Consider the following 56555-nt stretch of genomic DNA (forward strand, 5'->3'; position numbering starts at 1 on the left):
CCCAGCAAAAAGACAAAACAACATGACGTTGAATCGTCCATCTACCAAAGGAACCTCAAACGAGGTCAAAAACTTGGCATCGAATTTCGGCACGCTGTTGAGTTCTCAAACATCGGACGCTCACGACCGACTCACGAGTGTTTCGCTCGATCTCCGTCGTGGCAACCATTCAATCTTACGCATCCGTGCTCCCCGCGTCAAGTCCGCCTCGCCACTCGCTGTGGAGTGAGCTTGGATCGTGACTGTCCGCGCCGAGCACCCATTAAAGGTACTCAGTGCTGGCCACCTCGTCAACTCGGCGTGATCGTCCTCCCCCGAGGGGGTGACTCCCGCTTTGCGCTCCGTGGCCGGGGCACGAGCGGAAACATTACACAGCCGTCCGGGTCGTGCCAAATCGGCCCGAGCGGGCCTGGTGGCCGCGCGCAGCGACCCGGATGCGGGCACCCCGTCGGCTGCGTCCTCCCCGGTACGCACGAAGGCCCGGACCAGCTGGTCCGGGCCTTCGTGTCGCCGATGCGATTGGTAGCGGGGGCAGGATTTGAACCTGCGACCTCCGGGTTATGAGCCCGGCGAGCTACCGAGCTGCTCCACCCCGCGTCGGTGACTCCAGGTTACGCGACGGTGTACGGGGGTGCAAATCGTGGTCCCGGCCGAGCTCAGCGGCTCGGCGCCGGTGTCGCCGAGGTCGATCCCGTCACGGGCGCAGAGGGCACGACGGTGGTCTGTCCTGGCTGCTGGGCCTTGAGCGCGGCGTCGACCGCGGCGCGCACCCGCTTCTGCGCTTCGCCGTACGCCCCGAAGTCACCCTTGGCCAGGGCCTCGTCGGCCGCCTTCATCGCCTCCTGCGCCGCCGTCAGCTGCTTGACCACCTCGGTGTTGCCCATCGGTGACGTGGGGCGCTGACCGGGTTGGGGCGCTGTCGGTGCTGTCGGTGCTGTGGGTGCCGTCGGACCGGAGGCCCCCTGGTCTCCCGCCGTCGCGCCGGAGTTGCCCCCGAAGAGCCCGTCCAGGGCTCCGGCCAGCGTGTCCGACCAGGCCAGCTTGTCGCCGAACGAGGCGACGATGGCTTTGGACTGCGGGTATGCGGAGGATCCCGAGGATGCCTGGACGTAGATCGGTTGGACGTACAGCACTCCCCCGCCGACGGGCAGTGTCAGCAGGTTGCCCATGGACACCTTGGAGCCGCCCTGCGAGTTGTTGTTGAGGAACTGACTCAGCGTCAGGGCGAAGCGCGGCGACGAGTCGTTGGAGGAGAAGATGTTGTTGGCCACCTGCCCCGGCCCCTGCACCTGCGTGTCCCGGGGCAGCTCCAGGAGCCTCAGGGTGCCGTACCCCTCCTTGCGCTGCCCGTCCTTGCCCCCCGCGTCCGCGTCGGCCGCGAGGAAGGCGGACAGCACCGAGCGCTTCTCGGGCGTGTATGTCGTGGTGAGCGAGAAGGTCGGCGAGGCCTGGCCCGGCACGGCCAGGGAGAGGTAGTAGGGGGGCTGGCTGGGTGCGCCCGTCGTGCGGTCGCTCGGATCGGTGGGGACCTTCCAGAAGTCCTGCCCGCCGAAGAAGCTGTTGGCGTCGGTCACGTGGTACTTGCCGAGCATGGATCGCTGCACCTTGAACATGTCCTCGGGGTAGCGCAGGTGCTGCATCAGCTCCCCCTTGATCGCCGACATGGGCTCCACCGTGCCTGGGAAGGCCTTGGTCCAGGCCTTGAGCAGCGGGTCCTGGTCGTCCCACGCGTAGAGGTGGACGCTGCCGTCGTAGGCGTCGACGGTGGCCTTGACCGAGTTGCGCATGTAGTTGACGCGCGCCGGCGCCAGGGCCGCGACGTTGGCGGACCGTGCCGTGAGCGCGTCCGAGGTGGCGTCCTCGATCTCGGTCAGCTGGGAGTAGGGGTAGTTGGCACTGGTCGTGTAGCCGTCCACGATCCACTGCACCCGCCCGTCGACCACCGCCGGGTAGGGGTCACCGTCCAGGGTCAGCCACGGCGCGACCTTGCCGATGCGCTCGCGCGGCTTGCGGATGTCGAGCAGGCGCGACTGAGGGTTCACGGCGCTCGACAGGAGGATGTTGGGCTCGCGGTAGGCGATCGCGTAGGCGAGCCGGCGGGGGAAGGACCCGATCTCCACGCCGCCGGCGCCTCGGTAGGTCGTGTTGCGCTGGCCGCCGGCGCTCCCGTCGGGGTGGTCCAGCTCGGCGTCTCCGCTGCCGGCGGGGGCGCCCACGATGGAGTAGGTCGGGGACTCCTCCCCGAAGTAGATGCGGGGCTCGTAGGTGCCGAGCTTGCCCGTGGAGGGGATGTTCTGCTCGAAGAAGACCGGCTGACCGTCAGGTCCGCGCCGGTTGCCGTACGCGGCCACCAGGCCGTAGCCGTGGGTGTAGACGGTGTGGTCGTTGACCCAGTTGCGCCAGGAGCGGTCCAGGTCGTCCAGGCGCAGCTCTCTAGCACCGACGACGGCGTCGACCAGCTTGCCATCGAGGCGGTAGCGGTCGACGTCGAGGCTGGCGGGGAAGGAGTAGAAGGCCTTGACCGCCTGGATGGCTTCGAAGGTCTGCCCCACGATGGCCGGGTCGACGATCCGGATGCCGGGGATGGTGTCCGCATCACCGCGCAGCTGCCCGCTCGAGACCGTGGTCTCGGCCTTGTACGGCGTCTTGACCACCTTGTCGAGCCCGAAGGCCGATCGCGTCGCCTCGATGTTGCGCTGGATGTAGGGCGCCTCCAGGGTGCGCTCGCTGGGCTTGACCTTGAGGCTCTGCACGAGCATCGGATAGATGGTCCCGATGACCAGGGCGCACACGGCGAGCAGGCTCACGCCCACCACGGGCAGCCGCCAGGACCCGGTCCAGATCGAGGCGAGGAAGAACAGGGCGCAGAGCAGCGCGGCCACCGCGAGGATCGACCGTCCGGGCAGCACGGCGTGGGCACCGGTGTAGGTGATGCCCGTGATCCGGCCCGAGTCGGCCACGGCCAGGTCGTAGCGTCCGAACCAGTAGCTGAGCCCCTGCACCAGGGCCACCGCTGCGAACAGGCAGGAGAGGTGCACGATCGCCGCCTTGGTGGACCGGCCGCTCATGCCCGGTGGGCGTAGACCGCCATACAGGTAGTGGGTGAGGGCCGCCACGATGGCGGCGAGGACCAGACCCATCAGGGCGAAGTCCAGCAGGAAGCTCACCCACGGCAGGGTGAAGACGAAGAACCCGATGTCCATGCCGAACTCCGGGTCGTCCTTGCCGAAGGGCACCCGGTGCAGCCACAGGAGGAAGGTCTGCCACTGGCTGGCCAGGGCGGTGCCGCTGAAGACGCCCAGCACCCCCGGCACGACCCACACGGCCAGCCGGCGCAGGGGGTCCAGCATGGCGCGGTACCGGTCGAGGGCGACCTGCTCGTCGGTGACGGGGGCGTAGACGGGCCGCAGGCGGTGCCCGATCACGATGCTGGAGCAGGCCAGGGCCCCGACGACCAGCGCACCCGCCACGAACAACCCACCCTTGGTGACCAGCTCGGTGGTGAGCACCCGGCTGAAGCGCACGCTGTCGAACCACAGGACCTGGGTCCAGAGGGCCGCCAGGGCGCCCAGGGCCAAGGCGGCGACCGCGACGATCGTCAGGAGCGGTCCGAGCCAGCCGCGACCTGCCCTCCCGCCGCCCCGACGGCGGCGGGCACGTGCCGCGCCTCCAGGGCCCGCGGGCTCACCCGGACCCGACGCGGTGCGCCCCTCGTCACTCACTGCGCGGTCCTCCTGCATGATCGGTCCGTCGGGCCGCGACTGCAGCCCGTGGTGCTCGCGGTCAACCTACCCCGCCTCGCTGGACGCCGGCGGGAGACGTCACCGCAGGCCGCCGGGCTGGGGGTTCGGGTCCCGGTCAGGCAGCATGGACCCCGTGACCCCGACACCCCAGCTCGTCCCCACCCCCCTGATCACGTGCGCCGTCGACACGGAGCAGCACGTGGCCCGCTCCGGATGGGACCAGCCCACGCGGTTGTTCGCCCTCGTCCGCACCAGCGAGCTGCTCGCGGCCGAGCCGCAGCTCGCGGCCCGGCTCGAGGGCGAGGACCCGGACGGCCTGACTGCCATCGAGCAGGAAGAGCTCCCGGAGGGATCCGGGCTCGACGGGCTGCTGGCCGGCATCGTGTGGCCTGCCGAGGTGGCAGGCGCCGCCATCAGCGTCGAGCGCATCGTGGTGCCGCCCGAGGCGGAGGCGGGCCTGCCCGATGACCCCGAGGCCGCCCTCGAGCACCTGGCCGCCCACCCGGCTCGCCAGGACGTACGGCTGCTGGTGGCGGTGGACCGGACCGGTGAGCAGGTGACCCTCCTGCGCCAGCGCGCGCACGACAGCGACGACGCCGTCGCCATGGGCGCGGACATCGCGCCGGGCCTCGTCGAGGCGCTGCGGGCCACCCTCGTCGAGGGCTGAGCCGAGGGCCGTCCGGTCACCGGGTCCCCAGACCCCTCAGACCCCTCAGCCACAGCCCTGCAGAGCCGACCCCTTGCCCGCGGCGATGGCGCGGACGTCCGCGAGCGCGTCGTCGAAGTCCTCCACCCGGACCACTGTCAGCCCTGCCGGCACGTGGCCGACGACCTCGCTGCAGTTGCCCGCCGGTGCGAGGAACCACTGGATCCCCGCTGCCCGCGCGCCGGCGAGCTTCTGCTGGATCCCCCCGATGGGGCCGACCCGGCCGTCCGACGAGATGGTGCCGGTGCCCGCGATGCGCTGGCCCGCGGTCAGCTCCCCGGGGGTGAGCCGGTCGAGGACCCCGAGGGCGAACATCATGCCGGCGGAGGGTCCCCCCACGTCGCCGGCGTCGATGGTGACCTTGACGGGAAATCTGTAGTCGACCTTGAGCCCGACGCCGATGACCTTGCGCCCCTGCTGCTCGCCCACCGGCAGCGACACCTCACGGCGCACCCCGTCCCGCTCGACGGTCACGGGCGCGGACTGACCGACCTGGTAGGCCTGGATCGCTGACCGCAGGGCGGCGCTGCCGGTCACGGAGGTGGAGCCGATCCGCACGAAACGGTCGCCGGGCTCGAGGCGCCCGATCGCGGCGGACCCGGTCGGGAGCACGCCGACGGAGACCGTCTCCGGCACCGTCATCCCCAGCGCCCGCTCGGCCACCACGACGGCGTCCTCCTGGGAGTGCGTCATCTCGGCGGCGTTCTCCCGCTTGATCTCCTCGTTGGTGGCACCCCGGGGGAAGACCTGTTCCTCCGGGACGACGGATCGGGCGTCCGAGACGGAGGCTGCCAGCAGGTCGTATGCCGTGACCGTGGCACCCGGGCCACCGCGGACGGACACCGTGGTGAAGCTGAGCACGCCGGAGGCCGGATGGTCCTCGGCCTTGGGCACCGAGATGAGCGGACGCCCGTCGCGCGTCGCACCCAGGGTGTTGGTCACCGGACCAGGACCCATCACGACATACGGCAGCGGGATGAAGGCGAGGGCGACCAGCAACGCGCACAGCAGGGCCAGCGCCAGGGTCAGCGCTCGTCCGCGTCGCGGGCGGCGGCGGGGCGCCGGCGGGCCCCCCGCGGCGGGGAGGCTCCCCGTCATGGGAGGCCCACCCACTCCTCGGTCCCGTCGGTGAAGGCCTGGTGCTTCCAGATCGGGACGGTGCTCTTGAGCGTGTCGATGAGCTGCCGGCACGCGTCGAAGGCCTCGCCGCGGTGCGCCGCGCTCACCGCGCAGACGACGGCGATGTCGCCGATGTCCAGGTGCCCCACGCGGTGCACCGCCGCCACCGAGAGGACGCCGGGCAGCTCCTCGATCCGCGACACCACCTCGGCCAGGCGGTCGAGCGCCGTGGGGTGGGCGGAGTAGTCGAGCCCGGTGACGCCCTGGCCGCCGTCGTGGTCGCGGACGATGCCGACGAACGGCACGACCGCCCCGGCCCGGGGATCGTTCACGGCCGCCAGGACCTCGTCGACCGACAACGGCTCGTCACGCACGGCGACGAGCCGGGCGCTGGGGACTGAGTGGCTCACGGTGGCCCTTCCGTCGAGGGGACGTCTGCGGGAGAGGCTAGTCTCCACCACCGCCCGGGAGACGCACGTCGCCCACGTCGTCCCTGGACGCGGGTGACGGAACGCCCCTTGGCCTCCTAGCGTTGACGCTGCAGTACCCCCTGATCCGCCGACCGGAGGAGCACGTCGTGACCGTCCCACCCACCCACGGACCCGGGTCCGGACCGCACGACCCGCAGGACCCCGACGCCCTCGCCCGCATGCTCGGTGAGATGATGGGCGACCCGTCGCTCGCGGACAATCCGCAGGTGCGCGACGCTTTGCGCCAGCTCGGCATGGAGCAGCTCGACCCCACCCAGCTGGCCATGGTGCGCCAGCAGGTCCAGGCCATGTTCGCGGGCCCGGCCCCCGAGGGCGCGATCGACGACGCGGTCGCCCTCGACCTCGCCCGCAAACGGGTCGCCCAGGGGGGCGACGCGGTGGTGGGGGACGCCGACCGGCGCTCGCACGCCGACGCCATCCACGTGGCACAGCTGTGGCTCGACCAGGTCACCGCGATGGAGGCGGCGCCGTCGCCCGACGCGGTGTGGAGCCGCGCCGAGTGGGTGGAGGCCACCATGCCCACGTGGATCGAGCTGGTCACCCCGGTCGCGGACGGGGTGACGGCCGCCATGACCACGGCGATGCGGGGCCAGCTCGACGACCTAGCCGAGCACGGCGGGCTGGAACAGCTGTCACGCACGCCGGGGATGCCACAGCTCCCCCAGGGCCTGGACCCGACGGCGATGATGGCGCAGATGGGCCCGATGGTGCACCGGATGGGGGCCGCCATGTTCGCCGCCCAGACGGCCGAGGCGGTCGGTGGCCTCAGCGAGGACCTCGTCTCGGGCACCGAGGTGGGGCTCCCGCTGGTGCCCGGGCACGCCGTGGCCCTGCTCCCGTCGGGGATCCGGGCCCTGTCCGAGGGCTTGGAGGTCGACCCCGCCGAGGTGCGCCTGTACCTCGCCGCGCGAGAGGCCGCCCGGTCCCGGTTGTTCACCGCCGCACCGTGGCTCACCGCGTCCCTCACCGCTGCCGTGCAGGCCTACGCACGTGACATCTCGATCGACGTGGAGGGCATCTCCGCCCGCATGTCCACCGTCGACCCGAGCGACCCCGCCGCCCTGCAGGAGGCGCTGGGGTCCACGCTGTTCACCCCCGAGCCCTCGGAGGCCCAGCTGCGGGCCCTCGCCTCCCTCGAGACCCTGCTGGCACTCGTCGAGGGCTGGGTCGATGTGGTCGCCGACCGCGCCACCCGGCAGCACCTGCCGGAGGCGGCTGCCCTCGGCGAGACCGTGCGGCGACGCCGCGCGACCGGCGGCCCGGCCGAGAGGGCTTTCGCCCAGCTCGTCGGCCTCGAGCTACGACCCCGCCGGCTGCGCGACGCCGCCAACCTGTTCGCCGCCCTGGAGGACGCCGGCGGCCAGGAGCTGCGCGACAGCGTCTGGGCCCACCCCGACGTGGCGCCGACGGGCGACGACCTGGACGACGTCCTCGGCTACGTCGAGCGCGTGCGAGCCGGCCAGGGCGATGACCTGGACGCCGAGCTCGACCGGCTCCTGTCCGAGGGCCGAGAGGACCGCTCGGGGGACGACGCCACCGACGGCCGGGCGTGACCGCCCCCGCGCGTCCGGGCAACCTCGATGACCTCCGGGCGGACGCCATACGGCACCTCGCCCAGCTGTCGCCCGTCGACGCGAGGGAGGCGTCGCTCCGCCAGGAGTTCCTCGCGCACCTGGAGCGCCACCCCGACGCGTGGTGGAAGCACGGGCCGCCCGCCCATCTGACGGCGAGCGTGCTCGTGCTGTCGCAGGACCGACGTCAGGTCCTGCTCACCCACCACCGCAAGGCCCGCACGTGGTTCCAGCTGGGGGGTCACGCCGAGCCCGGCGACGAGGACGTCGTGGGGGTCGCGCAGCGCGAGGGGCGCGAGGAGTCGGGCATCCACGGGCTGCGCGTCGACCCTCGCCTGGTGGACCTCGACCGGCATGCCCTCGGAGCAGCCTTCACCGTGTGCCGCGAGCACCTGGACCTGAGGTTCGTCGCCGTCGTCGGCGACGTCTCCCCCGTCGTCAGCGCCGAGTCGCTCGACGTGGCCTGGTGGCCGGTGGATCGGCTGCCCCACCCGCACAGCGAGGAGCTGCCGCGGCTGATCGAGCGCGCCGCGCTGCGCGCGGCCTGAGGCCGCTCACTCGTCGACGCAGTCCCCGGCGGCTCCCGGCTCCCCGGGCGGGGCGTCCTCGCGCGACCCGTGAGCCACCCCCTCGAGGAATCCCTTGGCGCGTTCGAGCTTGGGGTAGGTCCGCAGCAGCCGCCAGAACTCCGGGCCGTGCCCCGGCTGCAGCAGGTGCGCCAGCTCGTGCAGGATCACGTAGTCCTGGACCCAGACGGGCAGCGTGGCGACCCGGTGGGAGACCCGGATCGTGCCGTCGGCCGGGGTGCACGACCCCCATCGTCGGCGTTGGTTGGACACCCACGTGATGCTGGTCGGTTTGGCGAGGCCTCCGAGGTAGGAGTGGGACAGCTCCGCCGCGCGCGCGGCGAGCCGCTCGTCGCTCGGGCGGACCCGCTGCTCGCGGGCCTCGATCCGACCGACCATCTGCTCGATCCACTCCTGCTCCTGGCGGCGGGAATGACCGGCGGGAATGAGCACGACGATGCGGTCGCCCTCGCGGTAGGCGCTCACGGTCCGCCGACGACGGGTGCTGCGGCGCACCTCGACCTCACTCATGACGGCACCCTAGCGACGCCCCGGCACGCCCTCTGGCAAGCGCGCCGTGCTCACCGACCGGTGAAGGCGGGTGCGCGACGCTCGGTCGCCGCTCGCACACCCTCCTGAAGGTCCGCGGTGGCCATCGTGGTGGCCTGCGCCAGGGCCTCCCACTCGAGCGCCGCACCGGGGTTGGCGTGCCCACCGCCGCGCAACGCGGCCAGGGTCAGCCTCGTGGCCACCGGTGCTGCGGCGGCGACCCGGTCGGCGGCGTCGAGGGCCAGGCGCAGCACCTCGTCGGCCGGGGCCGCGGCGGAGGCGAGCCCGAGTCCGACCGCCTCGTGCCCCATGACGACCCGACCCGTGAGCAGCATGTCGGCGGCCAGCGCCGGACCCGCGACGGCCGGCAGCGACCATGTGGTCGCCATACCGGGGTGCAGACCCAGCCCGGTGAACGGCACCGCGAGACGGGCCTGCTCGGCGACGTAGCGCACGTCGCAGGCCAGCGCCAGGGCGAGTCCCGCCCCGATCGCGTGACCGTTGACCGCAGCGACGACCGGCACCTCGAGCCGCGTCATGGACAGCCAGCGGCAGTAGAAGTTCCGCATGCGGGCCCGCAGGTCGCTGACCGAGGCATCCGGCTCGGCCATGAGCCACCCGAGGTTGCCACCGGAGGTGAAGGCGCTGCCGGCGCCCGTGACCACGACACACGCCAGCTGAGTGTCGTCCCGCAGCAGGTCGGCCAGACGGGCCCACGAGGACGTCATCTCCTCGCTCATGGCGTTGCGCTGCTGCGGCAGGTCCAGGGTGATGACGGCGGTATGGCGGTCCCCCTGCTCTCGTCGGGTCACCGACAGGTGCTCGAAATCCTGCTCCCACCAATATTTTTCGGGGTACATGACCATCCTCGTCGACGTCGCTGCGCTGGCGTGCTCCGGGTGCGGCCGCCCGCGCCTCCCGAGCCTAGCCATCGTCTGCGGACCGTGGGTCCGGCGGCAGGCGGCAGCATGGGGGCCGCAGCACGGCTCCGTGCTCAGCAGGTGACGGGGCGTAATCCCCGGAACCTGCTCCCGTGTGCTCTATGGTGACCGGAGTCCGATTGCCGCACCCGTGGCACGAACGACAAGGAGAGACGACATGGCCGACACCTACAAGGGTGAGTTCTACTGCGTCAAGTGCAAGGCCAAGCGTGAGGCCGAGGGCAACATCGTGGAGACCAACGGTCGCCGCATGGCCAAAGGCAAGTGCCCTGAGTGCGGGACGAACCTCAACCGCATCCTCGGCAAGGCCTGAGCGCCGCCTGCGCAACCTGCCGTCCGAGAGGCGGTGCTGGCACCTGTGCCGGCACCGCCTCTCTCTGTGCATCCCCAACCCCCCGGCCAGCATCGACGTTGTCCACAGGGCTGGTTTCATGCAATTTGCGTGCGCTTGCATGTGGAATGCTCGGTTCCTCATCCCTCGGTGCAGGAGAGACCCGATGACCCGTTGCGACCGCCCCGCCCTCCGTCCCGGCCTCCGGCTGCTGGACCGTGGCGGCGACGAGCTCCAGCTCGGAGCCCATCACCCGACCGCCGTGGTGCTCGGCGGCCTGAGTCCCGCCGATCGCGAGATCGTCCGCGCGCTCGACGGCAGCCGTTCCAGGGCCGACCTGCAGCTGGTCTACACCCGCCACGGCGAGGACAGCCGCCGCCTGGACGACCTGCTGGACCTGCTCGGCAACCATGGCCTGCTCGACCCTCGGCCCCCGGGCACGGGCCGCCCCGCGGACGTGCTGCCGTTGCGGGCCCCCGCGTGCGAGCCACCGTCGGACCCGTCAGACCTGTCCCACACGCCCGTGCTCGTCGCCGGGACCGGCGACCTGGCACAGCACGTCGCGGCCACCCTGCAGCGGCAGCACCCCCGCCTGCACCTGCAGGACGAGCTGGGCCCCTCCGGCCTGCCGTCACCGTCCACGGGCACCGCCAGGGGGTCGCGGCGCCCTCCGGCCCTCGCGGTACTGGTCGCGGACGGGGCCATCGACCCCGTGGTCGCCCGGCAGTGGGCGCCGTGGGCCATGGTCCTGCCCGTCGTCGTGGCCGACAGCTCGGTGACCGTGGGTCCGCTCTGGAGCAGCCTGGCCGACCCCTGCCCACTGTGCCTGGACCGCTACCGCACCGACCGGGACCCCGCCTGGCCCCGCCTGCTCGCGCAGCTGACGACGCGTCACCTCGACGGTCTCCATCGCCCCGCGCGGACCGATCCCACCACCACAGCGCTCGCGGTGGGGGCCGTCGCGGCGCACGCCCGCGATGCCGTGGGTCGGCGACGCCTCCCCGTCGGGTTCACCACCGAGGTCCACGACGCAGACCCCGTGCCGCGGCAGCGCATCTGGTCGGTCCACCCTCGATGCCTCACCCACCTACCGGCCCAGGTCTCGCTCGCGGGGTGACAATCGAGGGGTGAACGACATCCCCCGCCGGTCCGCCCATCGCACGGCCCGACTGGCCTCTCTCCCGCTGACCTATGCCGGACGGACCGCCGTGGGGCTGGGTCGGCGGCTCGGGGGCGCCCCGGCCGAGGCCGTCGCTGCCCAGATCGCCGCACGCACCGCCGACCAGCTCTTCTCCGTCCTGGGGCAGCTCAAGGGGGGTGCGATGAAGGTCGGACAGGCGATGTCCATCTTCGAGGCGGCCCTGCCCGAGGAGGTCGCCGCGCACTACCGCGGCGCGCTGACGGCCCTCCAGGACGCCGCACCCTCGATGCCGGCCGAGACGGTGCACCGCGTCCTGGCGAGCGAGCTCGGCGACGACTGGCGGTCCCTCTTCCACGAGCTGGACGACGTCCCCGTCGCCTCCGCCTCGATCGGACAGGTGCACCGCGGTCGATGGGCCGACGGCCGCACGGTGGCGGTCAAGGTGCAGTACCCCGGCGCCGGGGACGCGCTGCTGTCCGACCTGCGCCAGCTCGCCCGCGTGGCACGAGTGACCGGCTCGCTCAGGACCGGCATCGACATGCGGGCCGTGACCGACGAGCTGCAGGCCCGGATGGTGGAGGAGCTGGACTACACGCGCGAGGCGGAGGCGCAACGGCAGTTCGCAGACGCCTTCGCCGAGAGCGAGTTCTTCGTCATACCGAGGGTGCTCGAGGCGACGGCCCGGGTCATCGTGATGGACTGGCTGGACGGCACGCCCCTGTCCGCCGTCATCCGCCAGGGGACCGACGAGCAGCGGGACCGCGCCGCCACGCTCTATCTCGACTTCCTGCTCGCGGGCCCGGACCACGTGGGTCTGCTGCACGCGGACCCGCACCCCGGGAACTTCCGGATCACCGAGGACGGCCGGCTCGGGGTCCTGGACTTCGGGGCCGTCAACCGGCTCCCCACAGGCATGCCCAGCGCGGTCGGGCGCCTCCTCGGGCTCGCGCTGAGCGGGGAGGACACGGGGCCCGCCGTGCTGGCCGGGCTGCGGGAGGAGGGGTGGGTCCATGCCGGAGCCGATCTCGACCCCGATCTCCTGCTGGCGTTCCTCGACCCCTTCCTCGAACCCGCACGCCATGACCGCTACACCTTCAGCCGGGCCTGGCTGCGGGGGTGCTTCGTTCACGTCGGCGAGCCTCGTTGGCAGCCCGTGCTGGGCGTCCTCGACCTCCCCCCGGACTACCTGCTCATCCACCGCGTCTGGGCCGGCGGCATCGGTGTGCTGTGCCAGATCGGCGGCGAGGTGGAGGCGCGGGCCATCCTCGGCCACTGGCTGGACGACCTGACCCTGCACCCGTCGGCCGAGTGAGCCGGGCTGGCGGGTCGACCGGCCGTCGACGCGCCGGGCGCCCTACCACCACTCGGAGTCGAGCTTGCCCTCGATCGACCGGGCGTGCAGGCGGCTGCAGCGGTCGCAGACCCACGCCGTGCGCCCCGGCTCCGTCCCGAAGGTCCACCGGACCCGAGCCTCGGCCAGGCCCTCACCGGTCGCCTGCCGGCCGCAGGTCCCGCACGTCATCGTGTCGTCGCCCGCCCCGCCGTCATCCACCCGGGGATCGTATGACGACCCCGACCCAGCCGCCACGCCGGGCCGGCTCGCCACCGCCCTGCACGCATGACGAGGCGGGCAGGACCCCTCGGTCCTGCCCGCCTCGCGGGATCCGACGACCGTGAGGTCATCGCTGCTGCCGGCGCCGCACCGCCACCCGGATCTCGGCCGCGCCCCGCGGCTGCCGGGGCCTCGGAGCGCGGTCGACGCGCACGCGCGCCAGCTCCTGGCTGAAGTGGTGGAACATGATGGAACTCCTTGCTGGTCAATCGTGCTCATGGCCGTCGCCTAGGCGGCGGCGTCGTTCTTGCGCGGCCGTCCACGCGGCCTCTTGCGGGGCAAGACAACTCCCGCGACGAACAGCTCTCCGCCCCAGACGCCCCAGGGCTCCCGACGCTCCAGAGCTCCGGCGAGGCAGTCCTCCCTCGCGGGGCAGGTGCCGCACAGCGCCTTGGCGAACTCGACGCCGTCCGGCGTGTCGGCGAACCACATCTCGGGCTCGTTCTCCTGGCAGGGGATGGTCTCGGCGGCCGCGATCGCGGCGACCTGGTTGTCGATGAGCTCCGTGAGTGTCATCGCTGCCTCCTCGGTGTGGTGCCCCTGGGTGGTGGGGCGGCGGGTGCCCTGCTGGGGCGGTCGGTGGGTGCGGTGGTGCGACATGAGGTCCTCTGCGGTGGTGGTCGGCGGCTGCCCTGAGATGCACGAAGGCCGCGGATCCCGGATGTCGGGTTCCGCGGCCTTGGAGAGGACCTGGGTCTAGGGACTAGACCGGCGGCCTCCCGAGGGGCGGGACGACATCGGAGACGGCGAACGGGGTGGACGGCGCGATGGTGCGGGCGTAGCCGACACGCCCGCCGTCGACGACGCGCGTGTCGGTGCCGCCGACGCCGGACACACCGATCCCCTGACCGGTGCCACGGGCATCCACGGACGCACGGGGGGTGCGCAGGTCGGGGGCGGTCGAGCGCAGGGGCGCGACGGCGTCGACGCGGATGCGCGTCGCGATCGTCATCGTCGTGATCTCCATGCGGAACACCCTCCCCTCTGCTCTCGTCGGCACCTCGGTGCCGGGACGTGCGTCACGAGCACCGCTCGCGACAGGACACCTCGGACTGTAGCCCCCGCCCCCGAGAGGGGGCAATGCATTTATCCATCCCACCGGGCCGGCGACTCGGTGGCGTCAGCCGCCCTCCGCTGATCCCTTTGCGGCAGAGAGGATCTCATCGACATCAGCGCCCCCCAGGATGGCCAGGACCGACTCGCCGTAGAGCCCCAGCTTGCGGGCTCCCACCCCGGACACCCTGGCCAGCGCCGCGACGTCGGCGGGCTGCTGCTCGGCGATCGCCGTCAGGGTCGCGTCCGTGAAGACGACGTACGCCGGCACCCCGGAGGCCGCGGCGGTGGCCTTGCGCCAGCTGCGCAGCGCCTCGAAGGTGGCCTCGTCGTAGGTGGGCGGGCACTGCGCGCAGCGCCCTGTCTTGCGCTCGGCAGCGGTGCTGAGCTCGGTCCCGCACGTCCGGCAGTGGGCCGGCTTGGCCACCGACGGCTTCCGCTGGCGGCCTGTGGTGCCCGTGCCACCGCGGGGCACCGACCTGGCTCCGTCTCCGAGGACCGAGGCCGCGTCGTCGAGGAATCGGCTCGGTCGACGCGTGGCACGTCCCCCCACGTTGCGGGACGCCGCCCAGGACAGGGCAAGCTCGCGGCGCGCGCGCGTCAGGCCGACGTAGAGCAACCGCCGCTCCTCCTCTATAGCCTCCCAGCCCTCCGCCATGGAGATCGGCAGGAGGCCGTCGCTGCACCCCACGAGGTGCACGACGTCCCACTCGAGGCCCTTGGCGCTGTGGAAGGACGCCAGCGTGACGCCCTGGACCGTGGGCACGTGCTGGGCCGAGGCGCGCTCGGTGAGGTCGGCGACGAGCTCCGGGAGTCGGGCCTGCGGCTGCGCGGCCACGAGGTCGTCGGCGAGGGCCACCAGCGCCTGGAGGGACTCCCAGCGCTCGCGGGTGGCCCCGCCCGACGCCGGGGGCTTGGCCGACCAGCCCACGCCGCCGAGGACGTCGCGCGTCAGCTGGCCTAGGGGCACCGACCCGTCGTCGGCTCGCGCCTGCCCCCGCAGCAGCAGGATCGCGTCGCGCACCTCGCGTCGGGAGAAGAACCGCTCCCCGCCTCGCACGAGATAGGGGACGTCCACGTCGGCGAGCGCTGACTCCAGGGCCTCGCTCTGGGAGTTGGTGCGAAAGAGGACGGCGATCTCGGCGGGGGGCGTGCCGGCGTCGATGCGGCGCCGGATCTCGGCGGCGACCCCGCGCGCCTCGGCCTGGTCGTCGTCGTACGCCGTGAGCCGGGGCGGGGGGCCGTCCTCGCCCTGGGCCTGCAGCTGCACCAGGGCTCGACCTGCGCCGGTGCGGCTGGCCTGCCCCTGGGCCCGGAGCAGCACGTTGGCGAGACCGACCACCTGAGGCGTCGAGCGGTAGTTGCGGACGAGCTTGACGACGGCCGCGTCCGGGTAGCGCGCCGAGAAGCCGAGCAGGTGCGCGGGCGAGGCCCCGGTGAAGGAGTAGATGGTCTGGGCCGCGTCACCGACCACGCAGACGTCCTGACGGTCACCGACCCACAGGTCCAGGAGCCGCTGCTGCAGCGCGTTGACGTCCTGGTACTCGTCCACCACGAAGTGGCGGTACTGCCCGCGGACCTCGCGTGCCACCGCGGGGTGCTCGTCGAGGATGCCGGCCATGATGAGCAGGACGTCCTCGAAGTCGATGACGCCGCGCTCGCCCTTGACCTCCTCGTAGGTCTGGAGCAGGCGGGCCATCGCCGTCGCATCGAGCCCCGCGGGGTCGCGCCGAGCGTGCCGCGCGGCGGCCGCGTAGGTCTCAGGGGTCAGCAGGCTGACCTTGGCCCACTCCACCTCGGCCGCGAGGTCCCGGATGGCGGGCCGGTCGAGCTGCAGGTGCAGCCGGGCCCCGGCCTCCGCGACGGCACCGGCCTTGTGCGGCATCACCTCCGGGGCCGCGCCCCCGATGGCCCGGGGCCAGAAGTAGTGGAGCTGACGCAGCGCAGCGGCGTGGAACGTGCGGGCCTGGACGCCCGCGGCCCCGAGGTCGCGCAACCGCGTGCGCATCTCGCCGGCCGCCCGCGCGGTGAAGGTGACGGCGAGGACCCGCTGCGGCACGTAGACCCCGGAACGCACGCCATAGGCGATGCGGTGGGTGATGGCGCGGGTCTTGCCGGTGCCCGCGCCCGCCAGCACGCACATGGGCCCGAGGGGTCGCTCGGCGACCGCCCGCTGCTCGGGATCGAGGGCGGTCAGTATGTCGTCGGGGGTGGCAGCCATCGCCGGAAGTCTCCCAGATGCCACCGACATACCTCGTCGTGCCGCTCGCCCTCGGGCGCTCACCGCGAGACGGAGGGACCCTGCTGCAAGGCGGCGATGGGCTCGCCCAGCCACCGCTCGATGAGGTGGTAGGCCACCGAGATCGGCATCCCGCCGGCCAGCACGGCCCCGGCGCGGATGTCGCCCCGCAGCTCCTCGCGGGAGTACCACCTGGCCTCGGCGATCTCGTCGTCGGCGAAGCACAGCTCGCCGGCGCGCGCGCGAGCCGTGAAGGCCAGCATCAACGACGCGGGGAAGGGCCACGGCTGGTTGCCGGAGTACTCGACGGCCTCCACCTCCAGCCCGACCTCCTCGCGCACCTCACGGACCACCGCCCCCTCGAGGGACTCCCCCGGCTCGACGAACCCTGCGAGCACGGAGAGCCGTCCCTGCGGCCAGGACGCGTTGCGGGCCAGCAGCAAGCGGTCGCGGCTGTCGACGACCGCCATGATCACCGCGGGCGACGTGACGGGATAGGACTCGTGGGCGCCAGAGCACCGCCGCACCCATCCCGAGCTGACGACGGACGTGGGCAGCCCGCACCGGGAGCAATAGCCGTGCGCGCGGTGCCAGTGCGACATACCGATCAGGGTGGCGGCCAGGGCGACGTCGAGCGGGTCGAGCGTGAGGCCCAGGTCGCGCAGCCCGGCCCACCGGGTCGAGCCGCCGACGACGTGGCCGTCCCCGGGCGCCTGCCGACGGTGCTCGTCCTCCAGAGGACCTCGCACCAGGCCCAGGTGCTGACGACCCCGCTCGTCCGCCCCCAGGTAGACCACGATGTCGTCCGTCGTGACGGTGACCTCGGCCGGGGTATGGCGCACCAGCGCGGATCCGTCGGTGCGCGCCTCGAGCAGGTCTCCCCGAGCGAGGACGACCTGGGTGCTCTCGTCGTCGAGGAGCCGCGGCACCCAGGTGACGTCGCCACGGAGCCAGCTGGAACGGTCCAGCGCAGACGGGGACAGGGCAAGTTCAGGCAGGATTCGCGGCGCTCCGGTCACGCCTCATAGCCTAGACGCCGGGGCTCGCCTACCGTGGGTCGCGTGACAGCCGCCCCTCGTTCCCCCCTGCACCTCGCAGCCCTGGCCAGCGCCGCCGTCAAGGGCCTGGACCCGGTGTCGGTCGAGCCGGTGCACGGGGAGGACGACCGCTGCGACGTCGCCCATGTCCGGGACTCGCAGCGTCGCAGCTGGACGGTCCGGGTCCCCCGCTCCGCCGCCGACGCCGCGCAGATGGAGTCCGCCGCGGCGCTGCTGCCCCACCTCGACAAGCGCCTACCGTTCGAGATCCCCCAGGAGGCCGGCAGCGTCACCCTCCCCCACTCGGGCCGCGCCATGGTCTATCCGCAGGTGAGGGGGCGCAACCTCGACTTCTCGGGGCTACCCTCCGGTCCAGGCCTGGCGGCGGCCCTCGGGCGGGCGCTCGGCGAGATCCACAACCTCGACCCGCGCCTGTACGACGAGGCGGGGGTCCCCGTGTACGACGCCGAGACCTATCGTTTGCGACACCTGGCCGAGCTCGACCGCGCGGCAGGGACGGGGCACGTGCCCGCGCGACTGCTCGGCCGGTGGGAACGCGCTCTGGAGAACGTCGCCCACTGGCGATTCGCCCCCGCCACCATCCACGGCCGCCTGTCCGGTGAGCTGCTCCTCGCCGACTTCGACGACGACGACGCGGCGAGCGGACGGATCGTCGCGATCACCGGCTGGGACGAGGCCCGCGTCGCGGACCCCGCCGACGACTTCGCCGTGCTGTGGTCGCAGGCGACCCCCGAGGCGTTCGACACGGTGCTGGAGGCGTATGCCGGAACCCGGCACGAGCGGCCGGACCGCGCGCTGGAGATGCGGGCCAGGCTGGCGGGCGAGCTGCGGCTGGTGCGTGAGCTCGTCCACGCTGAGGCCGGGCAGGACGACCGGGGCCGCGCGGAGGCGCTGGCCGCCCTGCAGAGGCTGGACGACGAGGTGGCCGGCGACGACCTGGTCGCCCACACCCCTTCGGTGACCCTGCCGGGGCCCGTCGGCGACGCGGATCCCGAGCTGCGGGGGCCACTGGCGTCGGCCCCTCGGAGCAGTCCCACCCAGCCTGTGGTGCTGCAGGACTCGGGCCCCGCCCAGACCCCGCGCGCCGGTCTCGCCCAGGCACCCGTCGAGTCCGCGCGGGTCATCCCGGTGGCGGACTCCGGGGCGGAGCAGGACGCCGTGTCAGGTCGGGACCGTGCAGCACGGCGGGGCACCCCAGCAGAGCACGACGAGGCAACGCCGAGCGCCGCGGCCGCAGCGACCCGCCCGTCCGAGCAGGACGCCGCCCAGGAGGCCGGCTCCCCCGGCCACGGGGCGCAGCTCTCCCCGAGGGGCGTCGAGCAGGTCCAGGAGGACGAGTACGTCGTGGACACCGCTCGGCACACGACCACCCATCTGCGTCCCGGCGACCGGTCCGGCTGACGGGCCAGGTCCGGAGCTGACGGGAGCCACCGACGCGATGGACCCTCACCCTCCGGTGAGCCCCGCCACGATCGTCTCCAGGGCCACCTCGTCCGGGAGGTCCGGTCGCACGGTCTCGCCGGTAGCCGCGTAGTAGAACGCGCCGTCGACCAAGGCCGGGTCGACCTGCCGGAGCCGGGCATAGGCCAGCCGGTAGACGGCCAGCTGGAGTCGGCGCACCTCGGCCCGCCGACCGGTCGGCGGGGCGCCTGTCTTCCAGTCGACCACGGTGAAACCACCGTCCTGACGGGGGAACACGGCGTCGATGCGACCACGCAGGCTGATGCCCGCGACGGTGGACTCGACGGGCAGCTCGATGTCGACCGGCGAGAGCGCTGACCACTCGCTCTCGAGGAAATGCGCCTTCATCGTGTCGAGATCCTCCGCGTCGCAGGCTGTCTCGTCCGCGCTGCCCGGCAGCTCGGACAGGTCGATGATGGCCGCCTGGGCGTAGTGCTGCTCGACCCAGGTGTGGAAGGCGGTGCCACGTCTGGCTGCCGTGGCGGGTGCTGCTGGCATGGGTCTGCGCAGCCCGCCGGCGAACTCGTCGCGATCGTCGGCGAGCGCGACGAGCGAGGACGTGGACAGGTGCGGCGGCAGCGCGACCAGCACCTCTGAGCGTTGCTGCGACGCCTCGCGCTCGGCGAGGAGGACGGCGACCTCCCGGTCCAGGTCGCTCCACTCGTCGAACGGCTCGTCGACCCCCGGGCGAGCCGGCGGCTGCGCGGCAGGCGTCGTGGTCATGCCGGACTCGGCGGACGAGGCTGACGAGGCGTGGCCACGCGCGGCCCGGACCGCCTCCGCAGCCCGGGCGAGGGCAGGATCCGGGGCGCCCCGCGCCGGCCACGGCAGGCTGAGCTGCTCCGCGAGCCGCGGGTTGCCGAGGTCCTCATCCCGTGAGTCCGGCATCTCCGCCCAGGTGCTGACGTGGGCGACACCCGCCTCACGCATCTCGTCGAGCAGGCGGGACGTGATGCGTGGGGTCCGCTGGGTGGCCCAGACGGGAGCGGTCAGCAGCAGCTCGTGACGTGCCCGGGTGACGGCGACGTAGGCCAGTCGACGTTCTTCGACCACGGCATGCTCCCCGCACGCCAGCGCGAAGCTCTCGATCCGCGCCGCCAGCTCCTGCCGGTCCGGGCAGGTCGCCCAGTCGAGGTGCGGCAGCCCGCCCCGGTCGCCGCGCAGGCCGAAGGGGAGACTGTCGAGGCCGCTCAACCATGCCTTGTCCTTGGGCGGTGGCACGCGCCACCCACCGTCCTCGCGCCCGGCCACACGGGCGTCGTGGGCGGGAAAGGTGCCTTCCTCCAACCCGGGGACGACGACCAGGTCCCACTCGAGCCCCTTGGAGGCATGAACCGTCAGCAGCTGGACCGCCCCCGGCACGGGAGGGACCTGACCGGCGGCGAGTCCCCTCTCACGGTCCTCGGCGACCTCCAGCCACGACAGCAGGCCCCCGAGGTTCGGGCGTTCGGAGGAGGCCGCGTAGGCGGTCACGACGTCGGCGAAGGCCTCGAGGTGCACCCGGGCGTCCGCGACCGGGCGGCCCGGCTGGGCCATCAGCTCGAGGTCCAGCCCGAGCACGCGCTCGGCCTCCCCGACCACCTCGGGCACCGTGGCGCCGAGCAGCTCGCGCACCCGGCGCACCCGGCGACCCAGGTCGACCAGCCGTGCTCGCCCGGTGTCCCCCAGCCCGCGCCCGTGGGGGTCCTGCCAGCCCGGTGGCGGGAGGCGGTCCACGGCCTCGACGAGGCCGACCTGGTCGGGCTGGCCCGACTCGCCGCCAGGCCCGAGCGAGCGGGCCCACGCGTGCAGGCCCGCCAGGTCGGCGGGGCCGAGACGGACGAGCGGTCCCGTGAGGAGGCGCATGAGGTGGTCGCCTCGGGACGGGTCGTCCACCACGTGCAGGAAGGACACGAGATCGACGACCTCGGGCATGCTCAGGAGTCCTCCAAGTCCCACGACCTCGACCGGCAGTCCGGCGGCGGCGAGGGTCTCGGCGAGGAGGGTGAACTGGCTCCGCTTGCGGCACAGCACGGCCGCCGTCGGGCGGGGCTCTGGCGGGGAGGCCGCCGCGATCGCGGACCCGGGTCCGGTCCAGGGCCCCAGACGCTCACCAAGCCAGGAGGCGATGTGCGCCGCCTCGGCCTCCAGGGTGTCGAGCCGGGCTGCCTCGACCTGCCCCCGCCCGGCCGCGGGACGTGGCGTAAGGACCGCGACGTCCACCGGGCACGCGGCGCTGAGAGGTGCGGCGACCACGTTGGCGACGGCGAGGATGGCAGCGTCGTTGCGCCAGGAGGTGGACAGCGGCAAGGTGCGGGCAGGCCCGTCCGGCCCCGGGAAGTGCCCGGGGAAGGACGTGAGGGTGGTGGAGCTCGCTCCGCGCCAGCCGTAGATCGACTGGTGCGGGTCGCCGACGGCCATGACCGGGACGGCGTCGTCCGCCTCGGCGTAGAGCCGCCGGAGGAGGACCAGCTGCGCCTCGCTGGTGTCCTGGAACTCGTCGAGCAGGACGGCGCGGTAGCGCCGGCGCTCCGCTCGTCCGACGTCGGGGAAGGCGCCGGCGATGCGGGCAGCCAGGGACATCTGGTCGGCGAAGTCCAGGCTCTCGCTGGCCCGCTTGGCGCGCTGGTAGTCAAGGATCAGCGGAACGAGGGCCTGCCGCTGCCGCAGGACCCCGAGCGCGTCCAGCACCGGCTTGAGCGAGGCCTTGCGTCCCTCGCCGTCGGGCAGGCGGTCCCAGTCCGACAGCAGCCGGCCGAGGTGGTCGGCGAGCGCGTCGGGGGTGCACAGGTGCTCGGCGAGCTCCCCGGACAGGGACAGGACCGCGTCGACGACCGTGGACACGGCCGGCACGGTGCGACCGGCCGCGATGCTCACGGCGTCCAAGGGACCGGGGTAGGCCTCGACGACCTCCTGCGCGAGCTGCCAGCAGGACGCCTCGGACAGCAGGCGCGCCCCGGGCTCGTAGCCGAGCCGCAGCCCGTGCTCGGACACGAGCCGGCCGGCGTAGGCGTGGTAGGTGGACACCGCAGGCGTGAGGTCGAGCCCGTCGTCGCCCGTGACCTCACGCCACAGGCCGACGGACTCGAGCTGGCGGAGTCGACGTCCGATGCGCTCCGCCAGCTCGCCGGCGGCCTTGCGCGTGAACGTGAGCCCGAGCACCTCCTGGGGCTGGACCAGGCCGTTGGCCACCATCCACACGACGCGGGCAGACATCGTCTCGGTCTTGCCCGAGCCGGCCCCTGCCACGACCAGCAGGGACTCTGCGGGAGCCTCGATGACGGCCTGCTGCTCCGGCGTGGGGGGCGCCTGCCCCAGGGCCTGGGCGATGTCGAGAGCGCCGATCCGCGTCACAGGGTCCTCCCCTCGGGCTGCGCCGGGCAAGACCGACGGACGGGGCAGTAGGAGCAGTGGTCGCCCGGTGTGGCAGGGAAGCTGGCGCCCGCCATGCCCTCGGCCGTCGACTCCACGAGGTCACGAGCCCACCCCGGGTCGGCGGCGTCGACGACCGGCGCCTGCGGCTGGACCCGGGGGGCACGCCGGTCCCCGCCCAGCTGCAGGAGCGCCGCGCCTGCCGACCCGGTGCCCGCGGGGAAGGCGCCGGCCTCGACAGCGGCCTGGTAGGCCGCCAGCTGCGCGTGCTCGGCCAGCTCGGCCTGGGTAGGGGCGCTGCGGCCGGTCTTGATGTCGACCACCCGCAGCCGACCGTCCGGGGCACGCTCCAGGCGGTCCACCCGGCCGGTGAGCAGGGCACGGCCGATCTCGACCCGGGCCTCCTGCTCGACGGCGACGAGCTCCCACCCCTCGTCCCGGATGGTGCGGGCATAGTCCGCGAGCTTGTCGACCATGCGACCCGCCCGGTCGTGGTCGTGCCGGCTCCGCCAGCTGTCGGCGAGACCGAGCTCCGGCCATCGGCGGTCCAGCTCGCGCCGCAGGGTCGAGGCGTCGGTCAGATCCAGGGCAGGGTCCGCGGCGACCTCGTGCACGAGGGTGCCCAGGTCGGCAGCCCCCCGGTCGGCCCCCTCGCCACCGTGGGTGCGAAGGATCCACATCAATCGGCAGCGACCGAAGCTCTCGATGCGGGACGGCGACACCGGGACCGGCAGGTCGTCGGGGTAGAGGGGCCGGGCGTCCGTCTCCTGCCGCAGTGCCCACCAGCCGTCGGGATCGGCGCCCGGGACCCCGGCCTCTGCCAGCGTCGCCAACCGAGCGGCCGCCTGCTGCCGCGTCGACGGGTCGTCGGACAGCGCACGACGCCGCAGCTCGGCCACCACGCCGCTGAGGGTCATCGGTCGCGGGACCTCGTGGACGACACGGGCATCGCCCGACGGAGGGTCGACGACGTCGAGGTAGGAGGACGGCTGCTCGTCCTCGGAGGACACGGCGGTGACCACGAGCCGTCGACGGGCCCTGCTCACGGCGGTCAGCAGCAGGCGTGCCTCGTCGGAACGGACCGCGGCCAGCGCCTCGCGGGGGCCGTGGCCTCGTCCGGCCAGCAGGTCGACGAGGTGCTCGGAGCCCAGCAGCGACCCGCGCAGGCGCAGGTCCGGCCAGACCCCCTCCTGAACCCCGGCGACGACCACGAGGTCCCACTCCCCGCCGGCCGCGCCCTGAGGGGTCAGGACCTGGACGACGTCGGTCAGGGGCGCCTGGGGGACGAGCGAGTCGGCCGCGACCTCCTGGCCCTGGACCTGCTCGAGGAAGGCCTGGGGCCCTGCTCCGGGGAGGCGTTCGGCGAACGCACCGGCCGCTCCGAACAGCGCCACCACGGCGTCGAGGTGCCGGTCGAAGCGCACGGACATCGGGCCACCGGACAGGGCCGCCGCACGCCAGGTGTCGGCGACACCGAGGGCGGACCACAGCGCCCAGAGCAGGTCCTCGGCGGTGACCTGCGGCGCCCACCGTGCGCCGTCGGCGGGTCGGGCCGCGTCGGCGGCCGCTGCGATCGCACGCCCGAGGCGCCGGATCGGCTGGGTGTCCACGGACGAGAGTGTCTCGTCGTCGAGGTCTGCCTGGTCCAGCAGGGCGACCACGAGGAGCTGGTCCGGGGATCGGTGACCGCCCGCGGCCTGCTCGCGCCGCCGGAGGGCGCGGCGCAGTCGGCGCACGGCGACCGGGTCGCTCCCTCCGAGCGGCGACAGCAGCAGTTCGACGGCGACGTCGGGCTCGAGTGGGCGCTCCTGGCCCCGCGCGACGCGGATCGCCACCTCGAGCAGGCCGAGCAGGGCCCGGGCCGCCGGCTCCTCCCGCACCGGCAGGTCGGTCATCGCGGTGGGGACCGGCACACCGGCTGCTGCCAGCGCCCGCCTGAGGGCGGCCAGCCTGGACCGACCGCGGCACACCACGGCCATCTGGGCCCACGGCACCCCGTCGACGAGGTGGGCCCGCCGCAGCAGACCGGCCACGTGCGCGGCCTCCTGGGCGGCGCTGCGGAGCAGGACCGTCTCGACGGCACCCTCGCCGGGCGGCGTCGAGCCGGTCCCGGCCGGGTCGTGACGGTGCGTCGTGACCCCCACGGAGCCCACCTGACGCGCAACCCGCGCGGTGACGGCAGCGAGGGCACCACCCTGTCGATGCGAGGGCCCGAGGACGTGGGTCTCACCCAGGCTGAGCAGGTCGTCGCCTCCGAACCATCGCTCCCAGTCCGAGGCGAAGACCCGGGGGTCCGCCCCACGGAAGGACTGGACGGCCGTGTCCGGGTCTCCCACGAGGACGAGGGGCGTCGACGGCGCCCGCACGACCGACAGCAGCCGCGCCGCGGACCAGGTCAGCTCCTGGGCGTCGTCGACGACGACCAGCCCGATGCGGCCCCGCACGCGGTCCAGCGCCTCCGGCGACTCCTCCAGCCGGTCGGCGGCCGCCGACAGCACCCAGGCCGGGTCATAGGCCCCGGGGCGCGAGAAGGCCGTGACCTGGTCGTACTCCTCGAGGACCGCCGCGGCGGCCCGCCACTCGGGCCGGCCGTGCCGCTCGCCCAGCGCGACCAGGTCGTCGGGGACGAGGCCGCGCTCCACGGCCCGCATCAGCAGGTCGCGCAGCTCGGCGCGAAAGCCCCTGGTGCCCAGGGCCTCTCGCACGGAATCCGGCCACTCGGGGCCGCGCCCGAGACCGAGGGCGTGGCCGTCGAGCAGCTCCTTGAGGATGGCGTCCTGCTCGGCGCCGGACAGCAGGCGCGGCGCCGGGTCCCCCACCAGCGCGGCCTCGGAGCGCAGCAGACCGAAGCCCAGCGACTGGTGCGTGCGCGCGAGCGGGGTCGTGGTGGTGCCGCCCAAGCGCCCGGTGATCCGGTCCCTCAGCCCTGCTGCGGCCACGCGGGAGGAGGTGAGCAGCAGGGCTCGGTCCGCCTCGACCAGCCCCCGACGGACGCGATCGACGACCAGCTCGACCGCCAGGGTGGACTTGCCCGAGCCCGGACCTCCGACCACCTGCACCAGCGGGGAGGTGGACGCGAGCACGGCTCGTTGCTGCTCGTCGAGGACGGGTGACCCGACGAGGGCGGGAGTCGGCGTGCGCCGGAGCTGGACCATGCACAGATCACACCAGAGACCACCGACACACCCCTGCGCGACAGCCCGGCGGCGCCTGGTGGAGCGGAGGGTCACCCCGTCGTCGCCGCCGGGGGCGGGCACGAGCTCCCGTCACCGGGGACCCACGCGCCGTCGGCACCCCACCGCGCACGGGCGAGGTCGATGCGCGTCCCGGTCGTGAGCCCCCCGACGAGCGGCATCGACTCCGCCCGCCAGTGCTCCCGGGCCCTCGCCGTGAGCTGCTCGGGCAGCGACCCGTCGGCGCGGACGACGCGCCACCAGGGGGAGCTCCCGGCATACCGGCTCATCACCGACCCGACATGGCGTGGGCCACCACGGCCGAGGAGCCGCGCGACGTCGCCGTAGGCGAGGGCGCGCGCGGGTGGGATCTGCTCGACGACCTCGAGGACGTCCTCGGCGAAGTCCCCGATCGTGCCGGCGCCGGCCCCCTCCACCACGACGTCAGTAGGTCGGGAGGGAAGGGTCCACCTCACGCACCCAGGCGAGCACGCCTCCCTCGAGGTGCCGGGCGTTGGTGTGGCCCCCGGCGATCAGCGCCTGCAGGGCAGTCGCCGACCGGCCCCCGACCTTGCAGTGGATGACGACCTCCTCGCCCTCCTCGAAGCGCGACGCGGCCCTCCCGGAGACGAACTCCTCGAGCGGGACGGGCTCGGCTCCGGGGATGGAGACGATGGACCGCTCGTCCTCGCCCCGCACGTCCACCAGGCGGAAGCTCTCGGGACGGTCGCGCAGCATCTGGGCGAGCTCGGGGGCGGTCACGGTCGGGAGCATGGCGTGCACGTCGTCCTCCTGCTGGGTGGGCAGTCCGCAGAACTGCTCGTAGTCGATGAGCTCGGTGATGGTCGGGTGGTCGCCGCAGAGGGGGCACTCCGGGTTGCGCTCGACGTGCAGCTCGTCCCAGCGCTGGGACAGGGCGTCGTGCAGCAGCAGCCGGCCGAGGACCGGCTCCCCCATCCCCACGATCAGCTTGACGGCCTCGGTCGCCTGGACCGACGCGACGGCCGCGCACAGGACCCCGAGCACGCCACCCTCGGCGCACGACGGCACGGATCCGGGCGGCGGCGGCGTCGGGAAGACGCAGCGGTAGCAGGGCCCCTCCCCCGCCCACCAGACGCTCACCTGGCCCTGGAACCGGAAGATGGAGCCCCAGACGTGGGGTATGCCGACCAGCGCGCACGCGTCGTCGACGAGGTAGCGGGTGGCGAAGTTGTCGGCGCCGTCCACGACGAGGTCGTAACCCCGGAGGAGCTCGAGGGCGTTGCTCGAGTCCAGCCGCAGCTCGTGCTCGACGACGCGCACGTACGGGTTGACCTCACGGACGGTCTCGGCGGCCGACCTGACCTTGGGACGGCCGATGTCGGACTGGCGGTGGATGATCTGGCGCTGGAGGTTGGACTCCTCCACCACGTCGGCGTCGACCACGCCTAGCGTCCCCACGCCAGCGGCGGCGAGGTAGAGCAGCGCGGGCGACCCCAGCCCCCCGGCGCCCACCACCAGGACGCGGGCGTTGGCGAGGCGACGCTGACCCTCCCGACCCACCCCGGGCAGGAGCAGGTGCCGGGAGTAGCGTTCCACCTGCGAGGTGGACAGCTCGGGCCCTACGTCGACGAGCGGTGGTCGTGCCATGCCGCGACGATACCGTGCCCGGGGTGCGAGGCGGCAGGCGCGAGGCCGTCCGAGTAACATGGCCGGACCCGCGGCCAGGTGCCTCGGGCCTCGGCTGAAAGGACCCCGATGACCGCCGCACCTGACCACGTCTCCGCCGACGCCGCCCGTCCGGGGCGCCTGCCACGGTCGGAGCGCCGGGCGCAGCTGCTGGAGGCCGCCCAGGACATCTTCGTCGAGGCGGGCTACCACTCCGCCGCGATGGACGCGATCGCCGAGCGCGCGGGGGTCTCCAAGCCTGTTCTCTACCAGCACTTCCCCAGCAAGAAGGACCTGTACCTGGCGTTGTTGGACCAGCACTGCACCGCCATCGTCGACCTCGTCCGCGAGGCGCTGGGGTCGACGGACAACAACCGGGCCCGCGTCACCGCGACGATCGCGGCCTACTTCGAGTTCTTCGACCGCGACGGCGCCCCCTTCCGCCTCGTCTTCCAGTCCGACCTGACGGGCGAGCCGGCGGTGCGCGAGCGCCTGGACCGCGTGGAGACGGAGTGTGCCGAGGCCATCGCCGACGTGATCAGCGACGACGCCGCCCTGCCTCGCGAGCACGCCCTCATCCTGGGGATGGCGCTGGCGGGCGCCGCCCAGAACTCCGCGCGCCACTGGGTCACCAGCAGCGCCGAGACCGGTGTCGCCCGGACCGAGGCCAGCCGGCTGGTGGACACGCTGTCCTGGCGCGGCATCGGTGGCTTCCCCAAGGCGGATAGGGCCAGCGAGGCCGCCCCGGCCTGACCGGGAACACCACAGCCCTCCTGGCGGTTGCTCACCGACGAGAGCCCCCGGCGAACCCGCCGGCCCGACCACGACGAAAGGACCCCCCGTGGAGGTCAAGATCGGCGTCCAGCACGTCGCCCGCGAGATCACCTTCGAGTCCGCCCAGTCCCCCGAGCAGGTGTCCGAGGCCGTGGCCTCGGCGGTCCGCGAGGGTTCGCTGCTGACGCTTCAGGACGATCACGGACGCACGGTCGTCGTCCCCGGGGACCGGCTCGGCTACGTCGAGATCGGCGAGTCCACCAAGTCCCGGGTGGGCTTCGGTTCCCTCTGACCGGGGGTCTGCGCCGCAGCACATCGGGGGTTCGGCACACGCCCCGCCCCAGGTCTCTTGCGGTTGTCATCGTTTCGTGATGGTGGAGTGATCGAAGAATCGCGCGACGGCGATCCCGACATGACACCGTGTCAACAGCCCCCCGAGACCGCGGGGTAGCTCACGAGGCGAGGCACCCCTCGCGTCACGCAACTACCAAGGAGAGTCACATGTTGGGCACCATCATCACCGCCATCATCATCGGCGCCATCATCGGCGGCCTCGCCCGTCTGGTCATGCCGGGCAACCAGAACATCTCGGTCCTGATGACGATCGTCCTGGGCATCCTCGGCTCGGCCATCGGCTCCTGGCTGGTCTCCCAGTTCGGCTACCGCAACTCGTCCGGCGGCATCGCCTGGATCGCCGTCCTGGCCGGCGTCGTCGTGGCGGCCATCCTCATCTCGATCTACCTCAGCATGACCGGTCGCAAGGGCCGCGTCTGACCTGCGCCCACACCGTATGCCGGAGGGCGGCATACGTGCGTGGTCAAGCGGTCAGGCCGAGCCGGGACATGCGCTCGGTGTGGGCCTCGGCGAGCCGGGTGAACATCCGCGACAGTTCGACGAGGTCGTCGCCCGGGACGAGCAGGGCGACCAGCTCCGGGTGCACCGCGGCAAGCTGCTGGGCCTGGGACATCGCCTCGCCCATGAGCCGACGCCCCCACAGGGACAAGCGGCCGGCCGCGGCCGGATCGGCGTCCAGGACCTTGCGGAGCTCCTGCTGCACGAACTCCGCCTTGCCCTCCGACTGGAGCACCCGGTGCATGAGCGGCCGCTCCGCCTCGCCCACGAAGTCGCTCGCCTCGCGGTAGAGGTCCATCGCCAGCCCGTCGCCCACATAGGCGTTGACCAGTCGCTCTGCCCAGGACCCGGGAGCGGTGCGACGGTGGAAGGCGTCGATGGCGTCCACGAACGGGGCCATGGCCTCCTGCGGGTCGGCGCCCAGCTCGCGGAGCCGCTGCTCAAGGGCCTCGTAGTGCCGGAACTCGCGAGCTGCCAGCCGTCCCAGCCCGGCCCGGGCGGCCGTCGTCGGGGCCAGCTCGCTGTCCCCGGCCAGCCGGGCGAAGCCCGTGAGCTCGCCGTACGCCAGGGCTGCCAGGAGCTCGACCACGCCGTTGTGGGGTGCGGTGGACGCTGTGGGGGTCATGTGCACCCAGAGTAGTCGGCCCGCCGGTAGACTGGGGCGGACCAAGGTGCCCGGTCGGCACGAATCCAGGAGGACCACGTGGTCCCCTCCGCAGCGCTCAGGCTGCCCGAAGACCTCCGATCGGCTCCGCTCACCACGTGAGCCTCGTCGCAGGTCGCCGGCCGCCCCGCGGCTGTAGCCCCGGCGGCTCACCCTGCCCGACAGGACACCAGCATGACTGATCCCGACCTCGACACCTCCGTCGACGAGCAGACTCGCGCCGAGGCCGCGCAGGTCGCCCCCGAGCTGACCTTCGCCGACTTCGACGTCCACCCGGACATCGTGGCCTCGCTGGCCGCGCTCGGCATCGAGCACCCCTTCCCCATCCAAGCCATGACCCTTCCGGTCGCCCTGGGCGGCCACGACATCATCGGCCAGGCCAAGACCGGCACGGGCAAGACCCTGGGGTTCGGCATCCCGATGCTCGACCGGGTCGTCTCCCCGTCCGACGAGGGTTTCGCCGACCTGCGTCACGCCGGCAAGCCGCAGGCCCTGGCTGTCGCGCCCACCCGTGAGCTCGCCGTGCAGGTCGCCGGCGACCTCGAGCGAGCAGGGCGTCGGCGCGGCGTGCGCATCGCGACCATCTACGGCGGGCGCGCCTTCGAGCCCCAGGTCGAGCAGCTGCAGCGCGGCGTCGAGATCGTGGTGGGCACTCCCGGACGCCTGCTCGACCTCGCCAAGCAGGGGCACCTTGACCTCTCGCATGCCTCGATCGTCGTCCTGGACGAGGCCGACGAGATGCTCGACCTGGGCTTCCTGCCCGACGTCGAGCGGATCCTGGCGCTCACCGCCCCCAGCCGGCAGATGATGCTCTTCTCCGCCACGATGCCCGGTGCCGTCGTCGCGCTGGCCCGCCGCTACATGAGCCAGCCCACGCACATCCGCGCGATGGGCGACGAGACCGAGAACAAGCACACCGTCAAGGCCATCGAGCAGTTCGTCTACCGCGCCCACGCCCTCGACAAGGTCGAGATGCTCGCCCGCATGATGCAGGCCAGGGACCGCGGCCTGACCATCATCTTCAGCCGCACCAAGCGCACGGCGGCCAAGGTGGCCGACGAGCTCACCGACCGCGGCTTCGCGGCCGGTGCGATCCACGGCGACCTCGGCCAGGGTGCGCGGGAGCAGGCGCTGCGCGCGTTCCGCAACGGCAAGATCGACATCCTCGTAGCCACCGACGTCGCCGCCCGCGGCATCGACGTCGAGAACGTCACGCACGTCGTCAACTACCAGTGCCCCGAGGACGAGAAGACCTACGTCCACCGGATCGGCCGCACCGGCCGCGCAGGCCACACCGGCATCGCCGTGACCTTCGTCGACTGGGACGACGCGCCCCGCTGGGGCCTGATCAACAAGGCCCTCGACCTCGGGATCCCCGAGGCCGTGGAGACCTACTCCTCCTCCCCGCACCTGTACACCGACCTCGACATCCCGGAGGGCACCAAGGGGCGGCTCCCCCGGGCCGCCCGCACGCGGGAGGGCCTGGACGCCGAGCGTCTCGAGGACCTCGGCGAGACCGGCCAGCGTGCCGGCAAGGGGCGTCAGGGTGGCGGGGGTGGCCGCCGAGCCCGTGACGGCGGCAGCGGGGGACGCGACGGTGGCCGCGGCGACCGGGATGGCTCCCACGGCACCACCGAACGTGATCGCCGGTCCCCGGATGGCGGTGACGGTGGCCCGGCCCGCCCGCGTCGCAACCGCAGCCGCCGCCGCACCCGCGGTGGGCGCCCGATCGACGGCCAGGCTCCCACGCAGGGCGGTCAGGACTCCTGACGCAGGCGCCGCACGGCACCCTAGGTCTGCTGACTGCGCAGGTCACGGGCCCCTCGACGACATCGTCGAGGGGCCCGTGACCGTGTTGTCCGATTTGCCAGGCGGCGGTCAGACCCGACACAGTGGTTGCTTCCTGGGGACGACCAACGACGGGCCGGGATCCTCGGGGGGTCTGCTGGCCTCCTGAGGAGGAACCACCCATGTCCGATCAACCACCACGCACGGTGACGACTAACCCGACCGACGGAACCAGCGCGAAGCCCGACAGCACGGGGAGTCCGGCGCCCCAGGCGCCCGCGTCGGACGGCGCACCTGCTCCCGGTCACGACCACGAGCTCCTGACCGGCCTCACCAATCCCCTGCCGGAGTCCCAGCCGCGTCGGCCCGGGGTCGACCGGATCACCTTCGGTACCACCGCCGCCATCGCGCTCGGGTTCGTCGTGTGGGGCTTCGTCGGAACGTCATCGCTCTCGACCGCCTCCTCCTCGGCCCTGGACTGGGTGATGACCAACGCCGGCTGGAGCTTCGTGCTCATGGCCTCGATGTTCGTCGTGTTCGTCCTGTGGCTGGCGGCCAGCAAGTACGGCGAGATCCCGCTCGGCTCCGACCGCGAGGAGCCGGAGTTCTCCACCCGCTCCTGGATCGCCATGATGTTCAGCGCGGGCATGGGCATCGGTCTGATGTTCTACGGCACCGCCGAGCCCCTCAGCCACTACATCGCGCCGCCGCCGCGCTCGGGCGTGACCGGTCAGCAGCCGGAGGCGGTGCAGATCGCCATGGCGACCACGCTGTTCCACTGGTCCCTGCACCCCTGGGCCATCTACGCCGTCGTCGGCGTCGCCATCGCCTACTCGACCTTCCGCAAGGGGCGCAGCCAGCTCATCTCGTCGGTCTTTGCCCCGCTGCTCGGCCGTCACCGTGCCACGGGCCCGATCGGCCGCGTGATCGACATCCTGGCGATCTTTGCCACGCTCTTCGGCTCCGCCGCGTCGCTGGGCCTCGGGGCGCTGCAGATCGGCGCCGGTCTGGAGCTCAACGGCTGGGCCGCCGGCGTCACCGCTCCGCTGCTGGTCGGGATCATCGCCGTCCTGACCGTCTGCTTCATCGCCTCCGCGGTCAGCGGCATCGCCCGTGGCGTGGAGATGCTCTCAAACGTCAACATGGTCCTCGCGCTGCTGCTCGCCGTCTTCGTCTTCCTCGTCGGCCCCACCCTGTTCATCCTCGACCTCCCGCCCAACGCCCTGGGGTCCTACGCCGACCAGCTGGCCCGCATGGCGGCTCGGTCCGACGCCAGCGGCCTCGAGCCGATGAAGGCGTGGCTGTCCAGCTGGACGGTCTTCTACTGGGCGTGGTGGATCTCGTGGACGCCGTTCGTCGGGATGTTCATCGCCCGCATCTCACGCGGCCGTACCATCCGGCAGTTCGTGACCGGCGTGCTGCTCGTCCCGAGCCTCGTCTCCCTCGTGTGGTTCGCGATCTTCGGCGGCGCCGCCATCGACGCCCAGCGCACCCACCAGGACATGGCCAGCTCGGTGGACGGCGTGCTGACCGTCGACACCAACGCCTCGCTCTTCCAGCTGCTCAACCACTATCCCTTCGCGGGCGTCACGACGGTGCTCGTGATGATCCTGGTCGCCATCTTCTTCGTCTCGGGCGCCGACGCCGCATCCATCGTGATGGGTACCCTCTCGGAGTACGGCACCATCGAGCCGACGCGCAAGACCGTGGTCTTCTGGGGCGCGGCCACCGGGGCCGTGGCGGCGGTCATGCTGCTCGCGGGCAGCATCGCCGGTGACATGAAGGAAGCCCTCAACGGGCTGCAGAGCATGACGATCGTGTCGGCTCTCCCCTTCGGGATCGTGATGGCGGCGCTGTGCGTGGCCCTGGTCAAGGACCTGCGGACCGACCCGGTCGTGCGTCGCGCCGACCTGGCCACGCGCCTGGTCAACGAGGCCGTCGTCAAGGGCATCACCGACAACGGCCATGACGACCTCGAGATCGTCGTGCGACCGGTGGGCGAGCCCGACCCGGAGCCCACGCGCACCCGCGTCTGGGACCGGCTGATCAAGACCTACACCCGCAGCTGACCCAGGTCTGCCCCCGGCGACCGAATGCGCCGGGGACGGGAGCCACCGAGGGGTCGCGCATGTCCTGTCGCACGACGTGCCGGATGACGTCGTGACCCCTCGGCGGCCCGCACGACCCCACTCGAGTCGGTCACGCCGGGTCGTCCGGCTCCAGGGCCGCCCACGGTGAGCGTTCGGGCACCTGGCTGCCCTCTGCGCAGTGCGCGCGGTAGTCGCACCACCCGCACAACGCCGACACGCGCGGAGGGAACTGGTCGGACTCGGGGCCGCGCCCCTGGAAGTCGGCGTCCGCGCGACGCAGGTCGAGCGCGATGGACTCCACCTCGGCGACCTTGCGGTCCAGGGACTCGGGCGTGTGCCGGTGCCGCGCCACGGTGCCCGTGGGCACGTGGTGCAGCTCGACGTCCACGCAGGGCCGCTGGAACATGCGGGCGACCGCCACGGCATACATCGCCATGGGCAGGGAGGTCCGCAGCTCCTCCACCGTGGAGGGCCGTCGTGAGGTCTTGTAGTCGACGACCACGAGCGCCCTGCCCCCGTCCGAAGTCGGCCGATCGTCGAGCCGGTCGATCCTCCCGGTCAGGGCCACGGTCCGCGTGCGGACCGAGACGGTGCGCTCGATCCCGGTCGGACGGTTGCCGGGCGCGATCCCTCGCAGGTAGTCCGTGACCTCCTGCTGAGCCGTCCGCAGCCAGCGGCGGGACATGGCGGAGTCCCGGAAGCCCACGTCGACCCAGCTCTCCGCGACCAGGGCGTGCGCCCGGTCCACCGACCACTCGGCGACGGGGACGTCCCACCAGTCGCGCAGGGCGTTGTGCACGGCGATGCCGAGGCTGGTGTGGGCGCGCTGCGGGGCGGCCTGGGGCTTGGGGCGGTCGAGGTACTGCAGTCGGTAGCGCCGCGGGCAGTCGAGGTAGGCGAGCAGGCGGGACGGGCTGGCTGAGTACAGGCGCTGCGGCATGCCGGCGAAGGTGCCCTGGCCGGCCGGCTGGTCCGTGGACTGCTGCGTCATGCCTGCGACCCTAGGCACGTCGCCCGGAGCGAGCCACGCACCGCGCCGCCCTGTGGACGAGCGGGCTCGGGACGCGACGCGCTGTGGACGGCGGGGGTCAGGGACGCAGCACGGGCACGCCGCTCGCCCGGTCCTCGATCTGCTCCAGCACCCCGGGCGCCGTCGTGTGCTCGCCGATGCGGTTGAGCTTGCCGTCGCCGTGGTAGTCGCTGGACCCGGTCTGGAGCAGCCGCAGGGACCTGGCCATCGCGGCTCCGTGGGCGCGTTGGCGCGGGTCGTGATCGCGGTGGTCGATCTCCAGGCCGGCGAGACCCGCCTCGGCCATCGCCTCGATCACGGCGTCGTCGACCACGCGCCCACGCTTGGCGGCGAACGGGTGCGCCATCACCGGCACGCCCCCGGCCGCGATCACGAGCCGCACCGCCTCGACGGGGTCGGGTGCGTAGTGGGAGACGTAGTAGGGCGACCCGTCGTGCAGGTAGTCGCGGAAGACCGCGTTGCGGTCGGGCAGGGCACCGAGCGACACCAGGGCGTCCGCGATGTGCGGCCGCCCGATCGTGGCGCCCTCCCGCGCCTGCGCCAGGACGGTGTCGTAGGTCAGGTCGGGGAAGGGCTCCTGCAGCCGCTCGACGATGCGCCGCGCGCGGCTCTCGCGCGACTGCCGGGCGTGCTCGATCTCGGCGCGCAGCCCCGCGTCGGCGGGGTCGTGCAGGTAGGCCAGCAGGTGGATGCCGATGCCCCGGTGGGCGCACGACATCTCCATCCCGCGCACGAGCGCCACGCCGGTCTCCTCGACGACGCTCGCCGCCTCGTCCCAGCCGCTCGTCGTGTCGTGGTCGGTGAGCGCGACGACGTCCAGCCCGGCGTCGCGTCCCGCCCGCAGCACGTCCCCGGGCGGTTGCGTGCCGTCGCTCGCCAGCGAGTGCGTGTGCAGGTCGATGCGCATCCCGCCAATCTAGGGCCTGCGCGCGTCCGGACGGGTCAGCGGCGGGGCATCAGGACGGTGTAGTCCAGGTCGAGCACGACGTGCGGCAGATATCTGCCGTCCTCGCCGCGTAGCGGGAAGTCCGCGCAGGGGTGGTCCTTGGCCGCGACGGTGCGGATCCGCAAGGCACCGACGTCGTGCCGGCCGGGCAGCTCGAGCCGCTCCAGCACCTCCGACCACGCATAGATCGTGTCCCCGGCGAAGGTCGGGTTGGCGTGGTTGCCACCGTTCACGGCCGCCACGGACAGGGCGTTGCCCAGGCCGTTGAAGGACAGCGCCCGTGCGAGGGAGATGACGTGGCCCCCGTAGATCAGACGACGACCGGTCCTGGTGGTCGCCTGTGCGTGCTGGTCGAAGTGGACCTTGGCGGTGTTCTGGTAGAGCCGGGTGGCCAGCATGTGGTCCGACTCCTCGATGGTCATGCCGTCGGCGTGGTCGATCCGCTCGCCGACCTCGTAGTCGTCCCAGAGGTAGGGGCTGCCCGCGAGCGCCGTGTCGTAGCCCCCGACGACGCGCCACGGCACGACCAGGTCCTCGGCCGGCACCGCGCCCGGCAGCTCGGGGATGGTCGCCTCGCCGAGCTCGTCGGCCGCGACGCGAGAGCGTCGGTTGACCATCACCCAGCGCACGTAGTCCACGACCGCGACGTCGTGCTGGTTGCGCCCGATCGTCCGCACGTAGACGTTGCCGGTGGCCCCGCTGGAGTTGGGCTTCAGCCCGATCACCGTGGACGTGGCGGTCAGGGTGTCGCCGACGTGGACCGGAGCCCCGAACCGGCCCCCGGCATACCCGAGGTTGGCCACGGCGTTGAGCGAGACGTCCGGCACCGACTTGCCGAAGACCACGTGGAAGGCGAGCAGTCCGTCGACCGGCATCCGCTCCATCCCGAGTCCCCGGGCGAAGGTCTGCGCGGACGTCAGCGCGAACCGCGCGCCGTACAACGCGGTGTACAAGGAGACGTCACCCTCGGTGATGGTCCGGGGGGTCGCGTGGACGATCTCCTGCCCCAGCGCGAAGTCCTCGAAGTAGTTGCCGGCCATGGTCTTGGACATGGCGACCATGCTGCCGCAGCCCGTCTGCGGTCGGCACCCGGGCGCGGCGTGCCCTTGCTCACTCCGGCCGTATGCCGTCCCCCGGCACGACGGGGATGGTGCCCGTGGTCGCCGCCTCGAGCCGCTGGGTGGCACCCTCGGCCTCGGGGCTGCCGGCCGCCGCCGACTTCTCCGCCCGTGAGCCGTCGCCGCGCGGCGAGGCGTGGCGCAGGTTGCCCCGCCCCTGACGGGCGAGGTAGGTGCCGAGCGAGGCCCCGGCGGCCAGCGCGAGGCCGACGCCCGCGGCGTTGAGCAGCGTCATCGTCCCCTCGCCGGCGGAGGTGCGCGAGCCCGCATGCACCATGATCTCCAGGAGTCCGCGATAGACCATCGAGCCAGGCATCAGCGGCACCAGCGCGGCGGTGGTGAGGGCGAGCGACGGGACCGTCAGGCGGCGGCCGAGGTGCACGGAGACCAGGGTTGCCACGAAGGCGCCGACGGCGCTGGACGAGATGCTGCCGAGGCCGAGGAGGGTGCCGCCGAGGTAGCCGACCCACCCCAGCACACCCATCCCGGCGCACAGCACCACGGTCCTTGGGCCGGCATAGGTGGAGATGGCGAAGAACGCGGAGATCAGCAGCGAGCCGCCCAGCTGCTGGCCGAGGCTCCCGAGGGGCGGGGCGGCGCCGCTGAGGACCACGGGGACCCCCACCCGCTGGGCGAGCTGGAGGGTCATCAGGATGCCCACGACGATCCCGAGGGTGAGGATGACGACCTCGAAGGACCGGGCGCCGGCGGTGACGTAGTAGCCGTCGATGGCGTCCTGCGCAGCACCGACGACGGACAGCCCGGAGAGCATCATGACGATGCCTCCCGCGACGATCAGCTCCGGGCGCACCCCCTCGAGCCACGTGATGCCCTGGTAGGCGCCGGCCATCAGGGCGGTCGCGGCGACGGTCGGCACGGCGGCCGCGCACGCCTGCATGAAGAACGGCGGCACCTGCTTGCGCGCCAGCCAGCAGATGAGCAGGTCGATCGCCGCGGAGGCGAGGAACGCGACCACGGTGATCAGGAGGGACGCGTCGAGCAGCACGCACACGGCCCCGGCCACGCCGGCGTTGCCGAAGGTCACGACCCACCGGCGGTAAGGGTGGGGGGCCCGCACGATGGCGGCGAAGAGCTCGAACGCCTCGTCGACGTCCTGGTCCTCCTCGATGCGTTGGACAAGCGCCTGCAGGCGCTGCAGGCGGGTGTAGTCGATGCTGCGGGCCCGCACGACGCGTAGCGTCGTCAGCGGCTCGCGGTCGTGCCCGCGGTAGTAGGACACCGAGATGGAGGTGTAGGTGACGTCCACGTGGACGGCCTTGAGGCCGAAGGCCTTGGTGATGCGCAGGGCGTCGAGCGTGACGTCGTTGGCCGAGGCCCCGTGCGACAGCATCATCTCCGCGACGCGCATCGCGAGGTCCAGCGCCTTGCGGCTCAGGGTCGGGTCCACCTCGTCGGGGTGCAGCTGGAGGACGCTCGTGCCGTCGCTCGGCCGAAAGACGCGGACGGCCTGCTGGGCCGTGCGTCGCAGCCCCCGGGGCGCGGACGGGCGCCGCGGCAGGGGCGACGACGGGTAGGACGGCTCGGTCACGCTCCGTACTGTCCCCGGCGCTGCACCCGCGGCGCAAGCCGCCTCCCCGTGCGTGGCACGATGGTCGCCATGACGAGCGAAGAGCAGCCGAAGGCCGAGCACCGGAGCCGCCCCACCAGCGCCGAGTTCCGCGACTTCGTGGCGACGGGGTGGTCGCCACGAGCGAGCGAGCCGACGCCCCGCTCCGAGGTCGCCGACGTGACGGCGCCCCGCCGCGAGGCGGTGTCGGCGGAGTTCACCGGCGAGCGGCTCGTCATACCGGCCGGTGGTCTCAAGGTTCGCAGCAACGACTGCGACTACGTCTTCCGCCCGCACACGGCCTTCGCCTGGCTGAGCGGGCTCGGCGCCGACCGCGAGCCCGACGCCGTCCTCGTGCTGGACCCGCTCGCCGAGGGCGGCCACGAGACCACCCTGTTCTTCCGGCCGTTGGCCCCGCGCGACAGCGAGGAGTTCTTTGCCGACAGCCGGTATGGCGAGTTCTGGGTGGGCGCCAGGCCCACCATCGCCGACGTGGAGTCCGAGCTCGGCGTGCGGGCCCGCCACATCGACGAGCTCAAGGACGTCCTCGCCAAGGACGCCGGCCAGGTGCAGCTGCGGGTCGTCCGCGACGCCGACGCCGCCGTCACGGCGCTGGTCGACGAGGTGCGTCAGGAGGCGGGCGTCACCGAGTCCCAGACCGAGGCGGACGAGGCGCTGTCCCGCTCGCTGTCCACCCGACGCATGGTCAAGGACGACTGGGAGGTCGGCGAGCTGCGCAAGGCCGTGGCCGCCACGCACCACGGCTTCGAGGGGGTCATCGCCGACCTGCCGGAGGCGGTCCGTCGCGGTCGGGGCGAGCGCTGGGTCGAGGGCGTCTTCGGCCTGTACGCCCGGCACGAGGGCAACGGCGTCGGCTACGACTCGATCTGCGCGTCCGGCGACCACGCCAACACGCTGCACTGGATCAAGAACACCGGGGACATCCGCGACGGCGACCTGATCCTGGTGGACGCGGGCGTGGAGGTCGACTCGCTGTTCACCGCGGACGTGACCCGCACGCTGCCCGTCAGCGGCCGGTTCAGCGAGCCGCAGCGGCGGGTCTACGAGGCGGTGCTCGCCGCGCAGGAGGCGGGCCTCGCCGCCGTGAAGCCGGGCAACAGGTTCAAGGACGTGCATGCCGCCGCCATCCGGGTCATCGCCGAGCACCTGCACGGGTGGGGCCTGCTGCCGGACGGCGTCACGGTCGAGCAGACCCTCGACGCCGAGCACGGGCAGTACCACCGCCGCTGGATGGTGCACGGCACCTCTCACCACCTCGGCATGGACGTCCACGACTGCCAGCTCGCCCTGCGCGAGGACTACATGGACGCCGAGCTGGTGCCGGGGATGGTGCTGACCGTCGAGCCGGGGTTGTACTTCAAGGCGGACGACGAGCTCGTCCCGGACGACCTGCGGGGCATCGGCGTGCGCATCGAGGACGACGTGCTCGTGACGCGAGACGGCCACGAGAACCTCTCGGGCGACATGCCGCGGACGGTCGAGGACGTGGAGCGCTGGATGGCCCACGTCCAGGAGCGCGGCCGCCCCTGAGCGTCGGCGGCGGGGTCAGCGGCGCTGGTCGTCCTGGCCCGCGCGGGTGGCGCCCCCGTCCACGCCCTGGTGGGTCCGGGGCAGGTCGTCGGGCTGCTGCCCGGCCGACGGCGGGGGCGGCCCGTCCTGCTGGTGCGCGGGGTGGTGCGCGGGCCCCCCCTGCGCGCCGAGCAGGCCGGCGCTACGGAGCATCTCGCGGGCCTGAGCCTGGACCTGGTGCTCGACGAGCACCTCGTACTTGGTGGCCACGACCTGCGAGATCGAGGTGAAGTCGCGCTTGCCGCGGGTGAACGCGTAGCCGAGCAGCGCCCAGACGAGGCCGAACAGCGCGCCGAACAGGACGGTCGTGATCACCGTGCGCATCCCCTGGCCGTCGAAGATCGAGAAGATCAGCCCGACGAACAGACCCATCCACATGCCCGAGGCGAGGCCGCCCAGGGCGACCTTCTGCTGGGTGAGGCGCCCGGTCACGCGCTCGACCTGACGCAGGTCGGTGCCCACGATCATGACGTTCTGCACCGGGAAGGCGTTGTCGGCCAGGTGGTCGACGGCCTCCTGCGCCTGGGTGTACCGGTCGAAGACGGCCACGGACGCCGGCCACTCGAGGGTGAGGCGCTCCGCCATGGACGCGGCGCCGGGGGTGTTGATCGGGCTCGGGGACATGGTCGCCATTATGCCGTCCGGCCCCGGACCCACGCTGGACGTCCACGGCCGCCGGACCGGACGGTACTCACCGTCTGGCGTAGTCCTTGAGCAGACGACGGCCGATGATCATCTTCTGGATCTCCGCGGTGCCCTCGCCGATGAGCAGCATCGGCGCCTCGCGGTAGAGGCGCTCGATCTCGTACTCCTTGGAGTAGCCGTACCCGCCGTGGATGCGGAAGGACTGCTCGACCACGTCGGCGCAGTACTCGGCGGCAAGGTACTTGGCCATGCCGGCCTCCAGGTCGTTGCGCTCGCCCTTGTCCTTGAGGCGGGCGGCCTTGACCATCATCTGGTGCGCCGCCTCGCACTTCGTGGCCATGTCGGCGAGGCGGAAGAGGATCGCCTGGTGGTCGATGATCTTCTTGCCGAAGGTCTCGCGCTGCTGGGCGTAGTCGATGCCGAGCTCGAAGGCTCGCTGGGCGACCCCGCACGCCCGGGCAGCGACGTTGACGCGCCCGACCTCGACGCCGTCCATCATCTGGTAGAAGCCCTGGCCGGGCTCGCCGCCGAGGATCTGCGCGGTCGTGGTCTGGTAGCCGTCGAGGACGAGCTCGGTCGTGTCGACGCCCTTGTAGCCCATCTTGTCGATCTTGCCGGGGACGGTGACGCCGGGCGCGACCTCCCCGAAGCCGGGTTCCTTCTCGACCAGGAAGGTCGTCATGTTCTTGTAGACCGAGTCGGCGCCGGTGTCGGTCTTGACGAGCACCGCGACGAGGGTGGAGGAGCCGCCGTTGGTCAGCCACATCTTCTGCGCGTTGATGGTCCACGCGTCGCCCTCACCGGGGACGGCCTTGGACTTGATGGCGGAGACGTCGGAGCCGCAGCCCGGCTCACTCATCGAGAAGGCCCCGCGGATCTCGCCGGTCGCCATCTTGGGCAGGTACTTCTGCTTCTGCTCCTCCGTGCCGTGCTGCAGCAGCATGTAGGCCACGATGAAGTGGGTGTTGATGATGCCGCTGACGCTCATCCAGCCGCGCGCGATCTCCTCGACCGTCAGCGCGTAGGTCAGCAGCGACTCCCCCAGCCCGCCGTACTCCTCCGGGATCATCAGGCCGAAGATCCCCATCTCCTTCATGCCCTCGACGATCTGCGTCGGGTACTCGTCCTGGTGCTCCAGCTCCGTCGCGACGGGGATGATCTGCTCGTCGACGAACTCCCGCACCAGCGCGAGCAGCTCGCCCTGCTCCTCGGTCAGTCCGTCGGTGGTCTGGATGCGTCCCATGGGGATCTCCCGGATTCGGTGGTGGGTGGCCTCGGTCTACCAGGGAGTATGACGAAAGGCCGTGGCCGCCGACAGGCCGGGCCGCCGTGAGCCTCACCACGCGACCCCACCCGCCGGGTGCGCGGGAGGGAAAAGGGGTTGCCGGCGCGGTGCGGTGTCGCGGACAGTGGGTGGGCCTGCCGCCATACGGCCAGGCACCGGACGATCTCCAGGAGGTGGCGACATGACGGTCCTCGTGCGCCAGCACCGCCCCGACATCCCCTCCCACCTGGAGATCTCTCATGAACTTCCCTGCCCAGCAGGATCTTTCGTCTGACTCATCGCCTGATGGCCCGCCCGAGGGTGACCGCTGGTCCACCTGGGACGGTGCGCAGCACGGCCCCGAGCCCCACCCCGGCTGGGTGGTGACCGCCCTCGGCGCCGTCGACCAGGACCTCGGCGTCCTCAAGACCGGCAAGGAGGCCGACGTCCACCTCGTGCGTCGGTGGGTCCCCGGCGACGACGGCTCCGAGGTCGTCCTCGCAGCCAAGCGCTACCGCTCCAACCAGCACCGCCTGTTCCACCGCGACAGCGGCTACCTCGAGGGCCGCCGGGTCCGCAAGAGCCGCGAGATGCGCGCCATGGCGCACCGCACGACCTTCGGCAAGGAGGTCATCTCGGGTCTGTGGGCCGCGGCCGAGTTCGACGCCCTCGGCCGGCTCTGGGAGCTCGGCCTGCCGGTCCCCTATCCCGTCCAGATCACCGGGGACGAGATGCTCATGGAGTTCATCGGTATGACGGAGGGCCCGACGCCGGTGGCCGCGCCCCGACTGGCCCAGACCCGGCCGGCCCCGGCGCTCCTCGACGAGCTGTGGCACCAGCTGCGGCGCGCCCTGCTCGTCCTCGCGCGGGAGGGGTGGACGCACGGCGACCTGTCGCCCTACAACGTCCTGCTCCACGAGGACCGGCTCGTGCTGATCGACTGGCCCCAGATCGTGGACGTCATCGGCAACCCGCACGGCTTCGAGATCCTCGAGCGGGACGCCACCAACATGTGCGACTGGTTCGTGCGACGCGGGCTCGAGGTCGACGCCGGTGAGCTGGTGGGCGAGCTCGTCGCCGAGGCAACCGCGCGCTACTGACGCCGGCTGCGCTCTTGACCCGGCTGACCCAGCTGACCCCTGCTGCCCGCAGACAGGCCAGGAGGCCGCCGGCACCCCCATGCCGACGGCCTCCTCGGACCGGTCCGAAGGGTGTTGGATCGACCGGTCGTGCGTGCCGGTTCGAGCCCCCGCAAGACCCGGCACATCTCGTACGACGCCGCACCCCGCCATCAGGTTGGGGCCCCCTTCGCGATGTCTCCGCGGGGTCTCCGTGGTCAGTAGACGACCACCGACCCGCGCAGCCCGATCAGCCGCTGACCACGCAGCTCGTCCATGTTGGCGTTGTGGATGCGGACGCACCCGTGGCTGCTCGGGTAGGCCCCGATGTCGAAGCGGCTGCCGTGCACCGCGATGCCGCCGTTGAAGTACATCGGGCGGTACATGCTGCCGAGCCGGCCGTGCTGCCAGCCGGACCCGTCGCCGTACTGCGTCCAGAACCGGAAGCCGCCCGACGGCGTGACGGCGCGCACCCACCGGCCGCGGTCGCGGTAGCGCTTGTTGTTGCCGGTGCTGACGTTGTAGATCCGCGAGACCCGGCCGCCGTCCACGACGTACAACGTCTGACGGGCCTTGTCGATCTCGATCACGTGGCCCGAGCGGCTGCGGGCTGCAGGACGGATGCCCTTGCTCGCGGCGGCCTGGGTGCGGGCGTCGGCGACGCCGGTGCGTGGCAGGCCGGCCACCTTCTGCAGCGCCATGACGGCCTGGCGGGTGCGGGCGGCGTACACGCCGTCGACCCGGCCGAGGCTGTAGCCGAGCGCGTTGAGCCTGCTCTGCAGGGCCGTGACGGCCGGACCGCGCGAACCGACGCGCAGGGTGCGGGCGGCGGCCCGGGGAGCCAGGGCGACCTGCGCCGCGCTGACAGGTGCCGAGCTGACGAGCGTCGAGCTGACGGGTGACGCGCTGATGCGTGCCGGTGCGACGGGCGCGGACTGGGCCGTGGTCCCCCCGACCACGGCGCCGCCCGTGAGCATCGCTGACGCGGCGAGGAGCGTGACACCGCGACGGATGGTGGAGCTGCTCATGATGGTCCCCCCTCTGGGACGTGCTTCCTTGACACCCTCAGGACGTCGTGGCGGGGCACAAGGTTGCACGCCGATAAGGTGACCCCCGTGAGTCTCCGTCGCGTCTTCGTCGCCCGCCTCGCCGGCATCGCGGTCTTCGACCCGCTCGGTGACCAGGTGGGGCGCGTCCGCGACGTCGTCGTGAGCTTCAGCGCGACCCGCCGCAAGCCCCGCGTCCTCGGCCTCGTCGTCGAGGTGCCCGGCCGGCGCCGCGTCTTCGTGCCGATCACGCGGGTCACCAGCATCGACGCGGGCCAGGTCATCACCACCGGCCTGGTCAACATGCGCCGCTTCGAGCAGCGCCCCACCGAGTCGCTGGTCCTGGCCGAGCTGCTGGACCGTGCCGTGACCGTGCGCCAGCCCGCCGAGGAGCCCTTCGAGGCCACGGTCGAGGACCTCGCGATCGAGCAGGACCGGCCACGCGAGTGGTCGGTCACCAAGGTCTTCGTGCGGCGAGGGCACGTGAGCGGCAGCCTGTCGCTGCGCCGGCTCACCGGCCGTCGCGGGGAGACGCTGATCGTCGACGTGCTCGAGACGGCCGGCCTCGCGACCCGGCACCAGGGACAGAGCGCCGCTCGCCTGCTCGAGGCCTACGACGACCTCAAGGCCGCCGACCTCGCCGAGGTCATCCACGAGCTGGCCCCCGGCCGGCGCGTCGAGGTGGCCAGCGCCCTCGACGACGAGAAGCTCGCCGACGTCATCGAGGAGCTCCCCGCCGACGACCAGATCGAGATCCTCACCCACCTCGAGACCGAGCGCGCGGCGGACGTCCTGGAGTTCATGCAGCCCGACGACGCGGCCGACCTGCTGTCCGAGCTGCCCGAGGCGACGCAGGAGCACTACCTGCAGCACATGGAGCCGGACGAGGCCGCCCCGCTGCGCCGCCTCATGGCCTATGACGACAACACGGCCGGCGGCCTGATGACCCCGGAGGCGATCATCCTCGGCCCGGACGCCACGATCGCCGAGGCGCTCGCCTGGGCCCGGCGCGAGGAGCTCTCCCCCGCGCTCGCGTCCCTCGTCTGCGTCTGCCGCCCGCCCCTCGAGACCCCCACCGGGCGCTATCTGGGGACCGTGCACATCCAGCGGCTGCTGCGCGAGCCCCCGCACAGCGCGCTGGGATCCATCCTCGACAAGGAGCTCGAGCCGCTGCAGCCGACCGACAGCCTGGGCACCGTCACGCGGATGCTCGCCAACTACAACCTCACCGGGGCCCCCGTGGTCGACGAGGACGGGCACCTCCTCGGGGTCGTGACCGTCGACGACGTGCTCGACCACATCCTCCCCGAGGACTGGCGCGAGGAGAGGCACGAGGTGACCCATGACTGAGCGCACCCGCCCCCAGGACCGCAACCGGCTGGACCAGCCGCAGGAGGCTCGGGTCAGGTTCCGTCGACCCGCGATCTTCTCCGAGGGCGCCTTCGGCTCGGCCAGCGAGGGCTTCGCCCGGTTCATGGGCACGCCGACCTTCCTCATCTGGATGACGATCTTCGTCGTCGTCTGGCTCGCGTGGAACACCTTCATGCCCGAGGCCGCGCAGTTCGACCCGCGGTCGCTCAACTACACGTTGCTGACCTTGATCCTGTCCCTCCAGGCCTCGTATGCCGCGCCCCTGCTGCTGCTCGCCCAGAACCGCCAGGACGACCGGGACCGCGTCGCCCTCGAGCAGGACCGCGCCCGGGACGAGCGCAACCTCGCCGACACCGAGTTCCTCACCCGTGAGGTCGCCGCGCTGCGGATCGCCCTGCGCGACATGGCGACCCGCGACTACCTGCGCTCCGAGCTGAGGGACCTGCTGGAGGAGCTGGAGGAGCGTGGCCTGGTCGCGGAGGCCACCGACGACGGCGACCCGGAGGCCGCGCGCCCCAAGAAGGCCAAGAAGAAGAGGGCCGCTCCCCCACCCCCCGCCGATGCGGGGGCGTGAGGAGGGGCCGGGCGGGCGGCATACGATAGGAGGCATGTCTGCCCCGTCCCTGGACCTGATCCACGCCGCCCTGGCCACGGTCGACGACCCCGAGATCCGCAAGCCCATCACCGAGCTGGGGATGGTCGAGTCGGTCGACGTCGACGACGCGGGACGGGTCGCCGTCCGCGTGCTGCTGACCGTCGCCGGCTGTCCGATGAAGGACCCGATCCGCAGGGGCGTCACCGAGGCCGTCGCGCGCGTCGACGGCGTCACCGGCGTCTCCGTCGACCTTGGTGTGATGAGCGACGAGCAGCGCGGTGCCCTTCGCGACCAGCTGCGCGGTGGCCAGGCCGAGCGCGAGATCCCCTTTGCCAAGCCGGGATCCACGACCCGGGTGTATGCCGTCGCCTCCGGCAAGGGTGGTGTCGGCAAGAGCTCGGTCACCGTCAACCTCGCCGCGGCCCTCGCCCGCCAGGGCCTCAAGGTGGGCGTGGTCGACGCCGACATCTACGGCTTCTCGGTGCCGCGCATGCTGGGCGTCGAGCAGCAGCCGACCCAGGTCGACGACATGATCCTGCCGCCGGTCGCGCACGACGTGAAGGTCATCTCCGTCGGCATGTTCGTCGCCGGCAACCAGCCCGTCGTGTGGCGCGGGCCGATGCTGCACCGCGCTCTGCAGCAGTTCCTCGCGGACGTCTTCTGGGGCGACCTGGACGTGCTCCTGCTCGACCTGCCGCCGGGCACCGGCGACATCGCGATCTCGGTCGCGCAGCTCATCCCCGGCGCCGAGATCCTGGTTGTCACCACCCCGCAGCAGGCGGCGGCGGAGGTCGCCGAGCGCGCCGGGTCGATCGCCGTGCAGACGCACCAGCGGATCGTCGGGGTCGCGGAGAACATGTCCTGGCTGGAGCAGCCCGACGGCTCCCGGCTCGAGCTGTTCGGCTCCGGCGGCGGTCAGGCCGTGGCCGACTCGCTCTCACGCATCGTCGGCGCTCAGGTGCCGCTGCTCGGCCAGATCCCGCTCGACACCCGCCTGCGCGAGGGCGGCGACCAGGGCACCCCGGTCGTGCTGTCCGACCCCGACAGCGCCGCGGGCACGGCCCTCAACGCCATCGCCCGCGGGCTGGGCACGCGCTCGCGCGGCCTGGCCGGTCGCAAGCTGGGCCTGACGCCGACCGGTCGCTGACCCGGCGCGGCCTGACCGCGGACCACCTCTCGCGTCGCCGCACCTGTCTCACGCTGCAGCCCGAGGCACGTCCGGGGCGCCAGGGTCAGGTGGCCTCGGCGTCGAAGGGCGTGTAGGTCTGGTCGTAGCGCTGGCCCGGGCGGACAGGCTCCGGCTCGGGCTGCGCGGTCGCCAGGGTGGCGCCACCCGCCGCGGCCGCGGCGCCGGCCCCTGCGACCGTCGAGCCGGAGGGCCCGTCGTCGAGCAGGGCCTCGCGGACTATGCGGCGTGGGTCGTACTGCCGTGGGTCGTACTGCCGCCAGTCGATGTCGTCGAACTCCGGACCCATCTGGTCGCGCAGAGAGTTCTTGGCGCCCTCGGCGTAGGCCTTGGCCTGGCGGACGAGCTGACCGAGCTTGGCGGCATACTCCGGGAGGCGCTCCGGACCGAGCACGACGACGGCGATCACGATCAGGAGCAAGAACTCGGTGCCGTTGACGTCCGCCATGAGGGCGAGACTACTGCGTCGGGCTGCATGGCGGGGCGGGCCGAGGCGGACGGCCCACCCCGCCGAGGTGAACGTCGGGCGTCCGGCCGGTGAGCACCAGGTCAGACCCCGACCATGCCCAGGCGGCGCGGGCGCAGGGTGGTCGGCCGGGACGCCGCGGCGACGGGCTGGGTCCGCCGCGCGGGGTCGCGGTGTGCCAGCGCCGCCCGCAGCTGGGAACGGCCGCGGTGGATGCGCGAGCGCACCGTGCCGAGCTTGATGCCCAGCGTGTCCGCGATCTCGTCATAGGTGAGGCCCTCGATGTCGCACAGGACCACGGCGGCCCGGAACTCCGGCTTGAGCGAGTCCAGGGCCCGCTGCACGTCGTCGTCGAAGGTCGCGTCGGCGTACGCCTGCTCCGGGCCGACCTCGCGGCTGGGTAGGCGCGCGGCCCCCTCCTCGGAGAGGGCGTCGAACCGGATGCGCTGCTTGCGGCGCATCCGGTCGAGGAAGACGTTGGTGGTGATGCGGTGCAGCCAGCCCTCGAAGGTGCCAGGCTGGTAGCGGTCCAGCGACCGGAACACCCGGACGAAGACGTCGTGCGTGAGGTCCTCGGCGTCGTGCGGGTTGCCCGTGAGGCGGTAGGCGAGTCGGTAGACCCGGGCCGAGTGATCGCGCACCACCTCGTCCCACGTCGGGGGCACCCAGGAGTCCGTGGTGGCGACGGCACCCTCGGGCAGGGTGGTCGGGCCGACCGGCACGCTGGGGGCGGCGTGGCGTGGGTCGTGGGCGACGGGGATGGTCATCTGCTGCCTCTCGGGAGAGAGCGTCGGCGTTCGGGTCACGGTGGCTACCGCTCCATGGTCGACCACGGCGCTGGGCGATGCCTGGGAGATCGCTCGGAGCCCCGTGAGCGCGCCGCCGCCCCTCGGTAGACTCCTCGCCATGAGCACACAGAAGCCCGCCAGCTGGGCCTACGCCGAGGAGTTCGTCACGGAGGACCCGGTGGCGGAGCGGGCCCGCGAGCGTGGCCGGCAGCTGGGCTGCACCCCCGTGCTGCCCGGCGCGGCCGCCGCGCTGCGCCTGCTGGCGGCCAGCGTGGGGGCGCGGGCGGTCGTCGAGATCGGGACCGGCGCCGGCGTGTCCGGCCTGTGGCTCCTGCAGGGGATGGCGCCCGACGGCATCCTCACGACCATCGACGTCGAGCCCGCCAACCAGCGCGTGGCACGCGAGGCCTTCGCCGAGGCCGGCATCCCCCACCAGCGCACCCGCATCATCGCCGGGCGGGCCCTGGACGTCCTCCCCCGCCTCGCCGACGGCGCCTACGACATGGTCGTGGTGGACGGCGACAAGAACGAGTACCCCGCCTACGTCGACCAGGCCCTGCGCCTGCTCCGCAGCGGCGGGGTGCTGGCGATGGACAACATGCTGTGGCACGACCGCGTCGCCGACCCCGCCTCGCGCGACGAGCGCACCGCGCTGCTGCGCGACCTCGGCAAGGAGCTGCGTGAGCGCGACGACCTCGTGCCGGCGATGCTGGCGGCGGGCGACGGACTGCTCGCGGCCGTCAAGCGCTGACCAGCTCAGGCGAGCTCAGACGATCAGCGACGGACGCTGACGACGGACAGCGGGAAGGCGCCGACCCCGACCGGGGTGGGCGCCTTCCCGCTATACGAGCCGTGCTGGTCGACCGGTCAGCCGGTCACCGTCTTGATGGCCTCGCCGAGTGCTGCGATCTCGTCGGGAGTCATCTCCACCACGAGGCGTCCGCCACCCTCCAAGGGCATGCGCAGGACGATGCCGCGCCCCTCCTTGGTCACCTCGAGGGGACCGTCTCCGGTCCTGGGCTTCATCGCCGCCATGCGCTTCCTCTTCCCTTATCAGTGCGACCCCACCCCACGGACGAGGCGCTGGGGTCGCAGACCTGCCTCCATTATCGCAAGTCTCGGGCCGTGGTTCCTAATCTCTGCCACAGGTGCGGCACGTCACGTCCCGTCGCGCTGGCGCCCGCGGGACCGGTCGCTAGATTGGGCGGCAGCCCTGCACCGCCGCAGACACCCCTCACCGAGGAGAGCTCGTGACCGACACGACCGTCCCCCAGCCCACCCCGTCCGCACCGTCCGGCGAGTCCCCCGTCCTCGTCTCCGTCGAGGATGGCGTGGGCATCGTGACCTTCAACCGTCCCGAGGCCATGAACTCGCTGGACATCCCCACCAAGGAGGCCTTCCTCGCCGCCCTGCGGCAGGTCGCCGACGACCCCGAGGTGCGGTGCGTCGTGCTCACCGGGTCGGGGCGGGCCTTCTGCGTGGGCCAGGACCTCAAGTCGCACGTCGAGCTGCTGCAGCGACGCGACCCGTCGCTGTGGGACACCGTGGCGCAGCACTACAACCCCGCGGTGACGCTGATCGCCACCATGGCCAAGCCGGTCATCGCCGCCGTCAACGGTGTGGCGGCAGGGGCGGGCGCCTCGTTCACCTTCGCGGCGGACTACCGCTTCCTGGCGGCGGGGGGCGGCTACAACTTCGCGTTCACCGGCATCGCCCTGTCCTGCGACACCGGCGCGTCATGGACGCTGCCGCGCCTGGTCGGGACGGCTCGCGCCAAGGAGCTGCTGATGTTTCCGCGGACCATCTCCGCGGCCGAGGCCAAGGAGCTGGGCCTGGTCAACGAGGTGGTCGAGGGCGACGTGATGGTCCCCGCCATGGACCTCGCCCGTCGTATGGCGAAGGGCCCGACGCTGGCGTACGCCGCCGTGCGGGAGGCCGTGCACCACTCCGCCGAGCACTCGTTCGCCGAGTCGCTGGCCCACGAGGCTGAGCTCATGAACCGCACCGGCAGCAGCGCCGACCATGTCGCTGCGGTCGACGCCTTCCTCGCCAAGCAGAAGCCGACCTTCGAGGGCCGCTGAGCCTGGGCCACACGTGACCACTCGCGAGAAGGGGGCGCCCCACCACCGACCAGTCGGGGGGAGGGGGCGCGCCATGACTGACCAGTCGCGGGAGGGGAGGGCGTCACGGGGGCCAGGACGCCGGCAGGTGCAGGACCAGGATCTCCTGGGTCCACCACACCTGCAGCGCCACGCCCAGACCCACGAGGGCAGCGGCCCGCACCACGGTGCTCACGGTCACCCGCAGGGTTGCCCCCACCCCCAGGACGGCTGCGGGAAACAGCAGGAGCAGGTAGCGATAGAGGCTCGTCCCCGGGTCCTGGACCGCGAAGAGGTAGAGCGGGTAGGCCAGCATCCACGTCCGCATCACCCACCCGAGGGGGCGGGCCCAGGGCCCGAGGGCCAGCAGGAGCAGGGCGAGCGTGTAGACCACGAGGACGACGAGGGCCCGGTCGTGGAAGAAGTACTGCGCGTTGGTCCACCACGGCACGAAGGGGGTGATCTCGTGACCCGCGCGCCAGGCGGCCATGGTGTCGGTGTAGCCGTCCCGCTGCCCCGTCACCCACCACACGACGGCCGGCCAGACGAAGCCCGCGATCCCGCACCCGACCGGCGTGGCGAGCATCCCCACCCACTCCCCCCGTCCGACCGGACGCTGCGCACGACGCCGCCAGCGCAGGACGACCGCGACCAGGGCGACCAGGCCGAGCGGGACGGCGATGGGGCGGGACAGGCCGATGAGCAGCGCCACCGCGACGGCGCCCCACCAGCGCTCCTGCTCCAGGAGCAGCAGGAAGGCCACGAGCAGGAGCATCGCCAGCGACTCGGTGTAGGCGATCTGCAGGACGGGGCTCGCGAGGTAGGTGGCCCACACCGCCATCGCCAGGACGGCCACCCCGTCGGACACGTGCCGGCGTAGCAGCACCACGAGCAGCACCGCTGCGGCGGCGCCGAGGATGGTGGCGAGGACCGCGCCGGCATACCGGAACTCGAGACCGGTGACCGCCATGAGTCCCCGGGCCAGGCCGGGGAAGAGCGGGTAGAACGCCCACTCGTTCTGCTGGGTCACGCCGGCGGCGTCGACGGGGATCGGCACGGGGTAGCCGTTCTCGGCGATGCGGCGGTACCACGTGCCGTCCCACATGAGGGTCATCCCCCAGTAGTCGACCGGGTCGCCGGTCCACCCGATGGGCACCTGGGACCGGGCGGCCCGGGCGATCAGCACCCCCGAGACGACCCGGGTGGCGGCATAGGTCAGCAGCGCCACGACCAGCAGCCGGGCCGTCCCCCAGCGCCCGGTGCCTCCCCGTGCCCCGGGGACGAGCGTCCGGGTGCCGACCGTGGCGCCCGCCGTCACGACGGCCGGTCGGGCTCGCGGGCGGGACGGGTGCCGGCGTCCGGGTCACGACGGGTCCACAGGCTGGCGCCCGCCGTCGGACGCACGATCTCGGACACGGCGAGCGGGCCGGCGGTGACGTCGGGGTGCGTCGCAGGGTCCACGGGGGCGCCCCGGCCGTCACCACGCCACGCGGGCTCGGCCCGCAGCCGGTCGATCTCGTGGTCGCGCGCGCGGAGCTCGTCGACGAGCCGGTCCAGCACCGCGTCGACCTGGTCCATGCGGTAGCCCCGCAGCACCTGGTCGAAGCGCAGGCCCCGCACCGTGTCGGTGGCCACGGGCCCGTCGGGCAGACCGGCATACGGCGAGCCCGAGGTCGGGTCCGCGAGCGCCTGGTCGGACAGCGACCCGGGGCGGGCGCCGACGGCCCACACGAGCGCCGCGGTCAGCAGGCCCACCACGAGCACGGTCAGGACGATCGTCAGCAACGGCACGCCCCCGATCGTGCCACGGGCACCCGGGGGAAGCCATCCCCGGCGCCCGGGGGCGAGCCGGTCCCGGCGAGCCGAGCCGACCGCGCAGGGCCGAGCCGACCGCGGAGCCGAGCCGACCGCGGAGGCCGAGGCCGCCATCGGGCCCGGTCGCGGCGCGGTCCGGTCACTCGGGGCGACGGGCCGCCTGGTCCTCCCCCGAGCCGCGGACGAGCCGCACGGCCTCGTCCACCGTGTCGACGACGTGCAGCAGCTCGAGGTCGGCGGCGCCGATCGTGCCCGCCGGGAGCATCGAGCCGCGGACCCAGTCGAGCAGCCCGGCCCAGTAGTCGCAGCCGAGCAGCACGATCGGGAAGGACGTGACCTTGCGGGTCTGGACCAGGGTCACCGCCTCGAAGAGCTCGTCCAGCGTGCCGAACCCGCCGGGAAGGACGACGAAGCCCTGGGCGTACTTGACGAACATGGTCTTGCGGGCGAAGAAGTAGCGGAAGTTGACGCCGAGGTCGACGTACTCGTTGAGGCCCTGCTCGAAGGGCAGCTCGATGCCCAGTCCGACCGACGCGCCGCCCGCCTCGAGCGCCCCGCGGTTGGCCGCCTCCATCAGCCCCGGCCCGCCGCCGGTGATCACCGCGAACCCCGCCTCGACCAGGCCGCGCCCGAGCTGCACGCCCAGCTCGTACGTCGGGTGCTCGCGCGGCACGCGGGCCGACCCGAACACGCTGACGGCGTCGCCCAGCTCGGCCAGCGCGCCGAACCCCTCGACGAACTCCGCCTGGATGCGCATCACCCGCCACGGGTCCGAGTGGACCCACTCGGCGTCGCCGCTGTTGTCGAGCAGCCGCTGGTCGGTCGTGGAGCCGGGGACGCGCTTGCCGCGCAGCGTCACCGGGCCCTTGTGGTAGTCCCCTCGAGCGTCCTTCATGCGGCCAACCTACCCGCGCGACGAGGTCAGCCAGGCGTGCAGCCGCTCGTAGGCCTGCTCGACCTGCGCGATGGCGCAGCACTCCTCGTCCTGGTGGGCGACGAGCGGGTCGCCCGGCCCGAAGTTGACCGCGGGCACCCCGACCGCGCTGAACCGCGCGACGTCGGTCCAGCCCTGCTTGGCCTGCACCGGCAGCCCGAGCGCCTCGACGAAGGCCTGCGCCGCCGCGCGGTCCAGGCCGGGTCGCGCCCCGTCGGCCGCGTCGGTCACCACGACCTCGTAGCCCTCGAAGAGCGCCCGCATCCGCCGCTCGGCCTCGGCGGCGTCGATGTGCGGCGCGAACCGGTAGTTGACCGTCACCACGCACTCGTCCGGGACGACGTTGCCCGCGCGCCCGCCCCGGATGCCGACCGCCGACAGCCCCTCGCGGAACTCCAGCCCGTCCACGACGACCGTCTGCGCGTCGAACGCCCGCAGCCGGTCGATGATCGTGCCCGCCTCGTGGATCGCGTTGTGCCCCAACCATGGCCGTCCGCTGTGGGCCGCCTCGCCGCGCGCGGTCACCTCGACGCGCAGGGTCCCCTTGCAGCCCCCCTCCACCGTGCCGTCGGTGGGCTCCAGCAGCACCGCGAAGTCCGCCTCCAGGACGCTCGGGTCGTGGCGGACGAGGCGGGCCAGGCCGTTGTGCTCCGCCTCGACCTCCTCGCAGTCGTAGAAGACGTAGGTGAGGTCCCGCGTCGGCTCCGGCACGGCCGCCGCCAGCGCCAGCATGACGGCGACCCCGCCCTTCATGTCCGTGGTGCCGCGCCCCACGAGCTCGGTGTCCGTGCGCGTGATCGGCAGCGACGACGCCGTGCCCTGCCCCGCCAGCGGGACCGTGTCCAGGTGCCCCGCCAGCACGACCCGCTCGCGGCGGCCCAGCTCGGTGCGCGCGACGACCGTGTGCCCGTCGCGGCTGACCACCAGGTGGTCGAGGCGGCGCAGCGCCGCCTCGACCGCGTCGGCCAGCGCCTCCTCCTCGTGGCTCACCGAGGGGATGTTGCAGACGGCCTCGGCGAGGTCCACCGGCGAGGCCGTCAGGTCGAGGTGCGCTGGGGTCGTCATACGGACAATGTATGCCGAGCCCCGCCCGCGGCCCGTGCCTCTCCCAGGTGCGCCCGAGCGTCGGTCCACCGAGCCCCCAGCACGGACCGATAGCCTGGAAGGCATGACTTCTCGCACGGCCTGGGGCCACGGACTCGCGACCATCACGACCTCCGGCACGGTGCTCGACACGTGGTACCCCTCTCCCGCCCTCGGTGACCACGACGGCTCCGACCTGCCGGCCGCGCTCGTCGGCCTCGCGGGCGAGGACGCGGCGCGTGGCGTCACCACCGAGGCCGTCCTGACCGAGATCGACCTGGACGCCCCGCCCGCGGACGCCCGGGACGCGTACCTGCGCCTGCACCTGCTGTCCCACCGGCTCGTGCAGCCCAACTCGATCAACCTCGACGGGCTCTTCGGCGCGCTCGCCAACGTCGTGTGGACCAACCACGGCCCGTGCTCCCCCGAGGGATTCGAGAACGTCCGACTCGCGCTGCGCGCCCGGGGCCCGGTCCAGGTCCACGGCGTGGACAAGTTCCCCCGTATGACGGACTACGTCCTGCCCACCGGTGTGCGCGTCGCCGACGCCGACCGGGTGCGGCTCGGTGCCCATCTCGCCTCCGGGACCACCGTGATGCACGAGGGCTTCGTCAACTTCAACGCCGGCACCCTCGGCTCCTCCATGGTCGAGGGCCGTATCTCGCAGGGGGTCGTCGTCGGCGACGGCTCCGACATCGGGGGCGGCGCGTCCACGATGGGCACGCTGTCGGGCGGCGGGACCCAGCGCGTCTCGATCGGCGAGCGCTGCCTGCTCGGCGCGGAGTCCGGCATCGGCATCGCCCTCGGCGACGACTGCGTCGTCGAGGCGGGGCTCTACGTCACCGCCGGCACCAAGGTCACGCTCGCCGACGGCCGGGTCGTCAAGGCCGCCGAGCTGTCGGGGCAGTCCAACCTGCTCTTCATCCGCGACTCCGTCACGGGCGCGGTCCTCGCCAAGGCCCGCGACGGCCACGGCATCGCGCTCAACTCCGAGCTGCATGCCAACGACTAGGACCGAGCGCCGCCGCACCCAGCGGCTCGTCATCCTGGCGGTGGTCGTGGCGCTACTGCTGGCGGGGCTGGGCTACGTGTGGCACACCGTGCGGGACTTCAACGAGGGCTTCGGCTCCTCCACGTGCCGCGCCGCCGCCTCGACCTACACCGCGACCTTCAACCCGGACCAGACGGCCAACGCCGCCACGATCGCCGGCATCGGCGCGCGGCGCGGGCTGCCGGCGCGGGCGGCCACGATCGCGCTGGCCACGGCGATCCAGGAGTCGAAGCTCGAGAACATCGACTACGGCGACCGGGACTCCGTCGGTCTGTTCCAGCAGCGGCCCTCGCAGGGTTGGGGCACGGTCGAGCAGATCATGGACCCCGTCTACGCCACCAACAGGTTCTACGACGCTCTCGTCAAGGTCGACGGCTGGCAGACCATGGAGATCACCAAGATCGCCCAGCGCGTCCAGAGGTCCGGCTACCCCGAGGCCTACGCCGACCACGAGGGTGAGGGGCGCGCGCTGGCCTCGACGCTGGCCGGGCACACGCCCGGCGGCCTCGGGTGCCGGCTGGACCCGCTCGAGGCGGGGGACCACCGCGCCGGGCCGGTCGTCGTCGCCAGGGACCTCGAGAAGCAGCTCGGCGTCAGGGGTGTCGTGAGCGGCGACCAGGTCGAGGTCACCGCGTCGTCCGCGCAGCAGGCGTGGATGGTCGGGCACTGGGCGGTGTCCCACGCGCAGCGCCACGGGTTGTCGACCGTCACCGTCGGCGACCGGGAGTGGACGCGAGTGCGTGGCGAGCAGGGTTGGTCCTGGCGGGCCGCCCGCTCCCCGGTCCCCGCGACGGCCGTCACGATCCGCTGACCTGGTGCGGCGGCCGCCCCCAGCCCACCAGCCCCGCGCCGTCGGTCACCGACCGACATGGGGCATCGATCGACCATGCCGGGACCCGTCCCGTGGTGACCCATGGACGAAGGGAGGGGCGAGGAGGGGGCGCAACGCCGCAGAGCCACCCGCCGTGCAGACGGATGGCCCTGCGGAGGGTGGAGTCGAAGGCTCAGGCCTGCGGCGCCACGTAGCCCGGGTAGGTGCGCTCGGTCTCGCCGACGTAGACCTGGCGTGGGCGCCCGATCTTGGTGGCCGGGTCGGTGATCATCTCGCGCCACTGGGCGATCCACCCCGGCAGCCGCCCGAGCGCGAACAGCACGGTGAAGTAGTTGACCGGGAAGCCCATGGCCTCGTAGATCAGGCCCGTGTAGAAGTCCACGTTGGGGTAGAGCTTGCGCTCCTTGAAGTAGTCGTCCGTGAGGGCGACCTCCTCCAGGGCGAGCGCGATGTCGAGCAGCTCGTTCTGACGGCCGGAGGACTTGAGGATCTCGTCGGCGTGCTTCTTGATGATGGCGGCGCGCGGGTCGTAGTTCTTGTAGACCCGGTGGCCGAAGCCCATGAGCTTGACGCCGTCCTTCTTGGCCTTGACGTCCTTGACGAAGCGCTGGACGTCGCCGCCGTCCTTGTCGCGGATCGTGCCGAGCATCTCCAGGACGGCCTGGTTGGCGCCGCCGTGCAGCGGGCCCGACAGCGCGTTGATGCCCGCCGCGATGGAGGAGTAGATGTTGGTCTGGGCCGACCCCACCAGACGCACCGTGGACGTCGAGCAGTTCTGCTCGTGGTCCGCGTGCAGGATCAGCAGGACGTCGAGCGCCTTGGCGACCGCCGGGTCGACCTCGAAGGTCTCGGTGGGATAGCCGAAGGACAGGCGCAGGAAGTTCTCGACGTACCCCAGGGAGTTCTTGGGGTAGAGGAAGGGCTGGCCGACGGAGTTCTTGTAGGCGTAGGCCGCAAGCGTCGGCAGCTTGGCCAGAAGGCGCACGGTGGCGCCCTCGACCTGCTCGGGGTCCAGCGGGTCGACGGTGTCGACGGCGAAGGTCGACAGGGCCATCACGCCGGCCGACAGCACCGGCATGGGGTGGGAGCGA

52 protein-coding genes and 1 tRNA gene (1 of these 53 running past the window's edge) are annotated in these 56555 nt (G+C 72.7%); 22 read left to right on the top strand and 31 right to left on the bottom strand.

All coding sequences use genetic code 11. The annotated features are described in order from the left end of the window. On the top strand, positions 1-229 hold a 229-nt coding region (locus GGG17_RS16735; RefSeq protein WP_230083084.1), incomplete at its 5' end, for a hypothetical protein. A gap of 291 nt (positions 230-520) precedes the next feature. On the opposite strand, the gene GGG17_RS15480 is transcribed toward GGG17_RS16735, so the two are convergent. Then, positions 521-597 (bottom strand) — tRNA-Met (locus tag GGG17_RS15480). Positions 598-656: 59 nt separating this feature from the next. Next, positions 657-3740 carry a UPF0182 family membrane protein gene (locus tag GGG17_RS15485; protein WP_154594600.1) on the bottom strand — a complete coding sequence of 1028 codons (3084 nt, stop codon included), beginning with the start codon at positions 3738-3740 and terminating at the stop codon, positions 657-659. A gap of 127 nt (positions 3741-3867) precedes the next feature. Here GGG17_RS15485 and GGG17_RS15490 point away from each other — a divergent pair, with 127 nt between their 5' ends. Then, positions 3868-4410, top strand: a complete 543-nt coding sequence (locus tag GGG17_RS15490; protein ID WP_154594601.1) for a PPA1309 family protein — start codon at positions 3868-3870, stop codon at positions 4408-4410. Positions 4411-4455: 45 nt separating this feature from the next. Here GGG17_RS15490 and GGG17_RS15495 read toward each other — a convergent pair whose 3' ends face one another. Beyond that, positions 4456-5547, bottom strand: a complete 1092-nt coding sequence (locus GGG17_RS15495) for a YlbL family protein (protein WP_154594602.1) — start codon at positions 5545-5547, stop codon at positions 4456-4458. Then, positions 5544-5978 (bottom strand): molybdenum cofactor biosynthesis protein MoaE, encoded by a 435-nt coding sequence (locus GGG17_RS15500; protein WP_288799021.1) that lies wholly within the window; start codon positions 5976-5978, stop codon positions 5544-5546. The genes GGG17_RS15495 and GGG17_RS15500 overlap by 4 nt, the downstream gene beginning before the upstream one ends. 167 nt (positions 5979-6145) lie before the next feature. On the opposite strand from GGG17_RS15500, the gene GGG17_RS15505 reads away from it, so the two are divergent. Together GGG17_RS15505 and GGG17_RS15510 are read left to right on the top strand one after the other, a co-directional pair. Continuing rightward, positions 6146-7612, top strand: a complete 1467-nt coding sequence (locus tag GGG17_RS15505) for a zinc-dependent metalloprotease (RefSeq protein ID WP_154594603.1) — start codon at positions 6146-6148, stop codon at positions 7610-7612. Continuing rightward, the gene (locus GGG17_RS15510) at positions 7609-8178 is read left to right on the top strand and encodes an NUDIX hydrolase (protein ID WP_288799023.1); all 570 of its coding nucleotides are present in this window, start codon (positions 7609-7611) and stop codon (positions 8176-8178) included. Before GGG17_RS15505 ends, GGG17_RS15510 begins: the two co-directional genes overlap by 4 nt. A 6-nt stretch (positions 8179-8184) precedes the next feature. Here the strand turns inward: GGG17_RS15510 and GGG17_RS15515 are convergent, their stop codons facing one another. Together GGG17_RS15515 and GGG17_RS15520 are read right to left on the bottom strand one after the other, a co-directional pair. Then, the gene (locus GGG17_RS15515) at positions 8185-8727 is read right to left on the bottom strand and encodes a M48 metallopeptidase family protein (protein ID WP_154594604.1); all 543 of its coding nucleotides are present in this window, start codon (positions 8725-8727) and stop codon (positions 8185-8187) included. Positions 8728-8777: 50 nt separating this feature from the next. Continuing rightward, on the bottom strand, positions 8778-9611 hold the full coding sequence (locus GGG17_RS15520) for an enoyl-CoA hydratase/isomerase family protein (RefSeq protein WP_154594605.1): 834 nt from the start codon (positions 9609-9611) through the stop codon (positions 8778-8780). A 232-nt stretch (positions 9612-9843) separates the two neighbouring features. Here GGG17_RS15520 and GGG17_RS16095 point away from each other — a divergent pair, with 232 nt between their 5' ends. The 3 genes from GGG17_RS16095 to GGG17_RS15525 all read left to right on the top strand — a co-directional run bounded on the left by GGG17_RS16095 (position 9844) and on the right by GGG17_RS15525 (position 12470). Continuing rightward, positions 9844-9999: a DUF5679 domain-containing protein gene (locus tag GGG17_RS16095; protein WP_019287526.1), complete on the top strand. Its 156-nt coding sequence runs from the start codon at positions 9844-9846 to the stop codon at positions 9997-9999. Between the two features lie 184 nt (positions 10000-10183). Beyond that, on the top strand, positions 10184-11134 hold the full coding sequence (locus GGG17_RS16740; protein ID WP_230083085.1) for a hypothetical protein: 951 nt from the start codon (positions 10184-10186) through the stop codon (positions 11132-11134). Between the two features lie 10 nt (positions 11135-11144). Continuing rightward, on the top strand, positions 11145-12470 hold the full coding sequence (locus tag GGG17_RS15525) for an ABC1 kinase family protein (protein ID WP_288799026.1): 1326 nt from the start codon (positions 11145-11147) through the stop codon (positions 12468-12470). 42 nt (positions 12471-12512) lie between these two features. Here the strand turns inward: GGG17_RS15525 and GGG17_RS15530 are convergent, their stop codons facing one another. From GGG17_RS15530 to nudC, 5 genes are all read right to left on the bottom strand, one after another. Further along, positions 12513-12710, bottom strand: a complete 198-nt coding sequence (locus GGG17_RS15530) for a hypothetical protein (RefSeq protein ID WP_154594607.1) — start codon at positions 12708-12710, stop codon at positions 12513-12515. A 288-nt stretch (positions 12711-12998) separates the two neighbouring features. Beyond that, complete coding sequence (locus tag GGG17_RS15535; protein WP_154594608.1) at positions 12999-13286, bottom strand: WhiB family transcriptional regulator; 288 nt, start codon at positions 13284-13286, stop codon at positions 12999-13001. 187 nt (positions 13287-13473) lie between these two features. Then, complete coding sequence (locus tag GGG17_RS15540; protein WP_154594609.1) at positions 13474-13737, bottom strand: hypothetical protein; 264 nt, start codon at positions 13735-13737, stop codon at positions 13474-13476. A 153-nt stretch (positions 13738-13890) separates the two neighbouring features. Further along, positions 13891-16044: an ATP-dependent DNA helicase UvrD2 gene (locus GGG17_RS15545; RefSeq protein ID WP_195849259.1), complete on the bottom strand. Its 2154-nt coding sequence runs from the start codon at positions 16042-16044 to the stop codon at positions 13891-13893. Positions 16045-16103: 59 nt separating this feature from the next. Then, on the bottom strand, positions 16104-17081 hold the full coding sequence (gene nudC, locus GGG17_RS16745) for an NAD(+) diphosphatase (RefSeq protein ID WP_154594611.1): 978 nt from the start codon (positions 17079-17081) through the stop codon (positions 16104-16106). Positions 17082-17123: 42 nt separating this feature from the next. Here nudC and GGG17_RS15555 point away from each other — a divergent pair, with 42 nt between their 5' ends. Next, a complete protein-coding gene (locus GGG17_RS15555) occupies positions 17124-18521 on the top strand; it encodes a phosphotransferase (RefSeq protein ID WP_288798018.1) in 1398 nt (465 codons plus the stop codon). A 45-nt stretch (positions 18522-18566) separates the two neighbouring features. Here the strand turns inward: GGG17_RS15555 and GGG17_RS15560 are convergent, their stop codons facing one another. The 4 genes from GGG17_RS15560 to moeB all read right to left on the bottom strand — a co-directional run bounded on the left by GGG17_RS15560 (position 18567) and on the right by moeB (position 26734). After that, entirely contained in the window at positions 18567-21914 is a 3348-nt protein-coding gene (locus GGG17_RS15560) for an ATP-dependent helicase (RefSeq protein WP_289033826.1), read from the bottom strand. After that, entirely contained in the window at positions 21911-25087 is a 3177-nt protein-coding gene (locus GGG17_RS15565) for an ATP-dependent helicase (protein ID WP_154594613.1), read from the bottom strand. Before GGG17_RS15565 ends, GGG17_RS15560 begins: the two co-directional genes overlap by 4 nt. 71 nt (positions 25088-25158) lie before the next feature. Then, the gene (locus GGG17_RS15570; protein WP_288798022.1) at positions 25159-25545 is read right to left on the bottom strand and encodes an MGMT family protein; all 387 of its coding nucleotides are present in this window, start codon (positions 25543-25545) and stop codon (positions 25159-25161) included. A 4-nt stretch (positions 25546-25549) separates the two neighbouring features. After that, entirely contained in the window at positions 25550-26734 is a 1185-nt protein-coding gene (moeB, locus tag GGG17_RS15575; protein WP_154594614.1) for a molybdopterin-synthase adenylyltransferase MoeB, read from the bottom strand. A gap of 108 nt (positions 26735-26842) precedes the next feature. Here moeB and GGG17_RS15580 point away from each other — a divergent pair, with 108 nt between their 5' ends. The 3 genes from GGG17_RS15580 to GGG17_RS15590 all read left to right on the top strand — a co-directional run bounded on the left by GGG17_RS15580 (position 26843) and on the right by GGG17_RS15590 (position 28300). After that, complete coding sequence (locus GGG17_RS15580) at positions 26843-27505, top strand: TetR/AcrR family transcriptional regulator (RefSeq protein ID WP_154594615.1); 663 nt, start codon at positions 26843-26845, stop codon at positions 27503-27505. An 88-nt stretch (positions 27506-27593) separates the two neighbouring features. Continuing rightward, a complete protein-coding gene (locus GGG17_RS15585) occupies positions 27594-27818 on the top strand; it encodes a DUF3107 domain-containing protein (protein WP_288798023.1) in 225 nt (74 codons plus the stop codon). A 209-nt stretch (positions 27819-28027) separates the two neighbouring features. Beyond that, positions 28028-28300 (top strand): GlsB/YeaQ/YmgE family stress response membrane protein, encoded by a 273-nt coding sequence (locus GGG17_RS15590; protein ID WP_154594616.1) that lies wholly within the window; start codon positions 28028-28030, stop codon positions 28298-28300. Positions 28301-28343: 43 nt separating this feature from the next. On the opposite strand, the gene GGG17_RS15595 is transcribed toward GGG17_RS15590, so the two are convergent. Continuing rightward, on the bottom strand, positions 28344-29003 hold the full coding sequence (locus GGG17_RS15595) for a ferritin-like fold-containing protein (protein ID WP_154594617.1): 660 nt from the start codon (positions 29001-29003) through the stop codon (positions 28344-28346). 213 nt (positions 29004-29216) lie between these two features. On the opposite strand from GGG17_RS15595, the gene GGG17_RS15600 reads away from it, so the two are divergent. Together GGG17_RS15600 and GGG17_RS15605 are read left to right on the top strand one after the other, a co-directional pair. Beyond that, positions 29217-30812: a DEAD/DEAH box helicase gene (locus GGG17_RS15600; protein WP_154594618.1), complete on the top strand. Its 1596-nt coding sequence runs from the start codon at positions 29217-29219 to the stop codon at positions 30810-30812. A 200-nt stretch (positions 30813-31012) separates the two neighbouring features. Then, positions 31013-32899 (top strand): BCCT family transporter, encoded by a 1887-nt coding sequence (locus tag GGG17_RS15605; RefSeq protein WP_154594619.1) that lies wholly within the window; start codon positions 31013-31015, stop codon positions 32897-32899. A 130-nt stretch (positions 32900-33029) separates the two neighbouring features. On the opposite strand, the gene GGG17_RS15610 is transcribed toward GGG17_RS15605, so the two are convergent. The 4 genes from GGG17_RS15610 to GGG17_RS15625 all read right to left on the bottom strand — a co-directional run bounded on the left by GGG17_RS15610 (position 33030) and on the right by GGG17_RS15625 (position 37563). Beyond that, on the bottom strand, positions 33030-33911 hold the full coding sequence (locus tag GGG17_RS15610; protein WP_230083086.1) for a RecB family exonuclease: 882 nt from the start codon (positions 33909-33911) through the stop codon (positions 33030-33032). A 97-nt stretch (positions 33912-34008) separates the two neighbouring features. Further along, a complete protein-coding gene (locus tag GGG17_RS15615) occupies positions 34009-34857 on the bottom strand; it encodes a PHP domain-containing protein (protein WP_154594620.1) in 849 nt (282 codons plus the stop codon). 35 nt (positions 34858-34892) lie between these two features. After that, positions 34893-35948, bottom strand: coding sequence for a MaoC family dehydratase (locus GGG17_RS15620; RefSeq protein ID WP_154594621.1), 1056 nt, complete (start codon positions 35946-35948; stop codon positions 34893-34895). A 58-nt stretch (positions 35949-36006) separates the two neighbouring features. Then, on the bottom strand, positions 36007-37563 hold the full coding sequence (locus GGG17_RS15625) for a threonine/serine exporter family protein (RefSeq protein ID WP_154594622.1): 1557 nt from the start codon (positions 37561-37563) through the stop codon (positions 36007-36009). Positions 37564-37632: 69 nt separating this feature from the next. Here GGG17_RS15625 and GGG17_RS15630 point away from each other — a divergent pair, with 69 nt between their 5' ends. Next, positions 37633-39132 carry an aminopeptidase P family protein gene (locus tag GGG17_RS15630; protein WP_154594623.1) on the top strand — a complete coding sequence of 500 codons (1500 nt, stop codon included), beginning with the start codon at positions 37633-37635 and terminating at the stop codon, positions 39130-39132. 15 nt (positions 39133-39147) lie between these two features. On the opposite strand, the gene GGG17_RS15635 is transcribed toward GGG17_RS15630, so the two are convergent. Together GGG17_RS15635 and GGG17_RS15640 are read right to left on the bottom strand one after the other, a co-directional pair. Next, positions 39148-39795: a YflT domain-containing protein gene (locus GGG17_RS15635; protein ID WP_230083087.1), complete on the bottom strand. Its 648-nt coding sequence runs from the start codon at positions 39793-39795 to the stop codon at positions 39148-39150. 67 nt (positions 39796-39862) lie between these two features. Continuing rightward, positions 39863-41059, bottom strand: a complete 1197-nt coding sequence (locus GGG17_RS15640) for an acyl-CoA dehydrogenase family protein (RefSeq protein ID WP_154594624.1) — start codon at positions 41057-41059, stop codon at positions 39863-39865. A gap of 401 nt (positions 41060-41460) precedes the next feature. On the opposite strand from GGG17_RS15640, the gene GGG17_RS15645 reads away from it, so the two are divergent. Further along, on the top strand, positions 41461-42180 hold the full coding sequence (locus tag GGG17_RS15645; protein ID WP_289033832.1) for a serine protein kinase RIO: 720 nt from the start codon (positions 41461-41463) through the stop codon (positions 42178-42180). A gap of 236 nt (positions 42181-42416) precedes the next feature. On the opposite strand, the gene GGG17_RS15650 is transcribed toward GGG17_RS15645, so the two are convergent. Then, complete coding sequence (locus GGG17_RS15650; protein ID WP_154594626.1) at positions 42417-43226, bottom strand: L,D-transpeptidase family protein; 810 nt, start codon at positions 43224-43226, stop codon at positions 42417-42419. An 87-nt stretch (positions 43227-43313) separates the two neighbouring features. Here GGG17_RS15650 and GGG17_RS15655 point away from each other — a divergent pair, with 87 nt between their 5' ends. Genes GGG17_RS15655 through GGG17_RS15665 form a run of 3 tightly spaced genes read left to right on the top strand, consistent with a single transcriptional unit; the run spans position 43314 to position 46357 of the window. After that, positions 43314-44594 carry a magnesium transporter MgtE N-terminal domain-containing protein gene (locus GGG17_RS15655; protein WP_288798394.1) on the top strand — a complete coding sequence of 427 codons (1281 nt, stop codon included), beginning with the start codon at positions 43314-43316 and terminating at the stop codon, positions 44592-44594. Next, on the top strand, positions 44587-45189 hold the full coding sequence (locus GGG17_RS15660; protein ID WP_154594628.1) for a DUF1003 domain-containing protein: 603 nt from the start codon (positions 44587-44589) through the stop codon (positions 45187-45189). The genes GGG17_RS15655 and GGG17_RS15660 overlap by 8 nt, the downstream gene beginning before the upstream one ends. A gap of 34 nt (positions 45190-45223) precedes the next feature. After that, entirely contained in the window at positions 45224-46357 is a 1134-nt protein-coding gene (locus GGG17_RS15665; RefSeq protein WP_154594629.1) for an Mrp/NBP35 family ATP-binding protein, read from the top strand. Between the two features lie 85 nt (positions 46358-46442). Here the strand turns inward: GGG17_RS15665 and GGG17_RS15670 are convergent, their stop codons facing one another. Continuing rightward, complete coding sequence (locus tag GGG17_RS15670) at positions 46443-46844, bottom strand: twin-arginine translocase TatA/TatE family subunit (RefSeq protein WP_154594630.1); 402 nt, start codon at positions 46842-46844, stop codon at positions 46443-46445. Positions 46845-46945: 101 nt separating this feature from the next. Next, complete coding sequence (sigE, locus tag GGG17_RS15675; protein ID WP_154594631.1) at positions 46946-47629, bottom strand: RNA polymerase sigma factor SigE; 684 nt, start codon at positions 47627-47629, stop codon at positions 46946-46948. Between the two features lie 139 nt (positions 47630-47768). Between sigE and GGG17_RS15680 the strand changes: the two genes are divergently transcribed. Then, a complete protein-coding gene (locus GGG17_RS15680; protein ID WP_154594632.1) occupies positions 47769-48401 on the top strand; it encodes an O-methyltransferase in 633 nt (210 codons plus the stop codon). Positions 48402-48517: 116 nt separating this feature from the next. Here the strand turns inward: GGG17_RS15680 and GGG17_RS15685 are convergent, their stop codons facing one another. After that, positions 48518-48685, bottom strand: coding sequence for a DUF3117 domain-containing protein (locus GGG17_RS15685; protein WP_019286178.1), 168 nt, complete (start codon positions 48683-48685; stop codon positions 48518-48520). 215 nt (positions 48686-48900) lie between these two features. Between GGG17_RS15685 and GGG17_RS15690 the strand changes: the two genes are divergently transcribed. Continuing rightward, positions 48901-49731, top strand: coding sequence for an enoyl-CoA hydratase/isomerase family protein (locus GGG17_RS15690; RefSeq protein WP_311966746.1), 831 nt, complete (start codon positions 48901-48903; stop codon positions 49729-49731). Between the two features lie 103 nt (positions 49732-49834). On the opposite strand, the gene GGG17_RS15695 is transcribed toward GGG17_RS15690, so the two are convergent. The 4 genes from GGG17_RS15695 to dapE form a co-directional block, all read right to left on the bottom strand. Continuing rightward, positions 49835-51067 carry a hypothetical protein gene (locus GGG17_RS15695; protein WP_311966747.1) on the bottom strand — a complete coding sequence of 411 codons (1233 nt, stop codon included), beginning with the start codon at positions 51065-51067 and terminating at the stop codon, positions 49835-49837. Then, the gene (locus tag GGG17_RS15700; protein ID WP_311966748.1) at positions 51064-51540 is read right to left on the bottom strand and encodes a DivIVA domain-containing protein; all 477 of its coding nucleotides are present in this window, start codon (positions 51538-51540) and stop codon (positions 51064-51066) included. The genes GGG17_RS15695 and GGG17_RS15700 overlap by 4 nt, the downstream gene beginning before the upstream one ends. Positions 51541-51703: 163 nt before the next feature. After that, a complete protein-coding gene (locus GGG17_RS15705) occupies positions 51704-52459 on the bottom strand; it encodes an LOG family protein (RefSeq protein ID WP_154594634.1) in 756 nt (251 codons plus the stop codon). A gap of 9 nt (positions 52460-52468) precedes the next feature. Then, positions 52469-53563 carry a succinyl-diaminopimelate desuccinylase gene (dapE, locus tag GGG17_RS15710; protein WP_154594635.1) on the bottom strand — a complete coding sequence of 365 codons (1095 nt, stop codon included), beginning with the start codon at positions 53561-53563 and terminating at the stop codon, positions 52469-52471. A gap of 103 nt (positions 53564-53666) precedes the next feature. On the opposite strand from dapE, the gene dapD reads away from it, so the two are divergent. Then, on the top strand, positions 53667-54593 hold the full coding sequence (gene dapD, locus GGG17_RS15715) for a 2,3,4,5-tetrahydropyridine-2,6-dicarboxylate N-succinyltransferase (protein WP_154594636.1): 927 nt from the start codon (positions 53667-53669) through the stop codon (positions 54591-54593). Beyond that, the gene (locus GGG17_RS15720) at positions 54580-55443 is read left to right on the top strand and encodes a hypothetical protein (RefSeq protein WP_154594637.1); all 864 of its coding nucleotides are present in this window, start codon (positions 54580-54582) and stop codon (positions 55441-55443) included. The genes dapD and GGG17_RS15720 overlap by 14 nt, the downstream gene beginning before the upstream one ends. A gap of 193 nt (positions 55444-55636) precedes the next feature. On the opposite strand, the gene GGG17_RS15725 is transcribed toward GGG17_RS15720, so the two are convergent. Continuing rightward, positions 55637-56555 carry the 3' portion of a citrate synthase gene (locus GGG17_RS15725; RefSeq protein ID WP_154594638.1) on the bottom strand. It continues 386 nt past the right edge of the window, so 919 of the gene's 1305 nt are visible here — the last part of the coding sequence; the start codon falls outside the window, past its right edge; it ends in the stop codon at positions 55637-55639.

The sequence above is a fragment of the Arsenicicoccus cauae genome (assembly GCF_009707125.1).
Lineage (GTDB): Bacteria > Actinomycetota > Actinomycetes > Actinomycetales > Dermatophilaceae > Arsenicicoccus > Arsenicicoccus cauae.

Coding starts and splice junctions, on each gene's coding strand:
- GGG17_RS15485 (WP_154594600.1), bottom strand. CDS start 3,740: ATGCAGGAGGACCGCGCAGTGAGTGACGAGGGGCGCACCGCGTCGGGT.
- GGG17_RS15490 (WP_154594601.1), top strand. CDS start 3,868: ATGGACCCCGTGACCCCGACACCCCAGCTCGTCCCCACCCCCCTGATC.
- GGG17_RS15495 (WP_154594602.1), bottom strand. CDS start 5,547: ATGACGGGGAGCCTCCCCGCCGCGGGGGGCCCGCCGGCGCCCCGCCGC.
- GGG17_RS15515 (WP_154594604.1), bottom strand. CDS start 8,727: ATGAGTGAGGTCGAGGTGCGCCGCAGCACCCGTCGTCGGCGGACCGTG.
- GGG17_RS15520 (WP_154594605.1), bottom strand. CDS start 9,611: ATGGTCATGTACCCCGAAAAATATTGGTGGGAGCAGGATTTCGAGCAC.
- GGG17_RS16095 (WP_019287526.1), top strand. CDS start 9,844: ATGGCCGACACCTACAAGGGTGAGTTCTACTGCGTCAAGTGCAAGGCC.
- GGG17_RS16740 (WP_230083085.1), top strand. CDS start 10,184: ATGACCCGTTGCGACCGCCCCGCCCTCCGTCCCGGCCTCCGGCTGCTG.
- GGG17_RS15535 (WP_154594608.1), bottom strand. CDS start 13,286: ATGACACTCACGGAGCTCATCGACAACCAGGTCGCCGCGATCGCGGCC.
- GGG17_RS15540 (WP_154594609.1), bottom strand. CDS start 13,737: ATGGAGATCACGACGATGACGATCGCGACGCGCATCCGCGTCGACGCC.
- GGG17_RS15545 (WP_195849259.1), bottom strand. CDS start 16,044: ATGGCTGCCACCCCCGACGACATACTGACCGCCCTCGATCCCGAGCAG.
- GGG17_RS15565 (WP_154594613.1), bottom strand. CDS start 25,087: ATGGTCCAGCTCCGGCGCACGCCGACTCCCGCCCTCGTCGGGTCACCC.
- moeB (WP_154594614.1), bottom strand. CDS start 26,734: ATGGCACGACCACCGCTCGTCGACGTAGGGCCCGAGCTGTCCACCTCG.
- GGG17_RS15580 (WP_154594615.1), top strand. CDS start 26,843: ATGACCGCCGCACCTGACCACGTCTCCGCCGACGCCGCCCGTCCGGGG.
- GGG17_RS15590 (WP_154594616.1), top strand. CDS start 28,028: ATGTTGGGCACCATCATCACCGCCATCATCATCGGCGCCATCATCGGC.
- GGG17_RS15595 (WP_154594617.1), bottom strand. CDS start 29,003: ATGACCCCCACAGCGTCCACCGCACCCCACAACGGCGTGGTCGAGCTC.
- GGG17_RS15600 (WP_154594618.1), top strand. CDS start 29,217: ATGACTGATCCCGACCTCGACACCTCCGTCGACGAGCAGACTCGCGCC.
- GGG17_RS15605 (WP_154594619.1), top strand. CDS start 31,013: ATGTCCGATCAACCACCACGCACGGTGACGACTAACCCGACCGACGGA.
- GGG17_RS15610 (WP_230083086.1), bottom strand. CDS start 33,911: ATGACGCAGCAGTCCACGGACCAGCCGGCCGGCCAGGGCACCTTCGCC.
- GGG17_RS15615 (WP_154594620.1), bottom strand. CDS start 34,857: ATGCGCATCGACCTGCACACGCACTCGCTGGCGAGCGACGGCACGCAA.
- GGG17_RS15620 (WP_154594621.1), bottom strand. CDS start 35,948: ATGTCCAAGACCATGGCCGGCAACTACTTCGAGGACTTCGCGCTGGGG.
- GGG17_RS15630 (WP_154594623.1), top strand. CDS start 37,633: ATGACGAGCGAAGAGCAGCCGAAGGCCGAGCACCGGAGCCGCCCCACC.
- GGG17_RS15635 (WP_230083087.1), bottom strand. CDS start 39,795: ATGTCCCCGAGCCCGATCAACACCCCCGGCGCCGCGTCCATGGCGGAG.
- GGG17_RS15640 (WP_154594624.1), bottom strand. CDS start 41,059: ATGGGACGCATCCAGACCACCGACGGACTGACCGAGGAGCAGGGCGAG.
- GGG17_RS15650 (WP_154594626.1), bottom strand. CDS start 43,226: ATGAGCAGCTCCACCATCCGTCGCGGTGTCACGCTCCTCGCCGCGTCA.
- GGG17_RS15660 (WP_154594628.1), top strand. CDS start 44,587: ATGACTGAGCGCACCCGCCCCCAGGACCGCAACCGGCTGGACCAGCCG.
- GGG17_RS15665 (WP_154594629.1), top strand. CDS start 45,224: ATGTCTGCCCCGTCCCTGGACCTGATCCACGCCGCCCTGGCCACGGTC.
- GGG17_RS15670 (WP_154594630.1), bottom strand. CDS start 46,844: ATGGCGGACGTCAACGGCACCGAGTTCTTGCTCCTGATCGTGATCGCC.
- sigE (WP_154594631.1), bottom strand. CDS start 47,629: ATGACCATCCCCGTCGCCCACGACCCACGCCACGCCGCCCCCAGCGTG.
- GGG17_RS15680 (WP_154594632.1), top strand. CDS start 47,769: ATGAGCACACAGAAGCCCGCCAGCTGGGCCTACGCCGAGGAGTTCGTC.
- GGG17_RS15685 (WP_019286178.1), bottom strand. CDS start 48,685: ATGGCGGCGATGAAGCCCAGGACCGGAGACGGTCCCCTCGAGGTGACC.
- GGG17_RS15705 (WP_154594634.1), bottom strand. CDS start 52,459: ATGAAGGACGCTCGAGGGGACTACCACAAGGGCCCGGTGACGCTGCGC.
- dapE (WP_154594635.1), bottom strand. CDS start 53,563: ATGACGACCCCAGCGCACCTCGACCTGACGGCCTCGCCGGTGGACCTC.
- dapD (WP_154594636.1), top strand. CDS start 53,667: ATGACTTCTCGCACGGCCTGGGGCCACGGACTCGCGACCATCACGACC.
- GGG17_RS15720 (WP_154594637.1), top strand. CDS start 54,580: ATGCCAACGACTAGGACCGAGCGCCGCCGCACCCAGCGGCTCGTCATC.